The organism is Pseudomonas machongensis (assembly GCF_034961125.1).
Taxonomy (GTDB): domain Bacteria; phylum Pseudomonadota; class Gammaproteobacteria; order Pseudomonadales; family Pseudomonadaceae; genus Aquipseudomonas; species Aquipseudomonas machongensis.
Genome location: NZ_JAYFUI010000109.1, coordinates 1 through 56,945 on the forward strand (window position 1 = coordinate 1; position 56,945 = coordinate 56,945).

Annotated in this window: 56 protein-coding genes and 1 tRNA gene (1 of these 57 running past the window's edge); 11 read left to right on the plus strand and 46 right to left on the minus strand. The window is 62.7% G+C overall.

Annotated elements, in window-relative coordinates:
* Positions 1–175: sigma factor (locus VA602_RS11835; protein ID WP_323453314.1), on the minus strand; the 175-nt coding region annotated here is incomplete at its 3' end.
* A 606-nt stretch (positions 176–781) separates the two neighbouring features.
* On the opposite strand from VA602_RS11835, the gene VA602_RS11840 reads away from it, so the two are divergent.
* On the plus strand, positions 782–1,945 hold the full coding sequence (locus VA602_RS11840; protein WP_054892564.1) for a type III PLP-dependent enzyme: 1,164 nt from the start codon (positions 782–784) through the stop codon (positions 1,943–1,945).
* Positions 1,946–2,084: 139 nt separating this feature from the next.
* Here VA602_RS11840 and VA602_RS11845 read toward each other — a convergent pair whose 3' ends face one another.
* A complete protein-coding gene (locus VA602_RS11845; RefSeq protein ID WP_323453287.1) occupies positions 2,085–2,834 on the minus strand; it encodes a tetratricopeptide repeat protein in 750 nt (249 codons plus the stop codon).
* Positions 2,835–2,836: 2 nt separating this feature from the next.
* On the minus strand, positions 2,837–3,517 hold the full coding sequence (locus tag VA602_RS11850) for a Fe2+-dependent dioxygenase (protein ID WP_063546060.1): 681 nt from the start codon (positions 3,515–3,517) through the stop codon (positions 2,837–2,839).
* A gap of 246 nt (positions 3,518–3,763) precedes the next feature.
* On the opposite strand from VA602_RS11850, the gene VA602_RS11855 reads away from it, so the two are divergent.
* Both VA602_RS11855 and VA602_RS11860 read left to right on the plus strand, forming a co-directional pair.
* Entirely contained in the window at positions 3,764–6,052 is a 2,289-nt protein-coding gene (locus VA602_RS11855) for a TonB-dependent receptor (protein WP_151925202.1), read from the plus strand.
* A gap of 238 nt (positions 6,053–6,290) precedes the next feature.
* Positions 6,291–8,846, plus strand: a complete 2,556-nt coding sequence (locus VA602_RS11860) for a sulfite reductase flavoprotein subunit alpha (RefSeq protein WP_323453315.1) — start codon at positions 6,291–6,293, stop codon at positions 8,844–8,846.
* Positions 8,847–8,958: 112 nt separating this feature from the next.
* Here the strand turns inward: VA602_RS11860 and VA602_RS11865 are convergent, their stop codons facing one another.
* The 21 genes from VA602_RS11865 to trmJ all read right to left on the minus strand — a co-directional run bounded on the left by VA602_RS11865 (position 8,959) and on the right by trmJ (position 27,616).
* Positions 8,959–9,750 (minus strand): amidohydrolase, encoded by a 792-nt coding sequence (locus VA602_RS11865; RefSeq protein ID WP_125931458.1) that lies wholly within the window; start codon positions 9,748–9,750, stop codon positions 8,959–8,961.
* Positions 9,738–10,886, minus strand: coding sequence for a pyridoxal phosphate-dependent aminotransferase (locus VA602_RS11870; RefSeq protein ID WP_323453288.1), 1,149 nt, complete (start codon positions 10,884–10,886; stop codon positions 9,738–9,740). The genes VA602_RS11865 and VA602_RS11870 overlap by 13 nt, the downstream gene beginning before the upstream one ends.
* Positions 10,887–11,080: 194 nt before the next feature.
* A complete protein-coding gene (gene der / locus VA602_RS11875) occupies positions 11,081–12,544 on the minus strand; it encodes a ribosome biogenesis GTPase Der (protein ID WP_054892576.1) in 1,464 nt (487 codons plus the stop codon).
* 117 nt (positions 12,545–12,661) lie between these two features.
* Positions 12,662–13,804, minus strand: a complete 1,143-nt coding sequence (gene bamB / locus VA602_RS11880) for an outer membrane protein assembly factor BamB (RefSeq protein ID WP_054892575.1) — start codon at positions 13,802–13,804, stop codon at positions 12,662–12,664.
* Position 13,805: 1 nt separating this feature from the next.
* On the minus strand, positions 13,806–14,447 hold the full coding sequence (locus VA602_RS11885; protein WP_153773236.1) for a tetratricopeptide repeat protein: 642 nt from the start codon (positions 14,445–14,447) through the stop codon (positions 13,806–13,808).
* 39 nt (positions 14,448–14,486) lie between these two features.
* Entirely contained in the window at positions 14,487–15,773 is a 1,287-nt protein-coding gene (gene hisS, locus VA602_RS11890) for a histidine--tRNA ligase (RefSeq protein ID WP_323453289.1), read from the minus strand.
* A 24-nt stretch (positions 15,774–15,797) separates the two neighbouring features.
* Positions 15,798–16,907 (minus strand): flavodoxin-dependent (E)-4-hydroxy-3-methylbut-2-enyl-diphosphate synthase, encoded by a 1,110-nt coding sequence (gene ispG / locus VA602_RS11895; RefSeq protein ID WP_323453290.1) that lies wholly within the window; start codon positions 16,905–16,907, stop codon positions 15,798–15,800.
* A gap of 3 nt (positions 16,908–16,910) precedes the next feature.
* Entirely contained in the window at positions 16,911–17,918 is a 1,008-nt protein-coding gene (locus VA602_RS11900) for a RodZ domain-containing protein (RefSeq protein ID WP_153773237.1), read from the minus strand.
* Positions 17,915–18,676, minus strand: a complete 762-nt coding sequence (gene pilW / locus VA602_RS11905; RefSeq protein ID WP_153773238.1) for a type IV pilus biogenesis/stability protein PilW — start codon at positions 18,674–18,676, stop codon at positions 17,915–17,917. The genes VA602_RS11900 and pilW overlap by 4 nt, the downstream gene beginning before the upstream one ends.
* 12 nt (positions 18,677–18,688) lie before the next feature.
* A complete protein-coding gene (gene rlmN, locus VA602_RS11910; protein WP_054892553.1) occupies positions 18,689–19,837 on the minus strand; it encodes a 23S rRNA (adenine(2503)-C(2))-methyltransferase RlmN in 1,149 nt (382 codons plus the stop codon).
* A gap of 28 nt (positions 19,838–19,865) precedes the next feature.
* Positions 19,866–20,291: a nucleoside-diphosphate kinase gene (gene ndk, locus VA602_RS11915; protein ID WP_011532343.1), complete on the minus strand. Its 426-nt coding sequence runs from the start codon at positions 20,289–20,291 to the stop codon at positions 19,866–19,868.
* 87 nt (positions 20,292–20,378) lie between these two features.
* Positions 20,379–20,579, minus strand: coding sequence for a Fe-S cluster assembly protein IscX (gene iscX / locus VA602_RS11920; protein WP_027920277.1), 201 nt, complete (start codon positions 20,577–20,579; stop codon positions 20,379–20,381).
* 10 nt (positions 20,580–20,589) lie between these two features.
* Entirely contained in the window at positions 20,590–20,931 is a 342-nt protein-coding gene (fdx, locus tag VA602_RS11925; protein WP_063546067.1) for an ISC system 2Fe-2S type ferredoxin, read from the minus strand.
* A 3-nt stretch (positions 20,932–20,934) separates the two neighbouring features.
* Positions 20,935–22,797 carry a Fe-S protein assembly chaperone HscA gene (gene hscA, locus VA602_RS11930; protein ID WP_323453291.1) on the minus strand — a complete coding sequence of 621 codons (1,863 nt, stop codon included), beginning with the start codon at positions 22,795–22,797 and terminating at the stop codon, positions 20,935–20,937.
* A gap of 43 nt (positions 22,798–22,840) precedes the next feature.
* Complete coding sequence (gene hscB / locus VA602_RS11935) at positions 22,841–23,362, minus strand: co-chaperone HscB (protein ID WP_323453292.1); 522 nt, start codon at positions 23,360–23,362, stop codon at positions 22,841–22,843.
* Between the two features lie 8 nt (positions 23,363–23,370).
* On the minus strand, positions 23,371–23,694 hold the full coding sequence (iscA, locus tag VA602_RS11940) for an iron-sulfur cluster assembly protein IscA (protein WP_003248536.1): 324 nt from the start codon (positions 23,692–23,694) through the stop codon (positions 23,371–23,373).
* Between the two features lie 24 nt (positions 23,695–23,718).
* Positions 23,719–24,105, minus strand: a complete 387-nt coding sequence (gene iscU / locus VA602_RS11945) for a Fe-S cluster assembly scaffold IscU (protein ID WP_003443374.1) — start codon at positions 24,103–24,105, stop codon at positions 23,719–23,721.
* Between the two features lie 46 nt (positions 24,106–24,151).
* The gene (locus VA602_RS11950; protein ID WP_054925565.1) at positions 24,152–25,366 is read right to left on the minus strand and encodes an IscS subfamily cysteine desulfurase; all 1,215 of its coding nucleotides are present in this window, start codon (positions 25,364–25,366) and stop codon (positions 24,152–24,154) included.
* A 41-nt stretch (positions 25,367–25,407) separates the two neighbouring features.
* Positions 25,408–25,899: a Fe-S cluster assembly transcriptional regulator IscR gene (gene iscR, locus VA602_RS11955; protein WP_054892549.1), complete on the minus strand. Its 492-nt coding sequence runs from the start codon at positions 25,897–25,899 to the stop codon at positions 25,408–25,410.
* 167 nt (positions 25,900–26,066) lie between these two features.
* The gene (gene cysE, locus VA602_RS11960; protein WP_323453293.1) at positions 26,067–26,852 is read right to left on the minus strand and encodes a serine O-acetyltransferase; all 786 of its coding nucleotides are present in this window, start codon (positions 26,850–26,852) and stop codon (positions 26,067–26,069) included.
* 5 nt (positions 26,853–26,857) lie between these two features.
* Positions 26,858–27,616: a tRNA (cytosine(32)/uridine(32)-2'-O)-methyltransferase TrmJ gene (trmJ, locus tag VA602_RS11965; protein WP_054892547.1), complete on the minus strand. Its 759-nt coding sequence runs from the start codon at positions 27,614–27,616 to the stop codon at positions 26,858–26,860.
* 150 nt (positions 27,617–27,766) lie between these two features.
* Here trmJ and suhB point away from each other — a divergent pair, with 150 nt between their 5' ends.
* The gene (gene suhB, locus VA602_RS11970) at positions 27,767–28,585 is read left to right on the plus strand and encodes a type III secretion system regulator SuhB (RefSeq protein ID WP_054892546.1); all 819 of its coding nucleotides are present in this window, start codon (positions 27,767–27,769) and stop codon (positions 28,583–28,585) included.
* Between the two features lie 97 nt (positions 28,586–28,682).
* Here suhB and VA602_RS11975 read toward each other — a convergent pair whose 3' ends face one another.
* The 6 genes from VA602_RS11975 to queA form a co-directional block, all read right to left on the minus strand.
* On the minus strand, positions 28,683–29,231 hold the full coding sequence (locus VA602_RS11975) for a glycine zipper 2TM domain-containing protein (RefSeq protein ID WP_054892545.1): 549 nt from the start codon (positions 29,229–29,231) through the stop codon (positions 28,683–28,685).
* Positions 29,232–29,352: 121 nt separating this feature from the next.
* Positions 29,353–30,261 (minus strand): protein translocase subunit SecF, encoded by a 909-nt coding sequence (gene secF / locus VA602_RS11980; RefSeq protein WP_125931452.1) that lies wholly within the window; start codon positions 30,259–30,261, stop codon positions 29,353–29,355.
* Between the two features lie 10 nt (positions 30,262–30,271).
* Positions 30,272–32,134, minus strand: coding sequence for a protein translocase subunit SecD (secD, locus tag VA602_RS11985; protein ID WP_054925563.1), 1,863 nt, complete (start codon positions 32,132–32,134; stop codon positions 30,272–30,274).
* 65 nt (positions 32,135–32,199) lie between these two features.
* On the minus strand, positions 32,200–32,535 hold the full coding sequence (yajC, locus tag VA602_RS11990; protein ID WP_054892542.1) for a preprotein translocase subunit YajC: 336 nt from the start codon (positions 32,533–32,535) through the stop codon (positions 32,200–32,202).
* A 41-nt stretch (positions 32,536–32,576) separates the two neighbouring features.
* Positions 32,577–33,692 (minus strand): tRNA guanosine(34) transglycosylase Tgt, encoded by a 1,116-nt coding sequence (gene tgt, locus VA602_RS11995; RefSeq protein ID WP_162144435.1) that lies wholly within the window; start codon positions 33,690–33,692, stop codon positions 32,577–32,579.
* 14 nt (positions 33,693–33,706) lie between these two features.
* Complete coding sequence (queA, locus tag VA602_RS12000) at positions 33,707–34,756, minus strand: tRNA preQ1(34) S-adenosylmethionine ribosyltransferase-isomerase QueA (protein WP_151925211.1); 1,050 nt, start codon at positions 34,754–34,756, stop codon at positions 33,707–33,709.
* A gap of 108 nt (positions 34,757–34,864) precedes the next feature.
* On the opposite strand from queA, the gene VA602_RS12005 reads away from it, so the two are divergent.
* Positions 34,865–34,949, plus strand: a tRNA-Leu gene (locus tag VA602_RS12005).
* 663 nt (positions 34,950–35,612) lie between these two features.
* Here the strand turns inward: VA602_RS12005 and VA602_RS12010 are convergent.
* The 4 genes from VA602_RS12010 to VA602_RS12025 all read right to left on the minus strand — a co-directional run bounded on the left by VA602_RS12010 (position 35,613) and on the right by VA602_RS12025 (position 38,836).
* The gene (locus VA602_RS12010; protein ID WP_323453294.1) at positions 35,613–36,314 is read right to left on the minus strand and encodes a hypothetical protein; all 702 of its coding nucleotides are present in this window, start codon (positions 36,312–36,314) and stop codon (positions 35,613–35,615) included.
* A gap of 39 nt (positions 36,315–36,353) precedes the next feature.
* Positions 36,354–37,319 (minus strand): DUF4238 domain-containing protein, encoded by a 966-nt coding sequence (locus VA602_RS12015; RefSeq protein ID WP_323453295.1) that lies wholly within the window; start codon positions 37,317–37,319, stop codon positions 36,354–36,356.
* Between the two features lie 227 nt (positions 37,320–37,546).
* Entirely contained in the window at positions 37,547–37,936 is a 390-nt protein-coding gene (locus VA602_RS12020) for a hypothetical protein (protein WP_323453296.1), read from the minus strand.
* Between the two features lie 279 nt (positions 37,937–38,215).
* Positions 38,216–38,836, minus strand: coding sequence for a LysE family translocator (locus VA602_RS12025; protein WP_323453297.1), 621 nt, complete (start codon positions 38,834–38,836; stop codon positions 38,216–38,218).
* Between the two features lie 374 nt (positions 38,837–39,210).
* On the opposite strand from VA602_RS12025, the gene VA602_RS12030 reads away from it, so the two are divergent.
* Positions 39,211–39,444, plus strand: coding sequence for a hypothetical protein (locus tag VA602_RS12030; protein ID WP_323453298.1), 234 nt, complete (start codon positions 39,211–39,213; stop codon positions 39,442–39,444).
* Positions 39,445–39,457: 13 nt separating this feature from the next.
* On the plus strand, positions 39,458–39,715 hold the full coding sequence (locus VA602_RS12035; RefSeq protein WP_323453299.1) for a DUF3077 domain-containing protein: 258 nt from the start codon (positions 39,458–39,460) through the stop codon (positions 39,713–39,715).
* Between the two features lie 63 nt (positions 39,716–39,778).
* Here VA602_RS12035 and VA602_RS12040 read toward each other — a convergent pair whose 3' ends face one another.
* The 3 genes from VA602_RS12040 to VA602_RS12050 form a co-directional block, all read right to left on the minus strand.
* Positions 39,779–40,243 (minus strand): hypothetical protein, encoded by a 465-nt coding sequence (locus VA602_RS12040; RefSeq protein ID WP_323453300.1) that lies wholly within the window; start codon positions 40,241–40,243, stop codon positions 39,779–39,781.
* A 34-nt stretch (positions 40,244–40,277) separates the two neighbouring features.
* Positions 40,278–41,495 (minus strand): type II toxin-antitoxin system HipA family toxin, encoded by a 1,218-nt coding sequence (locus VA602_RS12045; RefSeq protein WP_323453301.1) that lies wholly within the window; start codon positions 41,493–41,495, stop codon positions 40,278–40,280.
* A gap of 533 nt (positions 41,496–42,028) precedes the next feature.
* A complete protein-coding gene (locus VA602_RS12050; protein ID WP_323453302.1) occupies positions 42,029–43,084 on the minus strand; it encodes a diguanylate cyclase in 1,056 nt (351 codons plus the stop codon).
* A 258-nt stretch (positions 43,085–43,342) separates the two neighbouring features.
* Here VA602_RS12050 and VA602_RS12055 point away from each other — a divergent pair, with 258 nt between their 5' ends.
* A complete protein-coding gene (locus VA602_RS12055; protein WP_054892532.1) occupies positions 43,343–44,233 on the plus strand; it encodes a bestrophin family protein in 891 nt (296 codons plus the stop codon).
* A gap of 15 nt (positions 44,234–44,248) precedes the next feature.
* Here VA602_RS12055 and phnE read toward each other — a convergent pair whose 3' ends face one another.
* Genes phnE through VA602_RS12075 form a run of 4 tightly spaced genes read right to left on the minus strand, consistent with a single transcriptional unit; the run spans position 44,249 to position 47,479 of the window.
* On the minus strand, positions 44,249–45,016 hold the full coding sequence (phnE, locus tag VA602_RS12060; protein ID WP_112899138.1) for a phosphonate ABC transporter, permease protein PhnE: 768 nt from the start codon (positions 45,014–45,016) through the stop codon (positions 44,249–44,251).
* Positions 45,013–45,840: a PhnE/PtxC family ABC transporter permease gene (locus VA602_RS12065; protein WP_323453303.1), complete on the minus strand. Its 828-nt coding sequence runs from the start codon at positions 45,838–45,840 to the stop codon at positions 45,013–45,015. The genes phnE and VA602_RS12065 overlap by 4 nt, the downstream gene beginning before the upstream one ends.
* Positions 45,834–46,628, minus strand: coding sequence for a phosphonate ABC transporter ATP-binding protein (locus VA602_RS12070; RefSeq protein WP_323453304.1), 795 nt, complete (start codon positions 46,626–46,628; stop codon positions 45,834–45,836). Before VA602_RS12070 ends, VA602_RS12065 begins: the two co-directional genes overlap by 7 nt.
* Complete coding sequence (locus VA602_RS12075) at positions 46,625–47,479, minus strand: putative selenate ABC transporter substrate-binding protein (protein ID WP_063546081.1); 855 nt, start codon at positions 47,477–47,479, stop codon at positions 46,625–46,627. Before VA602_RS12075 ends, VA602_RS12070 begins: the two co-directional genes overlap by 4 nt.
* Positions 47,480–47,603: 124 nt before the next feature.
* Between VA602_RS12075 and selD the strand changes: the two genes are divergently transcribed.
* Both selD and mnmH read left to right on the plus strand, forming a co-directional pair.
* A complete protein-coding gene (gene selD, locus VA602_RS12080; protein WP_323453305.1) occupies positions 47,604–48,638 on the plus strand; it encodes a selenide, water dikinase SelD in 1,035 nt (344 codons plus the stop codon).
* A complete protein-coding gene (gene mnmH / locus VA602_RS12085) occupies positions 48,638–49,741 on the plus strand; it encodes a tRNA 2-selenouridine(34) synthase MnmH (RefSeq protein WP_323453306.1) in 1,104 nt (367 codons plus the stop codon). Before selD ends, mnmH begins: the two co-directional genes overlap by 1 nt.
* Positions 49,742–49,898: 157 nt before the next feature.
* On the opposite strand, the gene VA602_RS12090 is transcribed toward mnmH, so the two are convergent.
* Both VA602_RS12090 and VA602_RS12095 read right to left on the minus strand, forming a co-directional pair.
* The gene (locus VA602_RS12090) at positions 49,899–50,288 is read right to left on the minus strand and encodes a lysozyme inhibitor LprI family protein (RefSeq protein ID WP_323453307.1); all 390 of its coding nucleotides are present in this window, start codon (positions 50,286–50,288) and stop codon (positions 49,899–49,901) included.
* An 87-nt stretch (positions 50,289–50,375) separates the two neighbouring features.
* The gene (locus tag VA602_RS12095) at positions 50,376–51,293 is read right to left on the minus strand and encodes a LysR family transcriptional regulator (RefSeq protein ID WP_112899144.1); all 918 of its coding nucleotides are present in this window, start codon (positions 51,291–51,293) and stop codon (positions 50,376–50,378) included.
* 90 nt (positions 51,294–51,383) lie between these two features.
* On the opposite strand from VA602_RS12095, the gene VA602_RS12100 reads away from it, so the two are divergent.
* The gene (locus VA602_RS12100; protein WP_151924415.1) at positions 51,384–51,863 is read left to right on the plus strand and encodes a DMT family transporter; all 480 of its coding nucleotides are present in this window, start codon (positions 51,384–51,386) and stop codon (positions 51,861–51,863) included.
* A 10-nt stretch (positions 51,864–51,873) separates the two neighbouring features.
* Here the strand turns inward: VA602_RS12100 and VA602_RS12105 are convergent, their stop codons facing one another.
* The 3 genes from VA602_RS12105 to VA602_RS12115 all read right to left on the minus strand — a co-directional run.
* A complete protein-coding gene (locus VA602_RS12105) occupies positions 51,874–52,413 on the minus strand; it encodes a hypothetical protein (RefSeq protein ID WP_323453308.1) in 540 nt (179 codons plus the stop codon).
* A 50-nt stretch (positions 52,414–52,463) separates the two neighbouring features.
* On the minus strand, positions 52,464–53,027 hold the full coding sequence (locus tag VA602_RS12110) for a GNAT family N-acetyltransferase (protein ID WP_054892521.1): 564 nt from the start codon (positions 53,025–53,027) through the stop codon (positions 52,464–52,466).
* Positions 53,028–53,201: 174 nt separating this feature from the next.
* A protein-coding gene (locus VA602_RS12115) for an autotransporter-associated beta strand repeat-containing protein (protein ID WP_323453309.1) crosses the window boundary here: on the minus strand, positions 53,202–56,945 show its 3' portion. It continues 10,242 nt past the right edge of the window; the window shows 3,744 of its 13,986 coding nt (coding positions 10,243–13,986); its start codon lies beyond the right edge, outside the window; its stop codon occupies positions 53,202–53,204.

Below are 56,945 nucleotides of genomic sequence, written 5' to 3' on the forward strand. Positions count from 1 at the left end.
GTGCGGTCTGGTGCAGATAGGCGCGCGGCTGCTCGACCTGCTCGCGCGGATTTTCCAGCACGCGGACGAAGGCATCGTGGGCGAGATCCTCGGCCTGCTGACGACTGCGCAACTTGCGCGTCCAGGTGCCGATCAGCTCGTGATAGTGGTCGAGAAAGCCTTTGTGTCCGGACACGGTCTGGCTCGTCAGGGAGGCGGGGACAAGAAGTCGCAAATAGTAATACTTCTTATTAAAAGCGGCAAATCGGCGTGTGCCTGTTCGACCGAGGGCATTTTTTTGCCTTGGTAACAAAAAATTTATCGATGGATTCCGGCACGGATGTACCCGCTCTGCGTGGCCATAAATATGAACACCTAAGTGCTTTTCGCGAACGAGCACGGCGCCGCCCAAACACCGTGACGCCTATGAAAACGGGTTCGCTGGCGAACGGGCCGACATGCTCCATTCCACAATTCTTTACGCTGGAATTGGCCTGGGGAACATCTGCCGGTCACACGAGTCGGTTATTCAAATGGCTGCTCGTCGATTGCACCGGAACACGCCGGGATTGCGGGTTGATTCTGCATTCCTCACGCCCTAAAGTGCGCGCCGAACGTCCATGCTGGAAACGATCCATCCGGCTCAAGTACTGACGACGAGACAGCAAGGCCGCCGCTTTTTACAGCGACCTTTTTGCTTTCGGCGACATGCCTTGGGAAGTAGGCGAACCAAAGTGGGGATACGGAGGACGTTCAGTTTGCAGCCACTTATCTTTTCAGTTTGCCCATGGAGTCCCTAAGCATGTCGATCCAGGTCGAAGACTATTTCGCGCGCGATACCTTCCAGAAAATGAAGGCGTTCGCCGACAAGCAGGAAACCCCGTTCGTACTCATCGACACCCAGATGATCAGCCAGGCCTATGACGACCTGCGCGCGGGCTTCGAATTCGCCAAGGTCTACTACGCAGTCAAGGCCAACCCGGCGGTCGAGATCATCGACCTGCTCAAGGATAAAGGCTCGAGCTTCGACATCGCCTCGATCTACGAGCTGGACAAGGTGCTGGGCCGTGGCGTCAGCGCCGACCGCATCAGCTACGGCAACACCATCAAGAAGTCCAAGGACATCCGCTACTTCTACGAGAAGGGCGTGCGTCTCTACGCCACCGACTCCGAAGCAGACCTGCGCAACATCGCCAAGGCCGCGCCGGGCTCGAAGGTGTACGTGCGTATCCTCACCGAAGGCTCGACCACTGCCGACTGGCCGCTGTCGCGTAAATTCGGTTGCCAGACCGACATGGCCATGGACCTGCTGATCCTGGCCCGCGACCTGGGCCTGGTGCCCTACGGCATCTCCTTCCACGTCGGTTCCCAACAGCGCGACATCAGCGTCTGGGACGCGGCCATCGCCAAGGTCAAGGTGATCTTCGAGCGCCTGAAGGAAGAAGACGGCATCGAACTGAAGCTGATCAACATGGGCGGCGGCTTCCCGGCCAACTACATCACCCGCACCAACAGCCTGGAAACCTACGCCGAAGAGATCATCCGCTTCCTCAAGGAAGACTTCGGTGACGACCTCCCGGAAATCATCCTGGAGCCGGGCCGTTCGCTGATCGCCAACGCCGGTATCCTGGTCAGCGAAGTGGTGTTGGTGGCGCGCAAGTCGCGCACCGCGGTCGAGCGCTGGATCTACACCGACGTGGGCAAGTTCTCCGGCCTGATCGAAACCATGGACGAAGCCATCAAGTTCCCGATCTGGACCGAGAAGAAAGGTGAAGCCGAAGAAGTGGTGATCGCCGGCCCGACCTGCGACAGCGCCGACATCATGTACGAGAACTACAAGTACGGCCTGCCGCTGAACCTGGCCATTGGCGACCGCCTGTACTGGCTGTCGACCGGCGCCTACACCACCAGCTACAGCGCGGTGGAGTTCAACGGTTTCCCGCCGCTGAAGGCGTTCTACCTGTAATACCCGAACGGGGCCGCAAGGCCCCGTTCTCGTTTGTGGCGTCCTCTACTGGCCTCTTCGCGGGTACAGCGCCAGATTTCAATGTGGCGCGGTCCCTGTGGGAGCGGGTTTACCCGCGAAGAGGCCCTCACAGGCGACATCATTCTTCGCGCCGCTCCAGTTCCTCGGCATAGCGCGCGGCAAAGCTCATCAGCACCGGCCCTGCGTTCTGTAACGTCACCAATGCACTGCGCAGAAAGCTCAGGTTGCCCTCCCCTCGCGCCCGCTCGAACCATGGCCCAGCCTCGGCGATCTCACCCCGCTCCACCAGCACCAGCGCCAAACTGAACATTCCGCGAAAATCCCCCGCCTCGGCCGAACGCCGATACCAGCGCACCGCCCGCACCGGGCTCGCGGTCGTGGCGATGCCCTGCTCCAGGTAACGTCCGTACAGGTTCATCGACTTGGCATGCCCCATGTGCGCTGCCTTCTCGTAGCAGAACAGCGCCTGCGCCTGATTCACCGGCACCCCACGCCCGGTCGCCAGCAGGTTGCCCAGATTGTAGAGGCCCCACTCGGAGTCGGCATCGGCGGCCTGTGCGTAATGGATGGCCGCCTGGGTCAGGTCGATCTCCCCACCCCAGCCGTGCTCCAGGCAACGCCCCAGCATGTTGAAGGCCATGGCATTGCCAGCCTGCGCGGCAATGGCGAACCAATGCCGCGCCAGGCGCTCATCCTGTTCGATACCGTGCCCGTCGAGCAGGATCTGCCCAAGCAATGCCTGCGCCTCGACCACACCCTGCCCCGCTGCGGCAAGAATCGCCTGGGCGGCCTTGCCAGGGCTGTGCTCGAGCATGGCCTTTAGCTCGGCGACATCGATCACATCCTCGCGCCGCAACTGATACGACATGCTCAAACCTCCGCCCAGCGACGCAACAGGTTGTGGTAGGTGCCGGTCAGTTGCAGCAGCGACGGATGATCGGGCACATCGGCACCGAGCTGGCGTATGGCGTTGTCCATCTCGAACAGCAGCGTGCGCTGGCCATCGTCGCGCACCAGGCTCTGGGTCCAGAAGAACGCCGCGTAACGCTCGCCACGGGTCACCGGGTTGACCTTGTGCAGGCTGGTGCCCGGATACAGCACCATGTCGCCTGCAGCCAGCTTGACCTGCTGCACACCGTAGGTGTCCTGGATCACCAGTTCGCCGCCGTCGTAGCTGTCCGGCTCACTGAGAAACAGCGTGGACGAAAGGTCGGTGCGCACCCGCTCGGGGCTGCCCTTGGGCTGGCGCAATGCATTGTCGATGTGGAAGCCGAAGTTGCCACCCTCGCGGTAGCAATTGACCAGCGGCGGGAACACCTTGTGCGGCAACGCCGCCGACATGAACAGCGAATTGCGCCATAGCCGGTCGATCAGCGCGCTGCCGATCTCCTTGGCCAGGGCGTGGCCTTCGGGCAGTTGCAGGTTGTGCTTGGCCTTGGCCGACTGGTAGCCGGCAGTGACCTTGCCATCGGCCCAGTCAGCCTGTTCCAGCGCCTGGCGGATGCGGGAAATCTCGTCGGCGTCGAACAGGCCGGGGATGTGCAGAAGCATGCGCGGGTTACCTGGCAGAGGGCAAAGGCCCCAATGATATTGATTGCCTTTTGCGACAGGCAAGTGCCGTTTGGGCAATCACTTTGGTACAGGTGGCGGGCGCAGACGCATGAACCCGGAAAAACCGTAAGGGCAAAATGTAAAGATTGTAAGTTTCTTGCGAATGGTAACGAGTCTCAATTGTTACTTACAATTGCTTACATTAACATCCGCGGCCTTCACACCTTGGGGAAGGTCAAAAACAACATGCGCCACGTACCATCCGCTGTCAGCTCTCCACGCCTGCTCACCTGCGCCATCGGCGTCGCCATCAGCGCGACCTCGGCCTATGCCGCCGACCCCGCAGCCCAGCCCGTGACGCTCGACGCCACCAGCGTCAACGGCAAGGCCGAACAGGCGAGCACCGAGTACAAGGTCGAGAAAGCCTCCTCGCAGAAATACACTGCGCCGCTGGTGGACACCCCGCGCTCGGTCACGGTAATCCCGCAGCAGGTGATCAAGGACACCAACGCCCTGAGCCTGCAGGATGCACTGCGTACCGTACCAGGTATCACCTTCGGTGCCGGCGAAGGCGGCAACCCGCAAGGCGACCGCCCGTTCATCCGCGGCTTTGACGCTCAGGGTGATACCTACCTGGACGGCGTGCGCGACACGGGGGCACAGACCCGCGAGATCTTCGCCATCGAATCGGTGGAAGTGGCCAAGGGCCCGAACTCTGCGATTGGCGGGCGCGGCGCGGCAGGCGGCACCATCAACCTGGTGAGCAAGCGCGCCCACCTGGGCAACTCGCTCGACGGCGCCTGGACCTGGGGCAGTGACCAGACCCAGCGCTACACCTTCGATGGCAACTACCAGTTCAGCGACAGCGTGGCCGGGCGTCTCAACCTGATGACCCACGAGAGCAACGTCGCCGGGCGCGACAAGGTCAATTACGACCGCTGGGGCATCGCCCCGTCGCTGGCCTTCGGCCTGGGCACCCCGACCCGCGTCAACCTCGACTACTACCACCTGGAAAGCGACGACCTGCCGGATTCGGGCATCCCCTACACCGTACCGGCCGGCGGCACCGGCGCCCGTACCTCGGCCAACCCGAGCAAGCCTTACGCAGGTGGCGACCACGACAACTTCTACGGCCTGACCGGCCGCGACTTCCGCAAGTCGCGGGTAGACATCGCCACCATCGCCGTCGAACACGACCTGTCGGACTCGCTGACCATCAAGAACACCCTGCGCCACGGCAACAGCATGCAGGACTACATCCTCACCCAGCCGGACGACAGCAAGGGCAACGTCAACAACGGCAGTGTCTGGCGCCGCGCCAATACCCGCGTAGGCAATACCGCCACGACCACCAACCAGACCGACCTGTTCGGCGAGTTCTACCTGGGCGGCCTGAAGAACAGCTTCTCCACCGGCATCGAACTGAGCCGCGAAGAAAGCGAACGGTCCTCCTACAACGTCAACACCGACACCACGCCAGCCTCGCCCGGCAACGCCAGCACCAACTGCACCCCGGGCATGATCGTCTCCAGCGGCTACAACTGCACCTCGCTGAGCAACCCCAACCCGGACGACCCGTGGAACGGCGCGATCTCGCGCAACTACGCAGGCACCACCACCAACAGCAAGACCCGCGCGCTGTACGTCTTCGACACCCTCGAACTGACCCCGCAGTGGCTGCTGAACATGGGCCTGCGCTACGACCACTTCGACACCGACTACAAGACCTATACCGCAGCCGGCGCCACCACAGCCAAGGGCCGCGACAAGAGCGAGTTCATCACCGGCCAGTTGGGCCTGGTGTGGAAACCGGCCGACAACGGCAGCATCTACGTGTCCTACGCCACCTCAGCCACGCCACCGGGCGCGATGCTCGGCGAAGGCCAGGAAGGCAACCCGCTACCGGGCACCCCGGACCGTTCGGGCAACCTGCTGTCCAGCGACCTGGAACCCGAAGAAACCACCAACTACGAGATCGGTACCAAGTGGGACCTGCTTGACCAGCGCTTGTCCCTGGCCGCTGCGCTGTTCCGCACCGAAAAGGAAAACGCCCGCGTCCAGGTGAACACCACCACCTACGAGAACGTCGGCGAAACCCGCGTGCAGGGCATCGAGCTGTCGGCCAGCGGCAAGCTCACCGACAAGTGGCAGGTGTTCGCCGGCTACACCTACCTGCAGGCACGCCAGATCGACGGCGGCCCGCTGGGCAAGGCCAACGATGGCAACCAGCTGCCGAACACGCCGAACAACAGCGCCAGCCTCTGGACCACCTACGCCATCACACCGAAGCTGACCGTCGGCGGCGGCGCCTTCTATGTGGATGACGTGTATGGCAGCGTGGCCAACACCACCATGGTCGACAGCTACGTGCGCTATGACGCCATGGCAGCGTACAAGCTGACCAAGAACGTCGATCTGCAACTGAACGTGCAGAACCTGACCAACGAGGTGTACTACGACAAGGCCTTCTCCACCCACTTCGCCAACCAGGCGGCCGGGCGTACGGCGCTGCTGACCACCAGCGTCCACTTCTGATGATGGGACTGGGCTAGTCTGCACCGGCCTCTTCGCGGGCAAGCCCGCTCCCACAGGGACACCACAATCCTCAAATCTGTGGGACACCTGTGGGAGCGGGCTTGCCCGCGAAGAGGCCGGTGCAGTCGAGCACTAAACAGAACGCCCCCCGCCCCGATCATTCCTGTGAGCGGGGCTTTTACGTATCAAGGCATAATGCACGCCGCGCGGTCTGTGGCAGCAACACAAGGTGATCGATGTGCTGAAGAAGTCGCTGTTCCAATTGCACTGGTTCTTTGGCATCACCGCCGGCCTGGTGCTGGCGCTGATGGGCATCACCGGTGCGATCTGGTCGTTCCAGGAAGAACTGCTGCGCCTGTTCAACGCCGATGTGCTCAAGGTCGAGGTGCGCCAGGAGGGTGTGCTGCCGCTGCCGGAACTGGTGCGCCGTGCGGAACTGGCCCAGGGTGACAAGGTGGCGATGCTCTGGGTCGATACCCACGCCGACACTGCCGCACGCCTCTTCTTCACCCCGCCGCCCGGCGAACGCCGCGGTGAGCTGCGTTATGCCGATCCGTACACTGGCGAGCTCAAGGGTGAAGTGACGGGCCTGGGCTTCTTCAACCTCATGCTGCAGTTGCACCGTTTCCTGGCCATGGGCGATACCGGCCGGCAGATCACCGGTGCCTGCACCCTGATGCTGATCTTCTTCTGCCTCTCCGGCCTGTACCTGCGCTGGCCGCGCCGGGCCTTGAACTGGCGGGTCTGGCTGAGCTTCGACTGGGCCAAGAAAGGCCGCGCCTTCAACTGGGACCTGCACGCGGTTGCCGGGACCTGGTGCCTGCTGTTCTACCTGCTGTTTGCCCTGACTGGCCTGTTCTGGTCCTACGACTGGTACCGCGAGGGCCTGAACAAACTGCTCGCCGACAAACCCGCAGCCGGCGAGCAGCATCAGCGCGGCGCAGGTCGCGGCCGGCCCGGGCCACAAGCAGCGGATGCCAAGGCGGCGCCGCTGGTGGTCGACTACGACGCCATCTGGAGCAATCTGAAGGATGCCGCAGGCCCACGCCTTGCCAGCTATAACCTGCGCCTGCCGCCTGGCGGCGGCCAGCCGGCGACGCTGTTCTACCTGCTCGATGATTCGGCCCACGAGCGCGCCTTCAACACCGTGACGCTTGACCCCGCCACCGGCCAGATCAAACGTCACGAGCGCTACACCGACAAGTCGTTCAAAGCCCAACTGCTCCAGAGCGTCTACGCCCTGCACGTGGGCAGCTATTTCGGTTTGCCGGGCAGGATCATCCTCACCATCGCCAGCCTGACCATGCCGCTGTTCTTCGTCACCGGCTGGCTGCTGTATCTCGATCGCCGCCGCAAGAAGCGCCAGGTCCGTGCCGCCCGAGGCTCGGTCGACACCGCCAACGCCAGCGGCGACAGCTGGCTGATCGGCTTCGCCAGCCAGAGTGGCCTGGCCGAGCAACTGGCCTGGCAGAGCGCAGGGCAGTTGCAGGCGGCGGGCTTGCCGGTGCAGGTACGCTCGCTCGCCGAGCTGGGCGAGGACGAGCTGCGCCAGGCCCGTCGCGCGCTGTTCGTGGTCAGCACCTTCGGTGACGGCGAGGCGCCTGACAGCGCCCGCGGCTTCGAGCGCAAGGTGCTGGGCCAGCCCTGGGCCCTGCAACACCTGAACTACGCCCTGCTCGCCCTGGGCGATCGACAATATCCGCATTTCTGCGGTTTCGCCCGGCGTTTGCAGGCCTGGCTGGCCGAGCGTGGCGCGACCACCGCGTTCAGCCCGATCGAAGTCGACAGTGCCGACCAGAACGCCCTGCAGCAATGGCAGCAGGCCCTGGGGCAACTGACCGGCGCACGTCCGCTCGCCGCCTGGCAACCGCCCAGTTACGGCAACTGGCGCCTGGTACGACGCGAGCGCCTCAACCCCGGAAGCCAGGGCGCACCGGTGTACTTGCTGGGCCTGAGTGCCGAACACCCAAGCGTCTGGGACGCGGGCGACCTGGTCGAGGTGCTGCCCCGCCACAGCCAGGCGCGGATCGATGCCTTCCTGCAAGGGTTGGGGCTCGATGCGAATCTGCCGGTGCAACTTGAGGGTCTTGTCGAACCGCTTGGGCAGGCGCTGGCCAGCCGCCAGTTGCCAACCAGCCGCGAGCATCTGGTCGGCCTGCACGCCCAGGCGCTGGTCGATTCGCTGATTCCACTCGGTGCCCGCGAATACTCAATCGCCTCGATCGCCAGCGACGGCGTGCTGGAGCTGATCGTGCGCCAGGAGCGTCATGCCGATGGCAGCCTCGGGCTGGGCTCCGGCTGGCTGACCGAATACCTGCCCATGGACGGCCATGCCAGCCTGCGTCTGCGCCGCAACAGCAGCTTCCACCTGCCGGCCGCCTCCGTACCGATGGTGCTGATCGGCAACGGGACTGGCCTGGCAGGCCTGCGCAGCCTGCTCAAGGCCCGGATCGCGAGTGGTGAGCAGCGCAACTGGCTGCTGTTCGGCGAACGCAACCGCGCCCACGACCTGCTCTGCGGCCGCGAGCTGCAAGGCTGGCTGGACAGCGGCGATCTGGCACGATTGGACCTGGCGTTCTCGCGAGACCAGGCGGAAAAGGTGTATGTGCAGGATGTGCTGCTGCAGCAAGGCGAAGAGCTGCGCCGTTGGGTCGCCGAGGGTGCCTGTGTGTATGTCTGCGGCAGCCTGCAGGGGATGGCAGGCGGCGTGGATGCAGCGCTGAAGGGGCTTCTGGGTGAAGAGCTCGTCGAGCGGCTGATCGAGGACGGGCGCTATCGGCGGGATGTGTACTGACCAGCGCCTGATGTATCGGTCTTTTCGCGGGCAAGCCCGCTCCCACAGGTAAAGCATTGAGTAACGCTTTACCTGTGGGAGCGGGCTTGCCCGCGAAAAGAGCACTGCAGTTTCAACGCAGCTCGAAGGTGTCGGCATCCAGGTTCGCCGGGAACTTGGCCCGATACGCCGCCAGGTCAGCGGCGCTCAACACCGCGCTGAACACCCCGTCGGCTTCCCCCGCACTCAGCAGGCTCTCACCCTGGAAGTCCAGCACCTGGCTGTCCCCCGAATAGGCAAAGCCTTTGCCGTCGGTCCCCACCCGATTCACCGCAGCCACGTAGCACAGGTTCTCGATCCCCCGCGCCGGCAGCAGCCGGTTCCAGTGCTGGCGCCGCGCGGCCGGCCAGTTCGCCGTGTACAGCAGCAGGTCGGTGTCCTGGGCGTCGCGGCTCCACACCGGGAAGCGCAGGTCGTAGCAGATCAGCGGGCGAACTCGCCAGCCCTTGAGCTCGAACTGCACCTGGCGCTCGCCAGGCGTGTAGTGCTTGTGCTCACCCGCCATGCGGAACAGGTGGCGCTTGTCGTAATGCAGCACCTCGCCGTCCGGTCGCGCCCACAGCAGGCGATTGCGATGGCTGCCGTCGGCGGCCTGGATGATCACACTGCCGGTGATCACCGCGTCGATCTTCTTTGCCTGTGCCTTGAGCCACTTGTAGGTCGGACCATGCTCGGGCTCGGCAAGGCGTTCGGACTCCATCGAGAAGCCAGTGGTGAACATCTCCGGCAGGATCACCAGGTCAGCGCCACGGGCCTGCTCCAGCAATACCTCGAAATGCGCATGGTTGCCCTCGCGGTCATGCCAGGCCAGGGTGGTCTGCACCAGGGCGAGCTTCAGGTTCGGCAGTTGACTCAGATCGCGCATAGTTTTTTCGCCGCCTGACGCAGCGTCTCCTCACGTTTGGCAAAGCACAGGCGCACCAGGCGTTGCTCGGGGATGGGGCGCTGGTAGAACACCGACACCGGGATGGTCGCCACGCCGTGTTCGCGGGTCAGCCACAGGGCCATCTCCACATCATTGAGGTCGGGACGGATCGCCGAGTAGTCCACCAACTGGAAATAGGTACCCGCGGTGCGGGTGAAGGCAAATCGCGATGTTTGCAGCAGGTCGCAGAACAGGTCGCGCTTGGCCTGGTAGAAGCCTGGCAGTTCGTCGATATGCTCCGGATGTTCGGCCATGAAGTCGGCCAGCGCCCATTGCAGCGGCGTCACGCCGCAGAAGTTGACGTACTGGTGGACCTTGCGCAGCTCGGCGCTCAGCGCAGGCGGTGCAATCACATAGCCTGTCTTCCAGCCGGTGACGTGGTAGGTCTTGCCGAACGAGCTGACCACAAAGGCCCTCGCATACAGCTGCGGGTGGGCCAGCACGCTGGCATGGCGTACGCCGTCGTAGACCAGGTGCTCGTAGACCTCGTCGCTCACCAGGTAGATGTCGCGCTCGGCAATCAAGGCCGCAAGCTGGTCGAGGTCTTCACGGGTGATCAGGGCGCCGCTGGGGTTGTGCGGCGAGTTGAGGATGACCATGCGCGTGCGCGGGGTCAGGGCATCGCTGAACTTCTGCCAGTCGATGCGAAAATCGCCATCGCTCAGTTGCACATGCACGCAGCGACCACCGGCCAGCTCTACCGACGGCTCGTAGCTGTCGTACGACGGGTCGAAGACGATCACCTCGTCGCCAGCCTGGATCACCGCCTGGATCGCACAGAAGATCGCCTCGGTGGCGCCAGGCGTGATGGTCACTTCCTGATCGGCGTCCACCTGGGCGCCATAAAGCCGGGCGATCTTCGCCGCGACCTGCTGCCGCAACACCGGCAACCCGGTCATCGGCGCGTACTGGTTGTTGCCAGCGGCCACGTGTCGACCGACCGCATCGAGCAGCGGCTGCGGGCCATTGAAATCGGGGAAACCCTGGGACAGGTTGAGCGCGCCGGTTTGCGCGGCGAGCTGGGACATGGTGGTGAAGATGGTCGTGCCGACGTTCGGCAGTTTGCTGCGGATCATGGAGCCCTCTTTCCTGCGGGGTGGTCCGGCACGGGGTGGAGTCCGAGCATAGCGGATCGGGCAGGCAGGAAAAAGGTTGAAACATTTAACGGCTCATTCGTGGGCAAGCTCGCTCCACAGGTCGTTCACAGATTTCAATGCCTGTGCCATACCCAATGGGAGCGGGCTTGCCCGCGAAGAAGCAGACGCGAGAATCAGCGCTTGTCTTTGCGCTTCTTCTCAGCCTTCTTGTGGTGCGACATCAAGCGACGCTTCTTGTTGACCTGGCGATCGGTGAGGGTGTTCTTGTTGCCCTCGTACGGGTTCTCGCCGCCCTTGTACTCGATGCGGATCGGCGTACCGACCAGCTTCAGCACACGGCGGTAGGTGTTTTCCAGGTAGCGCGAGTAGGAACGCGGGATCTTGTCGGTCTGGTTACCGTGAATCACGATCAGCGGCGGGTTGGCGCCACCCAGGTGGGCATAGCGCAGCTTGATCCGACGACCATTGACCAGCGGCGGCTGGTGCTCGCTGATCGCATCTTCGAGGATCTGGGTCAGGCGGCTGGTCGGCCAGCGGGTGACCGCCGACTTGAACGCGGCCTGCACCGACTTGTACAGGTGGCCAACGCCAGTGCCGTGCAGGGCGGAGATGAAGTGGATATCGGCAAAGTCGACGAAGAACAGCCGGCGCTCCAGCTCGGTCTTCACGTAGTCGCGCTCGCCCGGCTCCATGCCGTCCCACTTGTTCAGGGCAATGACGATGGCACGGCCGGCGTCCAGGGCGAAGCCCAGCAGGTTCAGGTCATGGTCGACCACACCCTCGCGCGCGTCCATGACGAAGATCACCACGTTGGCGTCCTTGATCGCCTGCAGCGTCTTGACCACCGAGAACTTCTCGACTTCCTCGTGGATCTTGCCGCGTTTGCGCACCCCGGCAGTGTCGATGAAGGTGTACTTCTCGCCATCACGCTCGAACGGGATGTAGATACTGTCGCGGGTGGTGCCCGGCTGATCGTAGACCACCACGCGCTCTTCACCGAGCATGCGGTTGACCAGCGTGGACTTGCCGACGTTGGGGCGACCAATGATGGCGATCTTGATGCCATCCTTCTCGCTTGGGCCGGGGATACGCACCGCTTCCTCGCCTTCGGCGACCTCGGCATCCAGCGCTTCCTCGACCTGGTCGCGCGGGATGTGGCCAAGCACGGCTTCCATCAGCGCGTTGATACCACGGCCTTGAGAGCCAGCGACAGGAATGGCGTTGCCCATACCCAGCGGCGAGAACTCGGCGCGGGCGACATCGGCATCGATGTTGTCGATCTTGTTGGCGACCAGGATCGCCTCTTTGTTCCGCTTGCGCAGGTGCTCGGCGATCATCTGGTCAGCGGCGGTCATGCCGGCGCGGGCATCGACCAGGAACAGCACATAGTCCGCTTCTTCGATGGCCATCAGCGACTGCTCGGCCATCTTCTCGTCCATGCCCACTTCGTCACCGGTGATACCGCCGGTGTCGATGAGGATGAACGAACGACCCTGCCAACTGGCATCGCCGTACTGGCGGTCACGGGTCAGGCCCGACAGGTCGCCGACGATGGCATCGCGGGTCTTGGTCAGGCGGTTGAACATGGTGGATTTGCCGACGTTCGGCCGTCCCACCAGGGCGATTACGGGAACCATGCGGCTCTCCATTCGTGAATTCTTGAAAATGCAAAGGCCGCTGCAAGGCAGCGGCCGGAGTTCGGGCGGCGCTTCCTGCGCCGCAGCCTGAAACCGATGACGGTCTCAAGCATAGCTTCAGCGGATGGTCAGTGCCTCGAGCTTGCCGCTGTTGCCATAGACATAGATGGTGTCGCCGACCACCAGGGGACGGGCGCGCAGGCCATCGCTGTCGATACGCTCACGGCCGACGAAGCGACCATCGACCTGGCTGAGCAGGTGCAGGTAACCCTCGAAGTCACCCACCGCGACATAGCTGGAGAACACTTCCGGTGCCGACAGTTGGCGACGGGCCATGGAATCGTTGGTCCACAGCGCCGAAGACGAACGCTCATCGACGCTCTCGACGGTGCCCGAAGCTTCGCTCACGTAGACGTTGCCAAAGCCCTGGGCGACACCGACGTAGCTGGAGGCATCGCGCTGCCACAGTACACGGCCGCTTTCCAGGTCCAGGCCCGCGACGCGACCCTGGTAGCTGGTGACGTACAGGGTACCACCGGACAGCAGCAAGCCACCGTCGATGTCCACCACGCGGTCCAGCTCGGAACGGCCTTGCGGCACAGCCACGCGGGCCTCCCACACCGGTACGCCGTTCTGCGTGTCGACCGCAATCACCTTGCCGGTGGACAGGCCAGCCACCGCCAGGCGGTTGGTGACGATCGGCGCGCCGGTACCACGAAGAGTGAGTACCGCAGGCGAGCTCTCGTAGATCCAGCGGCGATCACCGGTGCTGAAGTCCAGGCCGATCAGACGGTCGTCCTGGGTCTGCACCACCACCACATCACCGTTGGTCGCCGGCGGAGCCAGCACTTCGCTGGTGACGCGCGAGCGCCAGCGCTCTTCACCGGTGCTGGAGTCCAGGGCGATGACTTCACCCTTGAGGGTACCCATCATCAACAGGCCGTAACCCACGCCGACAGCGCCGGAAACCGGCACCTCCAGGTCCTTCTTCCACACCACGTCACCGTTGCTGCGGTTCAGGGCGAAGACCTTGCCGTTGACGTCGGCAGCGTAGATGCGGTCGTTCTCGATGGCCGGCACCAGGGTGTTGTACTTGTCACCCTGGCCGTCACCGATCGAACGGCTCCACTGTTTCTTGAGCACCACCTCTTCGGTGAACTTGGTCAGTTCGGCCGGGGGCAGTTCCTTCTTGCTGTTGCTGCTGCAACCCGCGGCCAGCACGGCCAGGGCGAGCACTGCTGCTTGTTTCCAACCGGTCACTTCACGCGTCCCCTTTGGCCAGGTCATCCAGCTTCAGTTGCAGGCCACCGATCGCGGCGTCGTCGGACAGCGCGGCCTTGGCTTTTTCATACGCACCATGGGCATCGTCGGCACGGCCCAACTGGACCAGCAAGTCACCCTTGAGCTCCTCGCGGCTGGCCAGGAACGCCTTGTCGGCGTCACCGTCGAGCAGCTTGAGGGCCTCCTCGGCCTTGTCCTGGGCAGCGAGCACACGGGCCAGACGCTGGCGCGCGATCTCGCCGAGGGTGGCATCGGCCGGCTTGTCCATCACGTTCTTGAGCTCGGCGGCGGCATCGTCCAGCTTGCCGCTGTCGACCGCGACCTTGGCCACGAACAGGCTGCCGTACTGGGCATAGGCCGAACCGCCAAATTCGCTCTTGAGCTTGCCGGACAATTCGGCGACCTTGGTCGCATCCGGCTTGCCGTCAGGCGTCAGGGTGGTTTCCAGCAGCGCCTGGTACAGCGCCGAAGCGCCTTGCGACTGGTTGCTCTGGTACTTGTGCCAGGCCTGCCAGCCCATCACCACCGCGGCGGCGAGCAGGGCACCGGTCAGCAGCGGCTTGCCGTTGCGGTTCCACCAGTCCTTGGCTGCGGCCAGGCCATCATCATCGGTACTCGACACCCCAATACTCCTTTTCAGCAATTCGGCTGTTTGACCGCTTCACGCCTGCGCGAGAGCAGCTTGCAGGTGCTCGGCCAGAGCATCCCAGGCAATGTTCTGTTGTTCGCCCTGGCCACGCAGGGGCTTGAAACCTACCACTTGTTGCGCCAGCTCGTCGTCCCCCAGGATCAGGGCGAACAGCGCCCCGCTCTTGTCGGCCTTCTTGAACTGGTTCTTGAAGTTGCCACCACCGGCGTTGACCGCCAGGCGCAGGCTCGGCAGGCGATCGCGCAGTTGCTCGCTGATCTTCAGGCCCGCCAGCTCCGCCTGCTCGCCGAAGGCGCACAGATAGACATCCAGCGTGCGGCTGATCGACTCGGGCACCTTGCCCAGCGTCTCGATCAGCAACAGCAGGCGCTCGATACCCATGGCGAAGCCCACGCCAGCCGTCGGCTTGCCGCCCATCTGCTCGACCAGGCCATCGTAGCGGCCGCCAGCGCAGACAGTGCCCTGGGCACCGAGCTTGTCGGTCACCCACTCGAACACGGTCTTGCTGTAGTAGTCCAGGCCACGCACCAGTTTGGTGTTGATCACGAACGGGATTCCGGCAGCGTCCAGGCGGGCCTTCACGCCCTCGAAGTGCACGCGGGACTCTTCGTCCAGGTACTCTTCGAGCTTCGGAGCGCCCACCAGGGCGGCCTGGGTGCCTTCGTTCTTGCTGTCCAGGATGCGCAGCGGGTTGCTCTGCAAACGACGCTTGCTGTCGTCGTCCAGCTGATCGATACGTTCGCTGAGGAACTCGACCAGCGCGTCGCGATAGCGCGCACGGGCTTCGCTGGTGCCCAGGCTGTTGAGCTCAAGCGTGACCGCGTCCTGGATACCCAGGCGCGCCCAGAGGCGCCAGGTGAGCATGATCAGTTCGGCGTCGATGTCCGGACCGGCCAGGTTGAATACCTCTACGCCGATCTGGTGGAACTGGCGATAGCGCCCCAGCTGCGGGCGCTCGTGGCGGAACATCGGGCCGACATACCAGAGTTTCTGTACCTGGCCGTTGCCGATGATGCCGTGCTCGAGCACAGCACGCACACAGGCGGCAGTGCCTTCGGGACGCAAGGTCAGCGAGTCCTTGTTGTCCTGGAAGGTGTACATCTCTTTTTCGACGATATCGGTGACTTCACCGATCGAGCGCTTGAACAGCTCGGTGAACTCGACGATCGGCGTGCGGATCTGGCTGTAGCCGTAGCCGTCCAGCAGGCCGGCCACGGTGCCTTCGAAGTAGCGCCACAGGGGCGACTGCTCGGGCAGGATGTCGTTCATGCCACGGATGGCTTGCAGCGATTTGCTCACGAAAAGTCCTTACGAATCTGTGTATCAGCCGCGGGCGATAAGCGCCGCGTCGGCCTCGACCTTCTCGGCCGCTTTCTGGCGGATGAGCTTTTCCAGCTCATCGACCAAGTTGTCATTGGTCAGCTTCTGCGCCGGCTTGCCATCGATGTACACCAGGTTGGGGGTGCCACCGGTCAGGCCGACGTGGGATTCCTTGGCTTCGCCCGGGCCGTTGACCACGCAGCCGATCACCGCGACGTCCAGCGGCACCAGCAGGTCTTCCAGGCGCCCTTCAAGCTCGTTCATGGTCTTGACCACATCGAAGTTCTGCCGCGAACAGCTCGGGCAGGCGATGAAGTTGATGCCACGCGAACGCAGGTGCAGCGACTTGAGGATGTCGTAGCCGACCTTCACTTCCTCGACCGGATCGGCAGCAAGCGAGATGCGAATGGTATCCCCAATGCCTTCGGCAAGCAGCATACCGAGGCCGACGGCGGATTTCACCGTCCCCGAGCGCAGACCACCGGCTTCGGTGATGCCCAGGTGCAGCGGCTGCACGATCTGCCTGGCCAGCAGGCGGTAGGCTTCGACGGCCATGAACACGTCGGAGGCCTTGACGCTGACCTTGAAGTCCTGGAAGTCGAGGCGGTCAAGGTGCTCGACATGGCGCAGCGCCGACTCGACCAGCGCAGCCGGGGTCGGTTCGCCGTACTTCTTCTGCAAGTCCTTTTCCAGCGAGCCGGCATTGACGCCGATGCGAATCGGGATGCCACGGTCGCGAGCGGCATCGACCACCGCGCGTACGCGGTCTTCACGGCCGATGTTGCCCGGGTTGATGCGCAGGCAGTCAACACCAAGCTCGGCGACGCGCAGGGCAATCTTGTAGTCGAAATGGATGTCGGCGACCAACGGCACGCTGACCAGTTTCTTGATCTTGCCGAAGGCTTCGGCCGCGTCCATGTCTGGCACCGAGACGCGGACGATGTCGACACCGGCGTCGACCAGGCGCTGGATCTGCCCTACGGTGGCGGCGACATCATTGGTGTCGGTGTTGGTCATGCTCTGTACCGCGATGGGTGCATCACCACCCACCGGCACATTGCCGACCCAGATTTTGCGGGATTCGCGACGTTTGATCGGAGATTCGCCGTGCATGACTTACTGTCCCAACTTCAGGCGAGCGGTCTCGCCACTGGTGAACGGGGCGACATCGACGGCCTGACCGTTGTAGCTGACCTGAGCGCCGCGGGCAAAGCCCAGGCGGACCGCGAACGGCGGCTTGCCGGTCAGTTCCAGGCTGTCACCCTTGCGCTTGATCGCGCTGAACAGCACCTTGCCGTTGCCATCGGTGACCTGGGTCCAGCAATCGGCGGTGAATTGAATGGCGACCTTGCCATCGCCAGCAGCAACCACGGCAGGCTCGGCAGCAGCGGGAGCAGTCGGTGCGGCGTGGGTGGCAGGCGCGGTCGGTGCGGGCGTGGTGGCCGGCGTGTGGGTCTGGGCAGGAGCCTGGGCAACCGGAGCGGCTGGAGCGGCGGCTGATGCCGAGGTGGCCGGGTCGCTCTGCACAGGCGCCTCGGCGGCGGGTTCGGTCGGAGCCTGCTCAAGCGGCAGTGGCGCGCTTTCAGGCTGCTGGCCAGCAGTCACGGCCTGATCTTCCGGCTCGTCGAGCGGGTGGATCTGGGTGGTGCCGTCGGCGCTTTCGACCTCGACATGCTCCAGGGCGATCTTGGCCAGGTCCTTGCCACGCAGGCTGCTCTGGTCCTGCCACCAGAAGAAGCCGCCACCGACCACAGCCACCAGCAGCAACAAGCTGACGACACGCAGGATGTTGTGCGAAAGGCGCACCGGCTCCTCGATACGACCAAGGGCGTGCACTTCGCTGCCCTTGGCGTGAGTCCCGGTGATCTGGTCGAAAGCCTCGACGAGCGGCGCCTGATCCATGTCCATGAGCTTGGCGTAGGCGCGGATATAGCCGCGCGCGAACGTGTGTCCGGGAAGCTTGTCGAAGGCGCCGGTTTCCAGATTGTTCAGCGAAGTGACCGTGAGATTCAGCTTACGGGCGACCTCGGCCTGCGACCAGTTCCGGTTCTCGCGGGCCTGGCGCAAGACATCACCGGGATTCTGCTGAATCGCTGCTGCTGCTTCGGGGTGCGCGGCTTTCATCGTTGCTCCGACAGGTATTGCTGATATTCCGGCGTACCGGGATAAAGTCGTTGTAATTTCTTGCCCAGCTCGGCCGCGGTGCCGTGCTCTTCGAAGACTCGGGCGAGGCGGCTGCCCAACAACAGACTGCGGGCGTCATGATCGCCTTGCTGGCTGAAACGTTCGTAGTAGTCCCGGGCCGGCACATAATGCCTGTTTTCGTAGGACAACTCAGCCATTTCCAGCAGCGCTCGTGGTTGCCGTTGATTGAGCCGCAGGGCCTTGTCCAGGTATTCGTGCGCCTGCTCGCGGCGCCCCTGCTTGAGTGCGGTCAGGCCAAGGTTCTCGTACACCCGGGAGCGCTCAGGATACAGGGTATCGGCGGCGGCTTGGCGAAACATCTGCTCTGCCTGGCGAAAATGCCCTTGAGCATATAGGAAACTGCCGTAGTTGTTGCGAATCCGCGTGTCATCCGGGCGTTGCGACAAGGCTTCGCGGAAATGGCCATCCGCCAGATCGGGCTCGCCCTGGGCCTGAAAGACCAGGGCCAGGGCGGCGTGTGCATCGGCATCACGGCTGTTCAACGCAAGCGCCCTTGCCAGCGGGGCCTTGGCTTGCTCAGTCATGCCTTGTTGCAAATACCCCAGGCCCAACTGCACGTAGGCACGCCCTGCCTCCGCCCTGCCCTGTCGGCTGGAAAGCGGATCACCTGCACCGCCGGACACGCAGCCGGCCAGCAGCAAAAGCGACAGGATCGACAGCGCGGCGCGCAGGGTCATCGGCGGAGTCCGTCAGTGGCGCGCAGCGCTGTCTTGCAGCTCGCTGCCATCGGCGTTGATCTGGCGCACGGCGATGTAGCGTTCGCTGCGGCGGGTGCGGTCCATTACCTGCCCCACCAACTGACCGCAGGCCGCGTCGATATCTTCGCCGCGGGTGGTGCGGGTGGTGACGTTGAAGCCGCCGTGGTGCAGCAGATCCTGGAAGCGACGGATCGCATTGTTGCTGGGGCGCTCGTAACCGGAGTGCGGGAACGGGTTGAACGGAATCAGGTTGATCTTGCACGGCACGTCACGCAGCAATTCGATCATCTGCGCGGCATGCTCAGGCTGATCGTTGACGTCCTTGAGCAAGGTGTACTCGATGGTAAGCACCCGCTTGCCACCGAGCGTGGACATGTAGCCCATGCAGGACTCGAGCAGCATCTTGAGCGGGTACTTCTTGTTGATCGGGACCAACTGGTTGCGCAGCGCGTCGTTGGGCGCATGCAGCGACAACGCCAGCGACACGTCGATGTGCTTGGCCAGCTCGTTGATCATCGGCACGACACCCGAGGTGGACAGGGTGACGCGACGCTTGGAAATGCCATAGCCCAGATCGTCCATCATGATCTTCATCGCGGCGATGACATTGTCGAAGTTCAGCAAGGGCTCGCCCATGCCCATCATGACCACGTTGGTGATAGCGCGGTCGATCTTGGCGGGGACGGTCCCGAAGGATTTGTTGGCAAGCCACACCTGGCCAATCACTTCGGCGGCGGTGAGGTTGCTGTTGAAGCCTTGCTTGCCGGTGGAGCAGAAACTGCAGTCCAGGGCACAGCCGGCTTGCGACGAAACGCAGAGGGTACCGCGGTCGTCGGTGGGAATGTAGACGGTCTCGACGCAGCTGCCGGAGGCAACGCGGACTACCCATTTACGGGTACCGTCGGCGGAAATGTCCTCGCTGACCACTTCCGGGGGGCGAATCTCGGCAACGGCCTCGAGCTTTTCGCGCAAGACCTTGCCAACGTTGGTCATGTCCGCAAAGTCGGACACGCCAAAATGGTGAATCCATTTCATCACCTGACCGGCACGGAAGCGCTTCTCCCCGATCGAGTCGAAGAACTGTTCCATTTCCGGCAGGGTCAGCCCCAACAGGTTGATTTTGCCAGTAGATGTCGTCATGGATTCACCCTCACTCGTAAGCTTTCGCTTAGCGAGTGGTTACCTCGGTAGCAGCGAAGAAGTAAGCGATTTCGCGAGCTGCAGCGGCTTCGGAGTCCGAACCGTGAACGGCGTTGGCGTCGATCGACTCGGCGAAGTCGGCACGGATGGTGCCTGGAGCGGCTTCTTTAGGGTTGGTGGCGCCCATCAGCTCACGGTTCAGAGCGATGGCGTTCTCGCCTTCCAGCACCTGAACGACGACCGGGCCGGAAGTCATGAAGGCAACCAGATCACCGAAGAAGCCACGAGCGCTGTGCTCGGCGTAGAAGCCTTCGGCTTCGGCCTTCGACAGCTGCTTGATTTTCGAAGCGACGATTTTCAGGCCGGCTTCTTCGAAGCGAGTGGTGATCTTGCCGATGACGTTCTTGGCAACTGCGTCAGGCTTGATGATGGAGAAAGTACGTTGAACAGCCATGGAAAACTCCAGAATTTGAGTGTTGCGAAAAATTAAACCCGCGAATTATACGCGGGTTCCAGGGGATTGCCTAACCTGCAGAGACGCTCAGTCGGCTTCTTCGATCCAGGCCGCCTGGATGGCCTCGAGCACTTTCTCACCGCCGCGTGACGGATCGTCGCTGAACTCTGGCAAAGCCAGCACCCAACGGTGCAGATCGACGAAATTCACATATTTAGGATCGACGTCCGGCTTGCTTTCCGCAAGCTGGATGGCGATCTCAAGTACATCAATCCATTTCAGGCTCATGCTGAAAACCTCAGTGCGGCGCTTCGGCAGCGTGGTTGAGCGAGTATTTCGGAATCTCGATGGTGATGTCTTCATCACCCACGATCACCTGGCACGCCAGGCGAGACTGCGCTTCCAGGCCCCAGGCCTTGTCCAGCATGTCTTCTTCCAGCTCGTCGGCTTCTTCCAGCGAGTCGAAACCTTCACGCACGATGCAGTGACAGGTGGTGCAGGCACACACGCCACCGCAGGCGCTTTCCATCTCGATATGGTGCTCGTGGGCCAGCTCCAGGATGTTGGTCCCTGGCTCCACTTCGACCACCAGCCCATCCGGGCAGAACTTCTCATGCGGCAGGAAAATCACCTGGGGCATCGGTTACTCCTCGATCTCATTCAGGTTGCGCCCGGCCAGTGCGGCTTTGACCGTCGAATCAAGGCGACGGGCGGCAAAGGCATCGGTCACCTGCGACAGACGCTTGGTCTGTTGCTCGATGGCAGCGCCATCGGTGCCGCTGAGCAAATCACGCAATTCTTGCATCTGGAAGGCGATGGCCTCGCGCTCGTCAGCACTGAGCAGACGCTCGCCATCGGCATCCAGGGCGCCCTGCACCGCTTCGAGCAAGCGCTCGGCATCGACCTGGTGCTCGCGCAACTGGCGCGCCTGCTTGTCGGAGCCTGCGTGCTCGAAGGAGTCCTTGAGCATACGAGCGATCTCGCCGTCGGTCAGGCCGTACGACGGCTTGACCTGGATGCTCGACTCTACGCCCGAGCCCAGTTCGCGGGCCGCGACGCTGAGCAGACCGTCGGCATCAACCTGGAAGGTCACGCGGATCTTCGCTGCACCGGCCACCATCGCCGGGATGCCGCGCAGCTCGAAGCGGGCCAGCGAACGACAGTCGCTGATCAGCTCGCGCTCGCCCTGCAGGACGTGAATCATCATGGCCGACTGGCCATCCTTGTAGGTGGTGAACTCCTGGGCGCGAGCCACGGGAATCGTGGTGTTGCGTGGAATCACCTTCTCCATCAACCCGCCCATGGTCTCAAGACCCAACGACAGCGGGATGACGTCCAGAAGTAACAATTCGCCACCCTCGCGGCGATTCCCGGCCAGGGTGTCCGCCTGGATCGCGGCACCAATGGCGACGACCTGGTCCGGATCGATCGAGGTCAGCGGAGCGCGGCCGAACAGCGTGCCGACGGCTTCACGCACACGCGGCACGCGCGTCGAGCCACCGACCATCACCACAGCACCGACCTCTTCCAGCTCGACACCGCTGTCGCGCACTGCGCGGCGGCAGGCCTTGAGGCTGCGGGCGATCAGGGGTTCGATCATGGCTTCGAAGGCGGCACGGCTGAGCTCGCCCTGCCAGGCGCCATGAGCGACGCTGACGGTATCGGCGTCGGTCAAGGCCTCTTTGGCGGCACAGGCCGTCTGCAGCAGTTGACGCTGGGTCGCCGGGTCGAGATCGGCGGACAGACCGGCCTGCTCGATGATCCAGCCGGCAATCGCGTGGTCGAAGTCATCGCCGCCCAGGGCAGTGTCGCCCCCCGTGGCCAGCACTTCGAAGACGCCCGCGGTCAGGCGCAGGATCGAAATATCGAAAGTGCCGCCCCCCAGGTCGAAGATCGCCACCACGCCTTCGGCGTTCTGGTCCAGGCCATAGGCCACGGCAGCAGCGGTCGGCTCGTTGAGCAGGCGCAGCACGTTCAGGCCAGCCAGACGCGCAGCGTCCTTGGTGGCCTGGCGCTGGGCGTCGTCGAAATAGGCCGGCACGGTGATGACCGCGCCCACCAGTTCGCCACCGAGGGTTTGCTCGGCGCGCAGACGCAGGACCTTGAGAATGTCGGCCGACACCTCCACCGGGCTCTTCGGCCCCTGGACGGTGTCGATGAACGGCATGTGAGACTCGCCGCCAACGAAGCGATAGGGCAGTTGCTCGCCCAGCTGCTTGACGTCGGCAAGACCGCGCCCCATCAGGCGCTTGACCGAAAGCACGGTGTTCAGCGGGTCGCTGGCGGCTGCATCACGAGCCGCCTGGCCGACATCGCTGTGCCCGGGCAAATAGCGCACTGCGGACGGCAGGATGACGTTGCCCTGGGCGTCGGGCAGGGGCTCGCGGCGACCGCTGCGCACCGCAGCGACGAGAGAGTTGGTGGTACCCAGGTCAATACCCACCGCCAGGCGACGCTGGTGCGGCTGGGGGCTCTGACCGGGTTCGGCGATCTGCAGTAGGGCCATGCTTATCTGAATACCTTAGGCGTCATCACGGGCAACGCCGGGGTTAATCGTCGAGGCGCTCTTCGAGTTGGCGCACTTCTTGGGCGAGCTTGTCGAGAAACTGCATGCGGCGCATCAGGCGCTCGGCCCTGTCGCGCTCGGCAGCTTGATCCCAGCAGGCGGCGAACTCCTCGTTGAGCGTGTCCTGGGCGACCTTCAGGCGCTTCTTGAACACGGCAACACCGTCGAGGTCGGCTTCGTCCTGCAGCTCTTCGAGTTCTTCGCGCCACTGCATCTGCTGCAGCAGGAAGTCGGGGTCGTGGACCGTGACTTCCTGAGGCACTTCATGACCGCTGACGGCCAGCAGATAACGCGCGCGACGCGGCGCGCTGCGCAGCGTCTGGTAGGCGTCGTTGAGTGCTGCGGACTTTTCCAGGGCGACACGCTGCTCACGCTCGGAGGCGTCGGCGAAGCGGTCCGGATGGACCTCGCGGGCCAGCTCACGATAACGGGTGGCCAGCTTGTCGAGGTCCAGGCGAAAGCCCGGCTGCAGGTCGAACAGGGCGAAATGGCAAGGAGTACCCACGTCAAGCCTCAGACATTGAAGCTTTCGCCGCAGCCACACTCACCGCGCACGTTGGGGTTGTTGAACTTGAAGCCTTCGTTCAACCCTTCCTTGACGAAATCCAGCTCGGTGCCATCGAGATACACCAGGCTCTTCGGGTCGATGATGACCTTCACGCCATGGTTCTCGAACACCTGGTCCTCGTCGGCCAGCTCGTCGACGAACTCCAGCACGTAGGCCAGGCCCGAGCAGCCGGTGGTGCGCACGCCCAGGCGGATGCCCTCACCCTTGCCGCGCCCATCGAGGGAGCGGCGAATGTGGTTGGCGGCGGCTTCTGTCATGCTGATAGCCATCGGAACTCCTTACCTCGCGGCGACTTAGATCAAGCCTTTCTTCTGCTTGTAATCGCGAACGGCTGCCTTGATGGCATCCTCGGCGAGTACCGAGCAGTGGATCTTGACCGGCGGCAACGCCAGCTCTTCGGCCAGCTGGGTGTTCTTGATGGTTTCGGCTTCGTCCAGGGTCTTGCCCTTCATCCACTCGGTGGCCAGGGAGCTGGAGGCGATGGCCGAACCGCAGCCGTAGGTCTTGAACTTGGCATCTTCGATGATGCCTTGCTCGTTGACCTTGATCTGCAGACGCATCACGTCACCGCAAGCCGGGGCGCCGACCATGCCGGTACCGACGTCCGGATCTTCGGCATCCATCTTGCCGACGTTGCGCGGGTTTTCGTAGTGGTCGATGACCTTTTCACTGTATGCCATGGTGCAATTCCTTCCTCATCAGGGAGCCGCTCTTGCTGGCGACTGCTTAGTGGGCGGCCCACTCGATCTTGGAGATGTCGACGCCGTCTTTGTACATGTCCCACAGCGGCGACAGTTCACGCAGTTTGTTCACGGCCTTGCAGACTTCCTGCGCGGCGTAGTCGACTTCTTCTTCAGTGGTGAAGCGACCGAAGGAGAAGCGGATCGAGCTGTGCGCCAGCTCGTCGTTGCGGCCCAGGGCGCGCAGTACATAAGACGGCTCGAGCGACGCGGAGGTGCAGGCCGAACCGGAAGATACGGCGATGTCCTTGAGCGACATCAGCAGCGACTCGCCTTCGACGTAGTTGAAGCTCAGGTTCAGGTTGTGCGGAACGCGCTGGGTCTGGCTGCCGTTGACGTACAGCTCTTCAAGGTCGGAGACCTGCTTGAAGAAGCGGTCGCTCAACGCCTTGATGCGCACGTTTTCAGCGGCCATTTCCTGCTTGGCGATGGCGAAGGCCTCGCCCATGCCCACGATCTGGTGGGTCGGCAGGGTGCCCGAACGCATGCCACGCTCATGGCCACCGCCATGAATGATGGCTTCCAGGCGCACACGCGGCTTGCGGCTGACGTACAGCGCGCCGATGCCCTTCGGGCCGTAGACCTTGTGCGCCGAGAACGACATCAGGTCGACCTTGGTCTTCTGCACGTCGATTTCGACCTTGCCGGCCGACTGAGCGGCATCGACGTGGAACAGCACGCCGCGCGAGCGGGTCAGTTCACCGATGGCGGCGATATCGTTGATCGAGCCGACTTCGTTGTTCACATGCATCAGCGAGACGAGGATGGTGTCGTCGCGCAGCACTGCCTCGACCATCGCCGGGGTGACGATACCGTCTTCACCGGGTTCGAGGTAGGTGACTTCGAAACCTTCGCGCTCGAGCTGGCGAGCGGTGTCGAGGACCGCCTTGTGCTCGATCTTGGAGGTGATGATGTGCTTGCCCTTGGTCTGATAGAAGTGCGCGACACCCTTGAGCGCGAGGTTGTCGGACTCGGTGGCACCGCTGGTCCAGACGATTTCGCGCGGGTCGGCGTTGATCAGCTCGGCGACCTGGCGGCGGCCATTCTCGACCGCCTCTTCAGCGCGCCAGCCGAACACGTGGGAACGCGAGGCCGGGTTACCGAAGTTTCCGTCGACCAGCAGGCAGTCGGCCATCTTCTGGGCGACGCGGGGATCGACCGGGGTGGTCGCGGAGTAATCGAGGTAGATCGGCAACTTCATTGAGTATCTCCTATCAGGCGTTGGCGTCGCTCGTCGCTGCATCAGTCGACGGCGGACGTCTCAATCTTGTCCAGCTGGGCAACGCGACCGGCGACTCGACGCAGGTCCTGGCGCTGGGCGACTTCCTGCACCTCACGGCGCATGACGAGGTCGGACAGGCTGATGCCGCTGAGGAATTCGTGGATCTGCTGGCTGAGGTCGCACCACAGGTGGTGGGTCAGGCAGGTATCACCGGCGTGGCAATCCCCGAGGCCTTGGCAGCGAGTGGCGTCTACCGACTCGTTGACCGCGTCGATTACCTGCGCCACCTGGATGGTTTCCATGCCCCGCGACAGCTGGTAGCCGCCACCCGGACCGCGCACGCTGGATACCAGGCTGCTGCGGCGCAGCTTGGCGAACAGCTGTTCCAGATAGGAGAGGGAGATGCCCTGGCGCTCGGAAATGTCGGCCAAGGATACCGGCCCATGCTGCGCGTGCAACGCCAGGTCGAGCATGGCGGTGACGGCGTAACGGCCTTTGGTAGTCAATCGCATGGCTATGGGTACCACGGGAGTTACAGGATGTGTGCGAGTATGCGATTCCCGAGCATTTAAGTCAACTATAAGACCTAGTGCTTTAGTCGGGTTTGCACGCGGGAAGCGGGCGCGATGATAGCAGACAAGGGGCGCGAGCACACGCCCCGTGTATCAGCCAGGCGTAATCAATGCGACGGAGTGTCGCTCTGCGCAGCCTGCTTGACCTCGGCGAAGTCTTCTTCCGGCAGCGCCGGCAGGGCCTTGGCACAGTAGTCACTGCCCAGGTTGGTCAGCGCCCCGCACATGCCCTCCAGGCGCTCGTCGACCGCCTGCAGGTGGTCGAGCATCTGGCCGATGGCGCGCGCTACCGGGTCGGGCATGTCGCCACTGACGCCGTAGGCATCGAAGCCGATCTTCTCGGCCATGGCCTTGCGCTTGGCCTCGACCTCGCTGTCTTCGGTCTTGAAGATGATCCGCCCCGGGATCCCGACTGCCGTGGCGCCGGCCGGCACGGCCTTGGTCACCACCGCATTGGAGCCGATCTTGGCCCCGGCGCCAACCGTGAACGGGCCGAGCACCTTGGCCCCCGCCCCCACCACCACGCCGTTTTCGAGGGTCGGGTGACGCTTGCCCTTGTTCCAGCTGGTGCCGCCGAGGGTAACGCCCTGGTAGAGCGTCACGTCATCGCCGATCTCGGCGGTCTCGCCGATGACGATGCCCATGCCATGATCGATGAAGAAGCGCCGGCCAATCGTGGCGCCCGGGTGGATCTCGATGCCGGTCATCCAGCGCCCGAAGTTCGATACCAGGCGCGCCAGCCATTTGAAGTCGCGTTTCCACAGGGCATTGCCCAGGCGATGCAGCCAGATGGCATGCATCCCCGGGTAGCAGGTCAGTACCTCGAAGGCATTGCGCGCCGCCGGGTCACGATGAAACACACTCTGGATATCTTCACGCAGACGCTCGAACATTGTTTCTAGTCCTTCCGCTTGTGCGCATCACCCCGTGCGACCTTCTGGGTCTCGGTGAGGATGCCGCGCAAAATGCTCATTTCCGAACGATTGACCGAGCTGCGCCCATACAACCGGCGCAGGCGCGCCATCAGGTGCTTGGGCTTCTCAGGGTCAAGGAAGCTGATGTCCACCAGGGTCTTTTCCAGGTGTTCGTAGAACAGCTCCATTTCGTCCAGGGTGGCCAGCTCATCGCTGGCATCGACCTTCTCGACCTTCGCCGGCGCACCTTGCGCCGCCAGCCATGCGGTGCGCACCTCGTAGGCGAGCACCTGGACCGCGGCGGCAAGATTCAGCGAGCTGAAATCGGGGTTCGATGGAATGTGCACGTGGAAGTGACATCGCTGCAGTTCGTCATTGGTCAGGCCTGCATGTTCACGACCGAACACCAGGGCGATCTCCTCGCCAGCGGCCGCACGCGCGACGCTCTGCACCCCGCATTCGCGCGGGTCGAGCATCGGCCACGGCATGCTGCGATCACGGGCGCTGGTCCCAATCGCCAGGCTGCAACCGGCCAGCGCCTGCTCGAGCGTATCGACCACAATGGCGCCGTCCAGCACATCGTCGGCACCAGAGGCACGGGCACTGGCGTCGGCCGCGGGGAAATCCAGTGGCTGGACCAGCACCAGGCGCGACAAGCCCATGTTTTTCATGGCACGAGCAGCGCCGCCGATGTTGCCGGGGTGGCTGGTATTGACCAGAACAACACGAATATTCTGCAGCAAGGTGTCGAGCTCACGGATGCCTATAAAAGGGGGACGATCTTACCTAAGCGACGGGCGTAACGCCACGAATGCGAATGTCACCCTTCTGCCGGAACAGTTTTCTGATAGACTAGGCGGCTTTCTTCTTTAACATCTCCAGGTGAAACGCCCATGCAGCCTATGCTGAATATCGCCCTGCGCGCCGCTCGCAGCGCCAGTGAACTGATTTTCCGCTCCATCGAACGCCTGGACAGCATCAAGGTCGACGAGAAAGAGGCCAAGGATTACGTCTCCGAGGTCGATCGCGCCGCCGAGCAGACCATCGTCAACGCCCTGCGCAAGGCTTACCCGAACCACTCGATCCAGGGTGAAGAGACTGGCCTGCACGCCGGCTCCGGCGAGGAAGGCAAGGACTACCTGTGGATCATCGATCCACTGGATGGCACCACCAACTTCCTGCGTGGCGTTCCGCACTTCGCGGTCAGCATCGCCTGCAAATACCGCGGCCGCCTTGAGCACGCGGTCATCGTCGACCCGGTCCGCCAGGAAGAATTCACCGCCAGCCGCGGTCGTGGCGCCCAGCTCAACGGTCGTCGCCTGCGTGTCAGCTCGCGCACCAGCCTGGAAGGCGCCCTGCTGGGTACCGGCTTCCCGTTCCGCGACAGCCAGATGGCTGACCTGGACAACTACCTCGGCATGTTCCGCGCCCTCACCGGCCAGACCGCCGGCATCCGTCGCGCGGGTTCCGCCGCCCTGGACCTGGCCTACGTTGCCGCTGGTCGTTTCGACGCCTTCTGGGAGTCGGGCCTGTCCGAGTGGGACATGGCCGCAGGCGTACTGCTGATCCAGGAAGCGGGCGGCCTGGTGAGCGACTTCAACGGTGGCCACGACTTCCTCGACAAAGGCCACATCGTTGCCGGCAACATCAAGTGCTTCAAGGCGGTACTGACCGCCATCCAGCCGCACCTGCCGGAAAACCTCAAGCGCTGAGCCAGGGCTTAGGATGCAAAAAAAGCACCCCGAGGGGTGCTTTTTTTGTGCCTGTTTTCCCTGGCTCTGCTGGCCCGCGACGAAGCCAGCATCCAGATCACTGGCCGGGCTGCGCCTGGCTCAGCACCAGCTTGCCGTTCTTGTCCAGCGGAATGGTCGAACCTGGCTCGTGGTCCATCTTCACCACACCAGCCTGGTCACCGATGGTGTACTTCACGGTGTAGCCCACCACCTTGTCGCTGATGTCGTTGACCGTGTTGCAGCGCGTTTGCGTGGTGGTGTAGGTGTCACGCTCCTGCATGCCTTCCTGCACCTTGTTGCCGGCATAACCACCACCCACCGCACCTGCGACCGTGGCGATCTTCTTGCCGGTGCCGCCACCGATCTGGTTACCCAGCAGGCCACCGGCCAGGGCGCCCACCACGGTACCGGCGATCTGGTGCTGGTCCTGCACCGGACGCTGGCGCGTCACGGTCACGTCCTTGCACACTTCGCGCGGTGTCTTCACCTGCTGCTTGATCGGTTGTACGTCAGTGACCTGGGCGTATTCCGGCCCTTTGTTCACCAAGCTGTAGGTCGCCACAGCACCTCCGGCTGTAACACCGACAGCACCCAGAACCGCACCCACCAGCATTGATTTGTTCACGTGGAATCTCCTGATCATACCCGCGGGACATTGCCCGCCTTCTCCCTGCCTTGGAGCAAAAAAAAAGGCGCGAGTTCAACACTCGCGCCTCTCTTTACGCCAAACGGCGTAGGACAAGCCCTTACGGACGGTCGTCCACACCCTCGGCCTTGACCGGCGGGATCAGGTCTTCACTGTTCAGGTTCAGCCAGATCAGCACCACGTTGGCGATGTAGATCGACGAGTAGGTACCCGCCATGACGCCCAGGAACAGCGCCAGCGAGAAGCCGAACAGGTTGTCGCCACCGAAGAACAGCAGCGCAGCAATCGCCAGCAAGGTCGACACCGAGGTGGCGATGGTGCGCAGCAGGGTCTGGGTGGTCGAGACGTTGATGTTCTCGATCAGCGACGCCTTGCGCATCACGCGGAAGTTCTCACGCACGCGGTCGAACACGACGATGGTGTCGTTGAGCGAGTAGCCGATGATCGCCAGCACTGCCGCCAGCACCGTCAGGTCGAAGGTGATCTGGAAGAACGAGAGGATGCCCACGGTCACGATCACGTCGTGAATCAGCGAGACGATCGCCCCCACCGCGAACTTCCACTGGAAGCGGAACGCCAGGTAGATCAATACCCCGCCCAACGCCAGCAGCATGCCCAGGCCGCCCTGGTCACGCAGTTCTTCACCGACCTGCGGGCCGACGAACTCGACACGTTTGACGGTGGCAGGGTTGTCGCCGCCCAGTTTCTGCAGCGCCTGGGCAACCTGGTTCCCCAGTTGCGGGTCGTCGCCAGGCATGCGCACCAGCAGGTCGGTGGTGGCACCGAAGCTCTGCACGATGGCCTCGTGGAAGCCAGACTCGACCAGCTCGGCACGCACCGCCTTGAGGTCGGCCGGACGCTCGTAGGTCAGCTCGATGAGCGTACCGCCGGTGAAGTCCAGGCCGAAGTTCAAGCCCTTGTGCCACCAGCTGAACAGCGCCAGCACGGTCAGCAGGACAGTGACGGCGAACGCAACGTTGCGCACGCCCATGAAGTTGATGGTTTTCATCGCAGCTCCCTCAAACCCACAGCTTCTTGATGTCACGCCCGCCACAGGTCAGGTTGACCATTGCGCGGGTCACCATGACGGCGGTGAACATCGAGGTGAAAATCCCGAGGGACATGGTGACCGCGAAGCCCTTGACCGGGCCGGTACCCATGGCGAACAGGATGCCGCCGACCAGCAGGCTGGTCAGGTTGGCGTCGATGATCGCGGTGTAGGCACGGTTGAAGCCTTCGTGGATGGCGCGCTGCACCGACATGCCGTTTTTCAGCTCCTCGCGAATCCGCGAGAAGATCAGCACGTTGGCGTCGACCGCCATACCCATGGTCAACACGATACCGGCGATACCCGGCAGCGTCAGGGTCGCGCCCAACAGCGACATCAGCGCCAGCAGCAGCACCATGTTGCCCGCCAGGGCGATGGTGGCGATCACGCCGAAGCCACGGTAGATGGCGATGATGAACAGCGAGACGAACAACATGCCCCACAGCGATGCATCGACACCCTTGGTGATGTTGTCGGCACCCAGGCTTGGGCCGATGGTACGCTCTTCGGCGAAGTACATCGGTGCGGCCAGACCACCGGCACGCAGCAGCAGGGCCAGTTCGGACGACTCACCCTGGCCGTTCAGGCCGGTAATACGGAACTGGCTGCCCAGCGGCGACTGGATGGTCGCCAGGCTGATGATCTTCTTCTCTTCCTGGAAGCTCTGTACCGCCACTTCCTTCTCGACGCCATCAACGGTCTGCTTGACGTAGCGGGTCACCGGCTTCTGCTCGATGAAGATCACCGCCATGCTGCGACCGACGTTGCTGCGCGTGGCGCGGCTCATCAACTCGCCACCGTGGCCATCCAGGCGGATGTTCACCTGCGGACGACCGTGCTCGTCGAAGCTCGCCTGGGCATCGGTAACCTGGTCACCGGTGATGATCAAGCCACGCTCGACCGCAGCCGAACGGTTGCCGTCACGGAACTCGAAAACCTCGGTGGTCGCTTTCGAAGCACCTGGCTCAGCGCCGAAGCGGAACTCCAGGTTGGCCGTCTTGCCGAGGATACGCTTGGCTTCGGCAGTGTCCTGCACGCCCGGCAGCTCGACCACGATACGGTTGGCGCCCTGGCGCTGAACCAGCGGCTCGGCCACGCCCAGCTCGTTCACACGGTTGCGGACGGTGGTCAGGTTCTGCTTGATGGAGTATTCGCGGATTTCGGCGACCTTGGCCTGGGTCAGCGCCAGACGCAGCACGGAGAGCTCGTTGCGCTCGGTGGTGGTGATGTCGAAATCATTGAAATTCTTGCGGACCAGGGCACGTGCCTGTTCGCGAGTAGCATCGTCGGCGAAGCCCAGCATGATGCTGCCGTCCTGCTGGGGCAGGCTACGGTAGCGCACGCGCTCTTTGCGCAGCAGGGTCTTCACTTCGCCGTCGTAGACCTTCAGGCGGGCGCTCATGGCCTTGTCCATGTCCACTTCCAGCAGGAAGTGCACACCACCGGAGAGGTCCAGGCCCAGCTTCATCGGGCTGGCACCCAGGTTGCGCAGCCACTGCGGGGTGGTCTGGGCCAGGTTCAGTGCGACGACGTAGTCGTCACCCAAGGTCTTGCGCACCACATCCTTGGCCGGCAGTTGGTCTTCCTGGTTGGTCAGGCGCACCAGCGCACTGCCCTTCTCGCCCAGGCTGCCACCCTTGACGGTGATACCGGCATCGGCCAGCGCCTTGGTGGCGCGGTCGAGGTCGGCCTGGCTCACGTGCAGCGCGGAACTTGCGCCGCTGATCTGCACCGCCGGGTCATCCGGGTAGAGGTTGGGAGCGGAATAAATAAAGCCGACCGCCAGTACCACCAGGATCAGCAGGTATTTCCACAGAGGGTATTTGTTCAGCATCACGCCGCCCGTTCAAGACGCGGGGCGCTTTGCGCGCCCCGACTGGAAAAAATGAAACCGGTAACTCAGATAGCCTTGAGCGTACCTTTTGGCAGGGTCGCGGCGATGGCGCCCTTCTGGAACTTCAGCTCGACGTTGTCGGACACTTCCAGCACCACGAAGTCGTCGGAAACTTTGACGATCTTGCCGGCGATACCGCCGTTGGTGACCACTTCGTCACCCTTCTGCAGAGCGCCGAGCAGGTTCTTCTGCTCTTTGGCACGCTTGGCCTGCGGGCGCCAGATCATCAGGTAGAAGATGACCAGGAAGCCAACCAGGAAGATCCACTCGAAGCCAGTACCGGCTGGGCCGGCGGCAGGGGCTGCAGCGTCCGCGTAAGCGGCGGGAATCAGAAAGCTCATGTAGCACTCCAGTTGCTGAATTTAGTTATGTGTGCGAACAGTCAGTCCAAAGGCGGAACGGGAAGCCCGCGCTTGGCATAGAAGGCGTCGACAAAGGCGGCCAATTTACCCTGTTGAATAGCCTCGCGTAAACCGGCCATCAAGCGCTGGTAATGGCGCAAGTTGTGGATGGTATTCAGCATGCTGCTCAACATTTCGCCGCACTTGTCCAGGTGATGCAGATAAGCGCGTGAGAAGTTGGTGCAGGTATAGCAGTCACAGGTCGGATCCAGCGGCGAATCATCATGGCGATGGAACGCATTGCGGATCTTGATCACCCCTGTATCGACGAACAGATGGCCGTTGCGCGCGTTGCGCGTGGGCATCACGCAGTCGAACATGTCGACGCCGCGGCGCACACCCTCAACCAGATCTTCCGGTTTGCCTACCCCCATAAGGTAACGAGGTTTGTCAGCAGGCATTTGTGCCGGCAGGTAATCCAGCACCTTGATCATCTCGTGCTTGGGTTCGCCCACCGACAGGCCGCCGATGGCCAGGCCGTCGAAGTCAATATTGACCAGCGCCTCCAGCGAGCGCATGCGCAGGTCCTGGTACATGCCACCCTGAACGATGCCGAACAGCGCCGCAGTGTTATCGCCGTGGGCGTTCTTCGAGCGCTGGGCCCAACGCAGCGACAGCTCCATGGAGGTGCGCGCCACATCGTGCTCGGCCGGGTACGGCGTGCACTCGTCGAAGATCATCACGATGTCCGAGCCCAGGTCACGCTGCACCTGCATCGACTCTTCCGGGCCCATGAACACCTTGGAGCCGTCGACCGGCGAGGCGAAGGTCACGCCCTCTTCCTTGATCTTGCGCATCGCGCCCAGGCTGAACACCTGGAAACCGCCGGAGTCGGTGAGGATCGGGCCTTTCCACTGCATGAAGTCGTGCAGGCCGTTGTGCTTCTTGATCACCTCGGTGCCCGGGCGCAGCCACAGGTGGAAGGTGTTGCCCAGGATGATCTCGGCGCCGATGGCCTCGATGTCCCGCGGCAGCATGCCCTTGACCGTGCCATAGGTGCCCACCGGCATGAACGCCGGGGTTTCCACGGTGCCACGGGGGAAGGTCAGCCGACCGCGACGGGCCTTGCCGTCGGTGGCCAGCAGTTCGAAGGACATTCGACAGGTGCGACTCATGCTTGATCCTCGGGGCCGCGCGGCGCCGGATTGCGGGTGATGAACATGGCATCACCGTAACTGAAGAAGCGGTACCCCTGCTCGACCGCCGCGGCGTACGCGGCCATGGTCTCGGGATACCCCGCAAAGGCCGAGACCAGCATCAGCAGCGTGGACTCGGGCAAATGGAAGTTGGTCACCAGCGCATCGACCACATGGAACGGTCGGCCGGGGTAGATGAAGATGTCGGTGTCGCCACTGAACGCCTTGAGCACACCATCGCGCGCCGCACTCTCCAGCGAGCGCACGCTGGTGGTACCGACCGCGATCACCCGCCCGCCACGGGCGCGGCAGGCCTCGATGGCATCGACCACGTCCTGGCTCACTTCGAGCCACTCTTTATGCATGTGGTGATCTTCGATCTTGTCGACCCGCACCGGCTGGAAGGTGCCGGCACCTACATGCAGGGTGACGAAGGCGCGCTCGACGCCCTTGGCGGCGATCTGCTCCAGCAGCGCCTCGTCGAAGTGCAGGCCGGCAGTAGGCGCGGCGACGGCACCGGCACGCTCGGCGTACACGGTCTGGTAGCGCTCACGGTCGGCGCCTTCGTCCGGGCGGTCGATATACGGCGGCAGCGGCATATGGCCAACGCGCTCGAGCAGTGGCAGCACCTCTTCGGTGAAGCGCAGCTCGAACAGCGTCTCATGGCGCGCGACCATTTCGGCCTCGCCACCGCCATCGATCAGCACCGTGGCGCCGACCTTCAGTGCCTTGCTGGCACGCACATGGGCCAGTACCCGATGGCTGTCGAGCACCCGCTCGATCAGCACTTCCAGCTTGCCGCCGGAGGCTTTCTGACCGAACAGCCGCGCCGGAATCACCCGAGTGTTGTTGAACACCATCAGGTCGCCCGGGCGCAGGTACTCGAGCAAATCGGTGAAGCGCCGGTGCGCCAGCTCCCCGCTCGGCCCGTCAAGGACCAGCAGACGGCTGCCATGGCGCTCGGCCAGGGGATGGCGGGCGATGAGGGAATCCGGGAGTTCGAAGGAAAAATCGGCGACGCGCATGATCGTGTTCGGCTTGGCAGGGCCGGGAAGTTTAGCCCAATGCATGAAAATTGACCATGAAAGCCGATTGACCGACTGCAGGAGCCTCTCTATACTGCGGCGCCACAAGCCCTGATGGCGGAATTGGTAGACGCGGCGGATTCAAAATCCGTTTTCGAAAGGAGTGGGAGTTCGAGTCTCCCTCGGGGCACCATCACATAGTTCCAAGCGGTCCCCAAAAGACCCGGAACACCAGAAAAACCGGCCACTGGGCCGGTTTTTTTGTGCCCGTGGTTTCCAGTGGTTCCGTTGTAAGCCCACTGAGCTGAATCAACCCGCCATCAACATCGGTGCGAAGATCACCGAGCTCAAAGAAGCCTTCAACACCAAACAGACCGAGTTCAGCGCTCGCTTGCTTGAAACCGAACAGAAGCTCGCATCTGGGCGCCATTAGCTGATCGCAATGTCGTCACTGCAAGCGTGCTGGAAGCGGACGGCGTAGGTGAAATGTGCAACGGTCGCCAGAAGTCCGCTGGGCAAATTAATTGTGAGGCGGGCATCCCTGCGGCGATCGCCAATCCGAACAAGGGCGGTGCCGATTCCACCAGCTATCAAACCGCACCACAGCGTGACGGCGCTGGCATCCGTGGCATTCCCCAGCCGCGCGCTTTCGGCTCAGCCAAGAACACCACAGCCAGCGGCAACCCTGTCCCGATCTGAATCGGAGGCGCCGCTGGGGCGGGGCGATCATTTCGGCACCGATCTACGCAGAGGACAAGTCTAAAGGGGGGAGGTTATCCCACTTTTAAGTACCCGGGGCTCAAGATATTAAGTGGCATTCTGTTTTCAAGCACCCTGACCCGAGCCCTATGAAAGCTCAATCCCTGTTAGGCGAAAGCACCTCCGCACCCAGTGGATAGTTGAGCAATATCACCCGACGAAAACCGGTATTGGCGCACCTCAAACTCTCAGAAACATTAAATCTTCCGGCACCTGTAGTTCTATCTACAACCAACAGTAGGTCTACCACTTCCGCCTTAGCCATGTAGAAATCAAGCTTTTGAGACTTTGAGCTAATCTGCCTCAGGACTAAATCATCTGGAATTGAGCGAACAAAGCTTACGTCGACAATTTGCCAGCGCCCGTAGCGGGCAAACCTAGCGTCATCCTTTGGGAGAGGAAGAATCCACGCTTGTAGCGCACCTATTTCTATGTGGACCTCTTCGCCTGCCAAGCTACTGCCTACAGAAATAAGAACATCTATAATTTTCTCAACTTCGTCAATACACCCTAGAAAGTTCACCCTTACCGGGTTTCCTGAGCGCCGATAGTAGCCAGAAACAATATCTCGCAAGTTCTTCTGCTGCATTCCGTGGATTTGCTTTAGTGCAGAGCCGCCTCGATCTCTGGGACTATCGTAAAGCTCGACAACTTCAAGCCCAAAACACTCACTACTGGCTGTGCGGATCATGAAGTCTAGCGGCTCGGGTATGTCGTCTATAAACCAAATCTCACCCAATGCTTTGGCCGCTGAAACTGCATAAATACGCTCCATTTCTTTCTTGAAAACTCGGGTCATGAAATTATCCCAGTTTGCCAAACCGCGTCACCGTTCTACTCAACGGTTTTGCCCGACCAAAGAAATGAATTCTTCTATCGACTCATAATCCGAACCAACGATTAAAGAGCTAGACCTTGCGGCCATTTTCTGATTGAGTTGGACTACCTGCTCTACTGTGACCTCCGTGACCCCTCCGATAAAAATATTAGACTCGCAGATAATGTATGCATATCTGGGTGAGATAGGGTAATAGAGATCAAGAAACTCCGGCTGAGAAGAAGTCTCCCACACCTGGGGATGCACATTGATTGCCGGTTGATCTGAAGTAATAAACGAAACACCAGTATTATTAAAAAGTAGAGAATGAGTGTAGCCAGAACGAAAAAGATAGAGTTCACGCCCCAGATTCATCCCAAACATATAACTCAAGAACCACCAGCTATTTTTCATGCTCCTCAAAAACTCTACACTCTCAACCGTATCCTCCCGAAACGCATGAAAAGTCCTATCCTTGAAATTTTTAGTGCGCGCAAACTGATGCCCCAAAAAAGTGGTGAATTTTATTATCGAACCACTTTCATAAAGGCAGGATAATTTTCCACCAGCAAGATCTTTTAGTATTGGCGAAGCATCTCTCTCATGGGCCGAATGAAGATTCTCCATAAGATTTGACTTTAGAGCCTTGATTGATTTCTCGATGACTTCAATTTTTCGCCTAGAACCTTTATAGATCTCGCTTGCCCTTTGAAACCGCAGAAAATCATTTAGATAACTTCGATGAGCGTATTGCAGATCTTCAGCGGCTCGACTTGACCACTGAAGAATTACTTTAACATCATATTCGGCTAGATGTGTGACCCTGTAAAAATCAAGGTCCATCGCCAAACCGCGAACGCTATCTAATTTTATCTTGCGGGTAGGCGTAGAGTGATAAACATTTATCCCATCTGCAGACCAACGTTTCAAGTAATCAGCCCAAACATGGTGATGCTTCCTTTTCGCCTCAAAATACTTAGCATCCATAACCCACCTCCCTCACTCAGTGCGCGCCAGTATGCCACGACATGTCGCAATAAAAAGCCGCATGGGTGGTGAGGTCGATATGTAACATTTGGAAGCTCTAGCCTTGGGCGCCAGACACAGGAAAGCCCCGATTTCGAGGCTTTTTACTGCCGGCACTCAGCGATGTATCACGGGAGTTGCATAATTTATGCGCCCCTATGACTCAAGCCCACATCATCAGATCAGCTTCAATCAAGAACCTGGATCTCGCGCCCGTTCAGTTCTGCGTGACGGGAAATTGCCACTTCAAAACGCTTGTACAGGCCGAAAAAATCAGCGAGGTCCATTTCGGCTCTGACAGCCCTCACGGGGATAGGCTTAAGACGCTCAAGCTCCTGCTGCGCTTGATGAAACCCTTCAGACGAAAGGATATACGCAGTTACGTAAATCGGATGCTCCTGCCGCTTTGCATGAACCTCCCCAGAGTACATCTTCACTCCGACAATCCTGTCTCCTTCTGCGATCAACCCACGGGCTCTAAACAATGTCTCAAGCGTGTCTCGGTCATGGTCATCCGCAGCAGCGGTGCCCTTGTGGTCTCCATACTGAACAGCTGCCTTGAAAACCTCGTTAATCATTTCTCGCTCCATGCTATGGCTGGGTGGTGCTCGCTAGAATGGATTAGCCTAGCGATCGGTAGCGAGTGTAGTACCGAGTGACCGCCCACACACCAAGGAGAACGTGAGTAGGATATTAGAAACAACCTCACAAACATCCAATTATCAATACCTTAAAATGTATTTTCGAGTCCCCTCGCACCAAGATCCAGAACCGACCTTATGGTCGGTTTTTTGTGGGCGGGATTCAGACCGCCGCTGTCGAAGCGAGCTAGTCGAGGCAGCGAACCGCCGCCCACCTCAGCGCCGACTCAACGCCAGACGCGCCGCAAACAACACAAACACCAGTCCCGTCGCCCGATCCATCCACTGAATCACTTTCCCTTTGCGCAGCACACCCGCCATGGATTGTGTCGCACTGATCAACCCCATCGCCCAGATCAACCCCAGCAGCACATGAATGCCCACAAGCCCGAAGGTCCATGCAATCAGCGGCTGGCCTTGCGGAATGAATTGCGGCAGAAACGACACGTAGAAAATCCCGACCTTGGGATTGAGCAGATTGCCCATCATGCCCTTGAGAAACCAGTTCGCTGCCGGACGCCCCTCGGCCTCGGCAGGCGCCAGCGACTGGCGTGGGCGCAGGAGCATGTTCACGCCCAACCATGCCAGATAGGCAGCGCCACAGTACTTGAGGATGTCGTACGCCAGCTCGGAGACGGCGATCAATGCACCAAGGCCGAAGGCGACCGCCGCGCCCCAGAGCAGGCAGCCGGCGTTGATGCCCAGGGCCGCGCGCAGCCCCTGCTTGCGTCCTTCGACGGCGGAGGTTCTGAGGATCAAGGCGGTATCGAGGCCGGGGGTTACCGTCAGCAGGGTAGCGGCGAGCGTGAAGGCAATCAGATTGTCGGCGATGGACATAGGTGGTCAGCCTGGAAGGAAGTTGCCCTAGATTAGCTTGGGCGCAGCTTTTTTCGTTGTGGATAAGTGGCTCGATTTTCAGTTTTTCCCCATTCCCTGTAGTCCGTTTCCCAAACATACTCTCGGCCGCCTAAAGCCGTTGCGGTGCCATGGGGCGCGTTCTAGTCTCGCCCGGTCGTTGCTCATCAACGACCGGCTATGACAGGCCGAATCAGCATTGCAACTCACACGGCTTCGCTTTTATGGCGGCTGTAGGTGGGGCACCTTCGGGTGCGCCGGGTTTCCTTGCTGACCGGTCTGTCAACCTACTTACAGCTGCCACCCTCTTGTTTGACAGCAATGGTGGTGGTCCCTTCATCAGCGAGGAGTTCACCATGTTAAAGATCGTCCCCGATCCCCCTTTCTACAGCGAAAATCCCCACGCCCTCGAAGACCTCGTCCTCCAAATCATCGAACACCTCACCTGCGCCCTCGCCATCACCCACCACAGCACCGCCCTCACCCTCGGCTCCCCCGCCCAGCCCCTGAGCATCACCACCGCCCACGAAGTCGATGCCGCCCTGACGCTGGCGGAAACCGCACTGAGCAGGATCCAGGTCCGTCACTGAAGGAGCATCGAACATGAGCGATACCACTGCAGGCGTCACCGGGTTCGGTTACGGCGATGGCGACAAGCCGCTGTTCCGGGTCGAGCCCGGACATGATTCGAAACTGGCAATGGAACAGGCGTCGGCGATGATGGCCTGCGCCAAGCGCATGACCTTGCTCGCCTCCACCGACGGCGAGGCCGACCTGGGCTGGGCCGCGCACTTGCTGTGCGACATGGTCAAGGCGATGATGGATGACGTGGAGATAGGACGCGGGCGGGAAAGCTGCTAGGCCAGAGCCGCATTGTCGATAGGCTGGGGCTGCACGTAGTCCCGGCCTATTGAGTCGCATCGGCTACACAGGCTGTGGCTCAGTCGCGCGAGCGAACCGCTGGCTTCGCACCAGCAGTACCAAACTCCACACTTTGACGGCTTCCGCACCAACTGCCAGCAGAAAAAGCAGCCAGGGTGCTGGCGTAACAAGGAGGTTGAGCCATAGGAAGGAGATAGGTATCGAAGGAAGCAGGAATATTCGAAATGGCGCCTGGGCCAAGCCGACATAGGCCGCAGCACGCGCGCCTTTGATAAACAACAAACCGCTGGCGACTACCGAGAGATGCACCGCTACGCCTGTAAGGCCGATAAATAATGCGAGCTCGCCATGCTCGCGTGACAAGGCAACAATGCTTTGCAGATCATCCCAAAATGGAATCCGACCACGGCGAATACTGCCGACTGCGTAGAGCACGATGATGAGCGCATCCATCGCGCCCCAGCATAATTGGATGAATCGCTGAAGCCGATCATTCATCAGGGCCAAAAGCTGCTCCTTTTTCCACACCCACCATCAAGACTCAGCCCAGAATCCTCCGTGCGCTGGTCGCATTGCGCGCCAGCTCCAAAACTTTGCCTTGTAGAAAGTCCGCGTAGTACTCCTTCAACTCATCGGCCCAACCAGCAACCAGATCAAGGATACCTTCCGCCTCATCCTGCACGAGACCGAAGTGCTGCCGTTGGCTAAGCAGATTCGCGCGCGCCACCCGCGCCCCATCCAGCCCGACGCTCATGGACATATATTTTGCAGGCCCCTCATCCAGGATTGGCAGCACGTCGTACATGGGCGAAAGTCGCCATCCATCGTTGATGAAAATGACGGCGTGGTTGCGGGGATGGTCGTCCGCGTTGCCGACCAGGGCGTTATAGGCCATGCGCATGTACAGCTCACGTAGATCCTGATCCGGCACGCCACGACGATGCATTTCGTTGGCCAGGCGAGCGTACGAACGGGCCTGGAGATCCAGCAGCGTCCAATCCGTCTTCAGCAAGGTCAGGCCACTGAGCATCGGGACTCGCCGGAAGACGCCGTCCACGTACCGACGATCAAAGCGCTCTACCAGCAAGGTCGGCCCCTTCCCATCCAGGTACAGCGAGGTGTTGGCGACGCGCATGCCTTTCATGGCGGCGAAGGTCATGCAGGCATGCTCTACCGGGGCCAGCTCATATTGGTCATAGCGATCATGCGGCTTGGCCAGAATGAGTTTTCCGTCACCCTGGAACGTGCGCTTTGGACGGGCGCCTCCAGCAGATGAGCGCTGGTCTCGCACGCCCAGGATTCTTGCGGTCTCTTCATCGATGTCCTGGTCGTAGACGACATCGCAGGCTTCGATGAACTTGTCCAACCCCGACAGCCGTGGCAGTGGCTTTTGGCCGACACCGACAGGTGGGTTTTTGTCGCGCCCGGTCATCAGGTTTCCCGCGCGATCGCTGTTGGGCGAATCGATCAGCAGGTCATAACGTGTGATCGGGTCACGCTTGAGGCGCTGGAGCAACCTCTCGCCCCAGCCATCTGGCAGGGCGTCGTCGATGAAGCCCGGAACCCCGTGGTTACTGGCGACGCTGAAGACTTGATCCGACAAGGGGTAGTGGAAAGGGTCGGGCACCCATACCTTCGAGTCCAGCACGGCGGGAGAATAGACGAACTCGCCAGGGCGGTTGCCATTCAAGGTCAGGCGCCCAAGCGTCAGAACCTCACCGGTCTGGGGGTGCTCCATATAGATGTAGGCACTGGGCATCAGAAGTCCTCCGGCTTGGCGCGGCGTCTACGCGCTCGGCGGCCACTGGTCTCGTCCTTCAACTCAACGAAGGAAACTGAAGCATCCTCCAGAGGACGGAAAACCTTGTCTGTAAGACCAAGGTTCCACAACACGAGCATCAACGATCTGACACTGACGGATGGATCACCACGTTCGATGCGACGCAGCATCTTCTCGGTAACGCCGAGTCTACTGACGACATCCAGTTGCCGTACACCCTGCTCCAGGCGCGCCGTTTTGACCAGAAGCCCTATACGCTGGAGGCTTGCTTCACAATCTACCGGAAAAAATCTTTCCATAAGCGGCTAAATATGTCCGACTAATTTAAATAAACGGACGATTAAATCCGTTTACCCATAGGGTTGGGTACGCCTAAGCATAGCTGAAGAGCCTGCTTATCGAAAACAATCGGATGATTGGCGTCCGTTTATTTTTGAGCTGCGCGGGTCAAAAGAGGTCGACCTGCTGAGCAAACTCAAAACCAACACATAGCAGCTATGCAATTGCGGGTGTCACACCATCACCCCATACCGCCCCGCCACCACAATCCGATTCCGCCCCGCACTCTTGGCCTGATACAGCGCCATATCCGCCTCATGCAACCAGGCCTCGGCGCTCTGCAGATGCCCGCCAAAAGGCGCGACGCCGATGCTCAGGCTCAACCCCTGCTCCGGTAATTCAGGATGGCGATAACACTCCACCGCCTCGCGCAGCCGCTCGAGCACTTCCTCGGCCTGGGCCACGCTGACGCCGGGCAGCATCACGCAGAACTCGTCACCTCCATAGCGCGCCACCGGGTCGCTCTTGCGCAGGTGAGTCGGCAGGAAGGCGCTGAGGGTGCGCAGGATGTCGTCGCCCATCAGGTGGCCGTGACGGTCGTTGATCTGCTTGAAATGGTCGATGTCGATCAGTGCCAGCACATTGGCCTGATTGTCGCGGCGGCAACGCTGGAATTCGCGCAGCAGCAGGTCTTTCCAGGCGCCGTGGTTGATCAGGCCGGTGAGGCTGTCGGTCTGGCTCAGGCGCGAGAGAGTGCGTTTGTGCTGGGCGAGCTGGACGGTGACCTGATAGCAGATCAGGCCAATGGCCATGGGATAGATCAGCAGGATCGGCAGGCAGGCGAGCATCTGTGCCTGACTGGTAGGCGGGAATAGCGGTGGTGCGTACAACCAGAGCCCCAGACCAATGCCCAGCGCCTGGGCAAGGAAGGTCTTGCCGAGCATGTGCCAGCCGCCTGCGGCGATCTTGTCCATGGCGATCATCGACAGGATGATCACGCTCGGCAGCGGGTTGAGCCCCATGACACCAGCCCAGCAGCCTCCGGCGAAGCCATCGAACACCAGGTTGCGCTGCTCGGCGCGAAAGGGCTGCTTCGACAACCGGGCCAGCTGATAAGCGACGTGCGGCCAGACGAAGCCGTGCAGCGCGAGCAAGGCCCAGGTCCACCAGGCCGGCTGCAGCGGCCAGATGCCGATCAGCACACAGAAGAACCCAAGCCCGGTGCCGATGGCGCGGGGTGGGTACATGCGTTTGGCGAAGGAAAGACCCTTACCCGTTCGCTCGATCATCGAGGGCTCACCGAAAAAATGGACTGTCCTTGAATGCACCGGACAGGCAGCCAGGCGGGAAAATGCCCTGGGGGTCGGCGTTCGAGCATTGTGCCACTATCGAAAACAGGACTTCAAACGTGCTGGACGAAATACACTAACCGTCGGGTTAATTCCGTCTCGACCTCGCGAGAAACACGTCCGGTAACATCCAGCCCACCGAACCTTGCCCCGCCCCCGACGTCGGATCCTTCATCCGCTCCACGAAGAGATCCCTGCGTGAAAAACTACCTCGTGCGCAAGTACCGCCTGGTCCTCAAGACCTTCAACTACATCGGCTGGTCGCTGCTGTGGCTGCTGGTGTGGGACATCCTGGTCACCATCGATTTCATGCTGTTCTTCAACAGCAAGTTCAGCCTGCCGCTGATCCCACTGACGCTGCTGGGTTCAGCGCTGGTGGTGCTGGTGAGCTTTCGCAACAGCAGTGCCTACAACCGCTGGTGGGAAGCGCGCACGCTGTGGGGGGCGATGGTCAATAGTTCACGCAGCTTCGCGCGGCAGGTGCTGACGCTGGTGGACGATCCGGATGACGGGCTCAATCCGGTCAAGGCGACCTTGCTGCGTCGGCATGTGGCCTATGTGAACTGCCTGGCAGCGCACCTGAAGAACGAGCCGTGCCCGCCGGAACTGATGGCGTTCATCCCCCATCACGAGTTCGAGCGGCGCAATGGTTCGAACAACTTCGCCAATGACATTCTGGCCGGCTCCGCCGCCTTGCTGGCAGGCGAATACAAGGCTGGGCGGCTGGACAGCATTCGCCTGGCGCGGCTGGAGTCGACGCTGGTAGACCTGTCCAACGCCCAGGGCGGGATGGAGCGGATCGCCAATACACCGCTGCCCTACCCCTACGTGTATTTTCCGCGGTTGTTCATCACGCTGTTCTGCGTGATCGTGCCGATCGGGCTGGTGGAGTCTCTGGAGTGGTTCACGCCGCTGGCTTCGACAGTGGTGGGGTTCATGCTGCTGGCGATCGAGCGGATCGGCACCGACCTGCAGAGCCCATTCCGACGCAGCGAGCACCAGATTCCGATGGACACGATCTGCGAGACCATCGAACGGAATCTGGAATCGATGCAGCGCGAGGCGCAGTGTGGGGAGTGGGTGGATTGAAGCCGCCCCGTTCACCTACGCCCGTACATACCGTTGGCGCAACACATCACTGAAGGCATCCACCAGCAACACCAGCACCAGCATGCCGATGATCACCGTGCTGGCCTGGGCTTCCTGGAACAGGCTGAGGGTGGTGTAGAGCATCTGCCCCAGCCCGCCCGCGCCGACGAAGCCCAGCACACTGGCCATGCGGATGTTGTTCTCCCAGCGATACAGGCTGTAGGCCAGCAACTGCGGCCACAGATTGGGCAAGGTGCCAAAGCAGAACGCCGCGACCTGGCTCCCGCCCTGTAAACGAATAGCCGCCGCCGGCTCTGCGGGGGCATTCTCCAGCGCCTCGGCGAACAGGCGCCCCAGTACGCCAGCGGTGTGCAGCGCCAGGGCCAGGGTTCCGGCATTGGGCCCGAGCCCGGCTGCCAGCACGGTCAAGGCCGCCCACACCAGCTCAGGGATAGCCCGCAGGGCATTGAGCAGCAAGCGCGCCGCACCCTGTAGCGGCCAGCCGAAGCGCCCGGCCGCAGGCAATGCCAACAGCAGGCCGAGCAGCATCGCCAGCAAGGTGCCCAGCCCGGACATGGCAAGGGTCTCCAGCGCACCGCGCGCCACTGCACGCAGGTGCTCGGAAGAAAGGTCGGGGCTCAGGAAACGCGAGGCGTACTCGCCCATCTGCGCCAGGCCACCATTGCCGATGACCGACGCAAGATCGAGTTCCAGGTAGGCGAACGACGACACCACCGCCGCCACGATGGCGACGATCACCAGCAGGTTGATCGCCCGGTTCATGTCAGCCTCCCGCGCAACACGCGGCTCAACACATCGGCCAGGGTCACCAGTACGAGAAACGCCAGCAGCATGCTCGCCACCTCGGCGCCGGCGAACATGCGCATCGACAGGTCGATCTGCTGCCCCAGCCCACCGGCACCGACAAAGCCCATCACCACCGAAGCTCGCACCGCGCATTCCCAGCGGTAGACCGTGTAAGACACCACCTCCGCCGCCGCCACCGGCAGGATGCCATAGCAGAACGCACTCAACCGTCCGCTGCCGGCCTGCATCAAGGCATGGGCCGGGCGCTGGTCCACCGACTCGAAGATCTCGGCATAGACCTTGCCAAGCATGCCGCTGTAGGTGATGGCGATGGCCAGTACTCCCGCCGTCGGCCCCAGCCCCACGGCGCGCACGAACAACAGCGCCCAGACGATCTCCGGCACGCTGCGCAGGAACACCAGCAGGCCGCGCACCGGCATGCGCACCAGCCGCGACCAAGGCCCCGGGCGGCCGGCGCGTGATGCCGCCCTTAACGACAATGCCCGGCTGCCCAGCAGGCTGGCCGGGATGGCCAGCAGCAATGCCAGGGTCATGCCGGCCGTAGCCACGGCAAGCGTCTGCAGGGTGGCTTCGAACAGCAACGCCAGAAACTCCCGATCATGGGCAGGTGGCCAGAAGGCGCCAACGAAGCTTGCCATCTGTTGACGGTTCTCGGCCTGCAACAGCACCCCGGGGTCGAGTTCGCTCAACTGCAACCCCGGCCACAACAGGGCCAGGCACAACAGGGTCAGCAACAGGCGTGGCAGCGCCGCTGGGTCGCGGGCATCGGTCTTCAGCATCGCGGGATCTGCACCGTCAGCGTCGGCCCCACGGTCGTTGGCGAGGCCAGTTGCTCATTGGCGTAGAGGGCGTCGAGCAAGGCATCGGTCACCGTCGCTGCCGAGCAATCGAACACCACACGCCCTTCGCGGATACCAATCACCCGGGGAAAATGCGCGAGCGCCAGTTCCACCGCATGCAGGCTGGCGACCAGTGTCACGCCACGGGTTTGCGCGTGGCGATTGAGCAGGGCCAGGCTGTGATCAGCCAGCACCGGGTCCATCGCCGAGACCGGTTCGTCGGCCAGCAATACTTCAGGTTGCTGGTACAGCGCACGGGCGATACCCACCCTTTGCAACTGGCCACCGGACAGCTGCCCGCACTGCACGAACAGCTTGTCGGCCAGCCCCAGCTCCGCCAGCACCTGTCGCGCGCCCGGCACATCGCTGGGGTGCAGCAGATTGAGCAGGCCGCGCAAGGTGCCCCACTGGCCAAGACGCCCGGCCAATACGGCGGTGACCACCCGCTGGCGCGGCGGCAACGGCGGTGCCTGGTGCACCAGCGCGACCCGCGCCCGCAAGCGTTGCCGCGCGCCCGCCGAAAGAGCCCAGGGCTGTTCGCCCAGCAATTCCAGGTGCCCGGCGCCGGGCTGCACGGCCGTAGCCATCAGGTGCAGCAGGCTGGACTTGCCCGCCCCCGACGGCCCGATCACCGCCACCCGCTCGCCCTTGTCGATGCGCAGGCTCACGTCTTCGAGGGCGCGTACCTGGCCGTGCCGAAGCCCTGCCGCGTGCAGTTGGATACTCACTTGAGCAAGCCGGCCTCACGGGCAGCCTGTTCGGTGCCGGCGTAGTTTTCGGGTTTGGTCTCGATAAAGCGGCTGGCCGCCTGCAGGTCGAGGATCGCCTTGTGCTCGGGCTTGGCCGGGTCGAGGGCGAGGAAGGCTTGCTTGATCTTGTCTTTCAGGGCCGGGTCCATGTTGCCGCGCACGGTCCAGTTGTAGTCGTAGTAGGTCGGCGTGGTGGCGAACACTTTCACCTTGCTGGTGTCGACCTTGCCCGCATCGACCAGCTTCTGCCAGACACTGGCGTTGAGTACGCCGGCATCGACCTTGCCCGCCTGAACCCAGGCCACGGTGGCGTCGTGCGCGCCGGAATAGGCAACCCGACTGAAGTAGCTCTCAGGCTTGATGTTGTCTTGCTTGAGCATGAAATAGCGCGGCATCAGGCTGCCGGAGGTCGAGGAAATCGAACCGAAGGCGAAAGTCTTGCCCTTGAGGTCGGCCAGGCTCTTCACGTCCGGGTTGGCGGTGATGAACTTGCTGGTGAACTGCGCGTCCTGCTCGCGCTGCACCAGCGGTGTGGCGGTCGGGTCCTTCAGGTGCACCTGGACGAAGGTAAAGCCACCCAGCCAGGCAAGGTCCAGGCGATTGCTGGCCAGCGACTCGACCACCGCCGGGTAGTCGGCGACCGGTACGAACTGCACCTTCATGCCCAGTTGCTGCTCGAGGTATTCACCCAGCGGCTTGAACTTGCGCAGCAGCTCGGTCGGCGCTTCGTCGGGAATAGCGCTGACCCGCAAAGTGTCGGCGGCCTGTGCGATGACGGCGCAGCAGGACAGCACGAGGCCGGCGGCGAGCGCCAAGGGGCGTTTGAGCATGGGAGTTCTCCGGTTCAATAGCGGGGAAAGTGCCGGCGACGCACCGACTGCGGGAATTATAAGAGCCGATGGCGCAAAGGCCAGCTTTGCTACAATCGCGCAACAATTGGACCCCGAGGTACCTATGAGCGAGCCGATTCGCCTGACCCAGTACAGCCACGGCGCAGGCTGTGGCTGCAAGATCTCCCCCAAGGTGCTGGATGTGATCCTCGCCGAAAGCGGCAGCCAGGCGCTGGACCCCAAGCTCTGGGTCGGCAACGCCTCGCGTGACGACGCTGCCGTGTACGCCTTGGACGACGAACGTGGGGTGGTCTCGACCACCGACTTCTTCATGCCCATCGTCGACGATCCGTACGACTTCGGCCGTATCGCCGCGACCAACGCCATCAGCGACATCTACGCCATGGGCGGCGACCCGCTGATGGCCATCGCCATCCTCGGCTGGCCAGTCAACGTCTTGCCGCCTGAGGTTGCCCGCGAGGTGATCCGTGGCGGCCGTGCGGTCTGCGCCGAAGCGGGCATTCCACTGGCCGGCGGCCACTCCATCGATGCGCCCGAGCCGATCTTCGGCCTTGCGGTGACCGGCGTGGTCGGCAAGCGCAATCTCAAGCGCAACGACACCGCGACCGTCGGCTGCACGTTGTACCTGACCAAGCCTCTGGGTATCGGCATCCTTACCACTGCCGAAAAAAAATCCAAGCTGCGTGAACAGGACCAAGGCCTGGCGCGCGACTGGATGTGCACCCTGAACACACCCGGCAGCCGCTTCGGCAAGCTCGACGGGGTCAAGGCCATGACCGACGTGACTGGCTTCGGCCTGCTCGGCCATCTGGTCGAAGTCGCCGAAGGCAGCGCTCTCACCGCGCGCCTGCAGTTCGATGCAGTACCGCGCCTGCCGGGTGTCGAGCACTACCTGGCCGAGGGCTGCATCCCCGGCGGTACCCTGCGCAACCACGAAAGCTATGGCCACAAGATCGGCGCCCTGAGCGATGAACAGAAGCACCTGCTGTGCGATCCGCAGACCAGCGGTGGCTTGCTGGTGGCGGTGAGCCCCGAGGGTCAGGCGGAGTTTCTGGCGGTCGCCGCTGAACTGGGCCTGGATCTGGCGCCGATCGGCACGCTGGTCGAGCGACAGACCTACGCAGTCGAGGTGATTTGATGCGCCCCGACTGCACCGACTTCAAACAGCTGTTCCTCGACGATGCGCCGATGATGGACATGCGCGCGCCGGTCGAGTTTGCCAAGGGCGCCTTCCCCAGCGCCATCAACCTGCCGCTGATGAACGACCAGGAGCGGCAGAAGGTTGGCACCTGCTACAAGCACCAGGGCCAAAGCGCAGCCATCGCCCTGGGGCACCAACTGGTCAGCGGCGCGGTCAAGCAGGCGCGCCTGGAGGCCTGGGCCGCATTCGCCCAGGCCCATCCCCAAGGCTACCTGTACTGTTTTCGTGGCGGCCTGCGCTCGCAGATCGTCCAGGGCTGGCTGAAAGAGGTGGGCATTGACTATCCGCGGGTCAAAGGCGGTTACAAGGCCCTGCGGACCTTCCTGATGGACACCACCCAACAGGCGGTCGAGCAATGTGACTTCGTGCTGCTGGGCGGCCTGACCGGCACCGGCAAGACCGACGTGCTGCTGCAACTGGACAACGTGCTCGACCTCGAAGGCCACGCCAACCACCGCGGCTCCAGCTTCGGCAAGCGCGCCACCGTGCAACCGGCACCGATCGATTTCGAGAACCGCCTGGCCATCGACGTGCTGAAAAAACGCGCGCGGGGCGTGCAGCAGTTCGTGCTGGAGGACGAGGGGCGGATGGTCGGCAGCTGCTCGGTGCCGCTGGCGCTGTACCAAGGCATGCAGCAGTATCCGCTGGTGTGGTTGGAGGACAGTTTTGCCAATCGCGTCGAGCGCATCCTGCGCGACTATGTGATCAACCTGTGTGCCGAATTCGTTGCCCTGCATGGCGAAGAGGATGGGCGCCGCCTGTTTGCCGAGCGCCTGCGTCAGAGCATGGGCAATATCCACAAGCGTCTGGGGGGCGAACGCTTCCAGCGGCTGTATGCGCTGCTGGAGCAGGCGCTGCAGGTGCAGTTGCACAGCGGTGAGGTGGACCTGCACCGAGGCTGGATCGAGGGTCTGCTCAACGAGTACTACGACCCGATGTATGCGTACCAGCGTGAGGCGAAGTCGGGCAGGATCGAGTTTGCCGGTGATGCGCTCGAGGTGCGGGAGTACTTGAAAGCACGGGCGATGCACCGGCGCTGATTGCTCCGCGGGGCATGGCACCGGCTTTGCCGGTGCGGTACCTCTAGGAGCAGCGGTTCGCCGCTGCGACTTGTCCCGCGAACCCGGGCGTAGCCCGTGCCAGGCAGTGCGGTGTATTTTTCGCGGGCAAGCCCGCTCCTACAGGGTTCGAGACCGTTCACTGTCCGGGGCTGAGAATCCGCTCCAGCTCCGCGGCGCGCTCGCGGGTCATGTCCAGTACGCACATGCCGCCTTCGAGTTGCGCCATGGTCCCGCCGCTGGCCTGGACATGGAACTTGCAGTTCTTGTCACGAAAGCTGATCCAGTCGCGCTGCACTTCACGCAGGCTTTTCTGCTGCGGCGCATCGAGCTCGCCGAGCAACTGCTTGTAGACACGGTTGAGGCGGTCGTCCTGCAGCTTGGTTTCATCCTTGATGCAGGCGCTCATCGCAACGGTGCTGGAAGCCTTGTCCATGCATTGGGTATAGGTGGGGGAGTTCTCGTCGGCCTGGGCCTGAGAGGCGAACACCAGCGCGGCAACGACGGCTGCCAGGGAATGCTTGAACATCGAAGAGAACCCTCTGATCAGAAAGATTGCCAGCCTAGCAGCAAGTGCGCCGCAAGGCCCCTGTGACCCTGTGAAATCGGACCTGTCCTACGCGCGCGAATGCCAGCCCCGACAATGGGCAAGGATCAGCTCGCGCAACCACTGATGCCCAGCATCGCCCTCGCGCCGGGCATGCCAGGCCTGGGCAAAGCTGAACGCGCTGATCGGCAGCGGCGGCTCGAATACGCGCAGGGCCTTGTCTGGCGGGCTTGCTGCCAGGCTGCGCCGGGCCACGGTCAACACCAGGTCGGTCCCGGCCAGCACGGTCTGGGCCACCCCCCAATGCGGGAGCGTGAGGGCAATGCGCCGACGGACGCCGAGGGCCTTGAGTGCCTGGTCAATCTCGTTGTCGATACCGGGGCGTACCGCCACCAGCACATGCGGACGCGCCAGCCAGGCGTCGAGGGTCAGGTTGCCGCGCACCGGCAAGGTGCCACGATCGGCCACGCAGACGAACGACTCGTCGAACAAACCCTGCTCATGGATCTCCGACGGCAACTCGGGGAACACCCCAAGCGCCAGGTCGACCTCCCCGTCGATCAACTGCCCGAGCATCGCTTCGCGGCTGCCCTGGGAGACGACCAGATCGATCTGCGGTGCCAGGGTGCGCAGCTCGCGCATCAGCGCAGGCAGAACCACCTGGGCGCCGTAGTCGGACATCGCCAGGCGAAAGGTGCGGCGAGCCCTTCCCGGCTCGAACCCCGGGCTGCCCAGCAGCCCGTCGAGCTGCGCCAGTGCCTGCTGCAAGGGGTCGCGCAGGGCCTGGGCGCGGGGGCTGAGTACCAGGCGCGCGCCACGACGCACCAGCAGCGGGTCGGCGAAGATGTCGCGCAGTTGCGCCAAGGCATGGCTCACCGCCGGCTGGCTGCGGTGCAGGCGAATTGCTGCCCGGGATACGTGCTGCTCGCTGAGCAGGGCATGCAGGGTCAGCAGCAGGTTGAGGTCGATGCGACGCAAATCATCCATGCGACGAATAAGGCCTGTGCAGAATTCGAATTTCCATCATTTAAGCGCATACAAGAGACTGGGCCAAGGTTATCCACAGGAGCTCACGCCATGCCCAAGGTCATTGCCTTGTCCGCCATCCTTCCCTTGCTCATCGCCCTGCTCGCCGGGGCGGCGGTGCCTTTTCAGGCTGGCAGCAATGCCGCATTGGGGCGCTTGCTCGGGCACCCGTTGTGGGCAGCGGGGGTTTCGCTGCTGGTCAGCCTGATGATGCTGGTGCCAGCGCTGCTGCTGATGCGCGCGCCCATGCCACAGCTACAGAACCTGGCCCAGGCACCCTGGTGGGCCTGGCTGGGGGGCGTCGCCGGGGTGATCTACATCACCGCCGCGTTGGTGCTGACGCCACGCCTGGGCGCGGCGGGGTTCATCGTCTGCGTGATCGCCGGGCAGGTGCTGTCGTCGTTGCTGATCGACCAGTTCGGCTTGATGGGCCTGCCGGAGAAACCCGTGAACCTGCCACGGCTGTTGGGGGTGGCGATGATCGTCGGGGGCATGCTGGTGGTGCAGTGGGGCACGGCACGCAGCGCCTGAGCCCAGGCCGCTACAGGCTGTGTGCAGGCTCGGGGGGCATCAGCACCTGATCCACCTCGAAGCGCAGCGAGGGCATCTGCGTGGCGGCATACAGCATCATGCCGAGCGCTGCGATCAGGGCCACGTCCAGCCAGTTCCAACCCGGCATGTCGTCGGCATTGCGGGCCTTCCAGCACCACCAGGCCTGACCTGCGCAGAAGGTGAGGATCGACAGCGACCACAGGTAGAACCCGGCCCCGAAACCTGTGACATCGTGGAACGCGTAGCTGCGGTTGTCGGGCAGCCGCTCAACGCCGAGGCTGCTTGCCGCCAGATATAGCGCCAGCAGACCGAACAGCAGCGACAGCCGCCGCAAGCGCCGATGGCTCAGGATCGCCAGCGCCAGCAGGGGATTGGCAAACCACTGATACAGCTCGAATGCCACGCCCCAGGGGCCGTAGAGCAGCATCTGCAAAGCAGGCATATGCTGCTCGGCGCCCATCAGGGCGCCATCGAAAAACAGGCCAAGCAGGTAAAGCAGCAGGCTGATGCTGATGTAGTAGGCTGGCAACCGGAGCTCCATCGGATCGGGCGAAACCCCGACCTTACCGCACCCGCGCCTCAGACGACAGGCGGTTCCAGCAACAACCCGTAGATCCCCGAGTCGGACAACTCGCCCGCCACGCACCAACGGGCGCGCAAGGTGCCTTCGAGCACGAAGCCCTGGCGCTCCAGGGTGCGCGCCGAGCCTTGGTTGCGCGGGTCGATCTCCGCCTCCAGGCGGCGCATGTGCAGGGTGTGGGCCAGGTAGTCGATGAAGCAGGTCAACGCCTCGTCCATGTAACCCCGGCCTTGCACAGCCTTGGCCAGGCAGTAGCCAATCTCGCCGCGACGCGAATCGTCATCGAGATTGAACAACTGGACCATGCCGATCAGTTCGCCATTGTCGCGACGGTACATGCCGAGCTTGAGCAGATTGCCGGCAGCATAGGCTTCGCGGTCGGCGGCCAGGGCGCTTTCGGCCTCGGCCAGTTCCTGCCAGGGGGCGTGGTGCCAGAAACGCATGACCTCAGGATCAGCCATGATCGCCAGCCACTGCGCCGCATCGCCATGACGCATGGGGCGCAATTGCAGGCGCGGGCTGTCCAGGCACAGGTCGCTGGGGAAACTGCGGGGGTGGGTCACGCAGGGACTCCTGTCCGACTTTTGGGAAGATGACAGTCTAGCGTCAGCGACGTGATGAAAGTAAGCCGGGTGTCAGTCAGGGCCCATCACGCAACAAGCCCGCGCCCACCAGATCCGTGGGAGCGGGCTTGTTCCGTGATAGGGCTGCAGAACAGCCCACTGCGGTTCAGCCGATCAGAAGCCCATGCTGAAGCTCAGCACCACGCCATGGTCGCGGTTCTCGCTGGACAGTTGCCCGGAGTACCCCACCCCCAGCTTGCCGCTCTGGCCGACAGCCAGGTCGACACCCGCCTCGACCACCGCAGCATCGCGGGCGATCGGTACGCCTTCGGTGCTGAAGCCAGCGCCACCGGCGATGAAGCGAGCGTCGGCATCGGGCTTGGTGTCGCCGAAGGCATGCCGCCAGCCAACCGACAGCCGTGGTGTGATCTCGCTGCCGTTGTCCAGCTTGATGCGCTTGCCGGCGCGCACCCCGACGGTGGAGAAGGTCACATCCTGATCGACGCTGGCCTTCAGGCGGCCGTCGCCACCCTTCTCACGGGCACTGTCGCTGTCGTAGTTGACATAGGCCAGGCCGGCGAACGGTTCCAGGGCGATGCCGCCAGCGTCGATGGCGTAACCTACCTCGCCGAACACCTGGGCGCTGCGAGCCTTGTACTTGGCCTTCAGGCGATCGTTGTAGCTGCCCACCTGGACATCGCGCTTGGTGTCGATGTCATGCCAGGTGTAGCTGGCGCCCAGGCGTGCGGCGAAGGCATCCATCTGGTAACCCAGGTAGGTGGCCAGGTGGTAGCTGTCGACGCTGGCGTCCGACTGACGACGGTGAGCATCGATGCTGCTGCGGGTGTATCCGGCAGCGATACCGACTTTCCACTGATCGTCCAAGGCGCGGTCGACACCGAGCATGAAGCCCGACAGGTCACGGTCGACGCTGGCATGGCTGCTGCTGCCGTCGTAGTCACCCCAGCCGCCGATGGCGCGAATCCAGCCCACGGCCTGGCCCTGGCAACCTTCGCTGGTCAGCTGCTGGTTGGCGGTCGGCGCCAGGGTGCGGCGTGGATCGTCCTCGCGGCTGCAATCCGGTTGACGCATACGGTCGTTGACCGCGTCGCGGATGTAGCGCGAATCCTCGATCAGCACGGTCGCGGTGCTGGCGTGGATTTCCCCGGACAGGCTGTCGAACGCCGACTGCGCGGCCTGACGGTCCAGCGGCAGGATGTTGTCGCGCAGGCTGGTCGGCGCACCGGCGCTTTCCAGGGCCGTGGCGACACCACGTTGGTTGCTGGAGGCCGCGACATCGGCGAACGCGTTGCCGTTGCGGCTGACCGACAGGGTCACCTGGTTGGCACCGTAGTCGAGCGAGCTGTTGAGGAACGCCGAGTTCATCAGGTTGTTGCTGGCGAAGGTGCCGTTGATGCCGCCAGTTGCACTGACCACGGTGTACTGCCCGTTGCCACCGGCGAGGTTGGCCACCGTCAGGCTGCCGCCCAGGTTGGCCGTGCCGCCGACATTCAGGTAGTTCACCGGCGCGGTGCCCAGGTCGATGACGAGGTTGCCGTCGCTGGCGTTGGTGAAGTTGCCGCTGACATTGAGGTTGCCCGCAGGCCCTGGCAGCACGGTGCCGTGGTTGGTCAGGCTGGCGACAGTACCGTTGCCGGTGAGCGCCGCGCCGTTGGCCACGGTGACCTGGGCGCCAAGGTTGGTGCCTGGGTTGTCGGCATTGCCGACTTGAAGCGTGCCCTGGTTGACGTTGAAGGCCCCGCTGAACGGCTGGTTGCCAGTCAGCAACAGGCTGCCCGCCCCTTGTTTGGTGGTGGTGCCGGTACCGCTGAGGGTGCCGTTGAAGGTGCCGTTGGTGCCCTGCGCGAACACCAGGTTGGCGTTGTTGGTGATGTTGCCCTGCAGGCTGGTGGTGTTACCGGCCAAGGTACCGCCGCTGACAATGGTGCCACCTGTGTAGGTGTTGGCTCCGGTCAACAGCAGGGTGCCAGCGTCGAGTTTTTCGATACCGCCAGTGCCTACCAGTGGCGCGCTGATCACGGCACTGGCACCTGCGTTGACCCGTACCGGGGCCAGGCTGCCATCGGCACCGTTGACCGGGGTCAGGCTGCCGCCTGTACCCGGCACCACTTGGTAGCCGTCGCTGAGGAACTGCATGCCGCTGAACGACTGGTTGCCGACCACGGTGACGGTGCCAGGCTGGCCACCGAACACAGCGAAGGCATCGCTCCAGGTTTCGCCGGTGGTGCCGTTGGAGTTGGTCCAGTTGGTACCAGGGCCCCAGGTGCCGCTGCCGCCACCGATGCTGCCATCCGGGTTGGTCTTGCCACCGTTCCAGAACTGCAACTGGTCGCCCGCGCCTTGCACCACCAGGTTGATCTGGTTGGCGATGGCGGTCTGCAGGCTCAGGTCACCCAGTGCCACGCTGCCGGGGATGGCGCCGAAGACCAGACCGTTGTTGGTCAGTGCGCCGCCATAGTTGAACAGCTGGTAGACGCCGGTGCCGAAGCCGCCGGCATTGGTGATGTTCAGCGTACCGTCGAGCACCAGGTTGCCGTCGACCTTGACCACTGTAGTGGACGCCGCTGGCGCCCCGAGCGAGAAGTCCAGGGCGCTGCCGGAACTCAGGTTCAGGCTGCCTACCGTCAACGGTGTGCTGCTCTGGCCCGCGGCCAGGGTGGCGCCGTCGGCGATCTGCACAGCCCCGGCATAGGTGCCGCTGCCGCCCAGGCGAGCGCCGGTAGCGACCTGTACCGTGGCGCTGTCCAGGCGTCCGTTGACCAGCAGGCTGCCGGCATTGACGGTGGTGGCACCGGTCAAGCCGTTGACACCGGTCAGCAGCAGTTCACCACTGCCGTTCTTGGTCAGCGTACCGCTACCAGTGAGGTTGCCGGTGTAGCTGCCGTTGGCGTTCTGCTCGAAGGTCAGCGCCGCATTGTTGAGGATCGCACCCTGCAGGCTGGTGGTGTTGCCGACCACGCTGCCCGCGTTGATCTGGGTGCCGCCGCTGTAGCTGTTGCTGCCGCCCAGGGTCAGCAGGCCTGCGCCATTCTTGACCAGCCCGCCAGCACCGCTGATATCGCCGTTGAGGGTCAGCGCGTTGCTGCCGCCGATGGCCAGTGCACCGTTGAGGACCGCGGCGTTGGCCAGGGTGACGGCAGTGTTGCTGTCCAGGGTGGTGCCCGCTGCGGCGGTCAGCGTGCCGCTGCCCAGCGCACTGTCGTTGCCGACCACCAGGGTGCCGCCGTTGAGCGCGGTGCCGCCGCTGTAGCCGTTGGCAGCGTTGAGCACCAGGGTGCCGGCATCGTACTTGGCGACGTTGCCGGTGCCGTTGAGGGCAACGTTGAGGGTTGCCGTGACGCCGCTATCGACCCGCAGGTTGGTAGTGCCGCTGGTGCTGGTGAGCAGTTCGCCGCCTGCACCTGCGTTGAGCACGTAGCCATCGGTGATGAATTGCAGGCCAGTGATGCTGTGGCTGCCGTTGACGGTGACGGTCCCGGCAGTGCCTTGGAAGACTGCGAAGGTGTCGTTCCAGGTGCTGTTGAGTACGCCGTTGGCATCGGTCCAGTTGCTGTTGGTGGCATCCCAGACACCGCTGCCACCCTCGATCACACCGTTTGCGACGGTGTTGCTACCGTCCCAGAACAGCACGTTGCTGGCACCACCAACCACCAGGTTGACCTGATTGGCCACGGCGGTCTGCACGGTGAGGTCGGTCACTGGAACGGGCGTGGTGCCAAAGGCCAGGCCGTTGTTGATCAGACTGCCGCCGTAGGCGAACAGGCGGTAGACGCCTGCACCGAAGCCGCCGATGTCGGTGACGTTGAGCGTGCCACCGAGGGTCAGGTTGTTGGCGACGTTGACCAGCGGCGAATTGCCGCCGGTCGGCGTGCCAAGCGCGGCGTTGAAGTTCGAACC

Excerpts from the sequence above, each read along its gene's own strand:
- VA602_RS11840 (WP_054892564.1), top strand. The coding sequence starts at position 782 with ATGTCGATCCAGGTCGAAGACTATTTCGCGCGCGATACCTTCCAGAAA.
- VA602_RS11845 (WP_323453287.1), bottom strand. The coding sequence starts at position 2,834 with ATGTCGTATCAGTTGCGGCGCGAGGATGTGATCGATGTCGCCGAGCTA.
- VA602_RS11850 (WP_063546060.1), bottom strand. The coding sequence starts at position 3,517 with ATGCTTCTGCACATCCCCGGCCTGTTCGACGCCGACGAGATTTCCCGC.
- VA602_RS11855 (WP_151925202.1), top strand. The coding sequence starts at position 3,764 with ATGCGCCACGTACCATCCGCTGTCAGCTCTCCACGCCTGCTCACCTGC.
- VA602_RS11865 (WP_125931458.1), bottom strand. The coding sequence starts at position 9,750 with ATGCGCGATCTGAGTCAACTGCCGAACCTGAAGCTCGCCCTGGTGCAG.
- VA602_RS11870 (WP_323453288.1), bottom strand. The coding sequence starts at position 10,886 with ATGATCCGCAGCAAACTGCCGAACGTCGGCACGACCATCTTCACCACC.
- der (WP_054892576.1), bottom strand. The coding sequence starts at position 12,544 with ATGGTTCCCGTAATCGCCCTGGTGGGACGGCCGAACGTCGGCAAATCC.
- ispG (WP_323453290.1), bottom strand. The coding sequence starts at position 16,907 with ATGCACGGCGAATCTCCGATCAAACGTCGCGAATCCCGCAAAATCTGG.
- VA602_RS11900 (WP_153773237.1), bottom strand. The coding sequence starts at position 17,918 with ATGAAAGCCGCGCACCCCGAAGCAGCAGCAGCGATTCAGCAGAATCCC.
- pilW (WP_153773238.1), bottom strand. The coding sequence starts at position 18,676 with ATGACCCTGCGCGCCGCGCTGTCGATCCTGTCGCTTTTGCTGCTGGCC.
- rlmN (WP_054892553.1), bottom strand. The coding sequence starts at position 19,837 with ATGACGACATCTACTGGCAAAATCAACCTGTTGGGGCTGACCCTGCCG.
- ndk (WP_011532343.1), bottom strand. The coding sequence starts at position 20,291 with ATGGCTGTTCAACGTACTTTCTCCATCATCAAGCCTGACGCAGTTGCC.
- iscX (WP_027920277.1), bottom strand. The coding sequence starts at position 20,579 with ATGAGCCTGAAATGGATTGATGTACTTGAGATCGCCATCCAGCTTGCG.
- fdx (WP_063546067.1), bottom strand. The coding sequence starts at position 20,931 with ATGCCCCAGGTGATTTTCCTGCCGCATGAGAAGTTCTGCCCGGATGGG.
- hscA (WP_323453291.1), bottom strand. The coding sequence starts at position 22,797 with ATGGCCCTACTGCAGATCGCCGAACCCGGTCAGAGCCCCCAGCCGCAC.
- iscA (WP_003248536.1), bottom strand. The coding sequence starts at position 23,694 with ATGGCTATCAGCATGACAGAAGCCGCCGCCAACCACATTCGCCGCTCC.
- iscU (WP_003443374.1), bottom strand. The coding sequence starts at position 24,105 with ATGGCATACAGTGAAAAGGTCATCGACCACTACGAAAACCCGCGCAAC.
- VA602_RS11950 (WP_054925565.1), bottom strand. The coding sequence starts at position 25,366 with ATGAAGTTGCCGATCTACCTCGATTACTCCGCGACCACCCCGGTCGAT.
- iscR (WP_054892549.1), bottom strand. The coding sequence starts at position 25,899 with ATGCGATTGACTACCAAAGGCCGTTACGCCGTCACCGCCATGCTCGAC.
- cysE (WP_323453293.1), bottom strand. The coding sequence starts at position 26,852 with ATGTTCGAGCGTCTGCGTGAAGATATCCAGAGTGTGTTTCATCGTGAC.
- suhB (WP_054892546.1), top strand. The coding sequence starts at position 27,767 with ATGCAGCCTATGCTGAATATCGCCCTGCGCGCCGCTCGCAGCGCCAGT.
- secF (WP_125931452.1), bottom strand. The coding sequence starts at position 30,261 with ATGAAAACCATCAACTTCATGGGCGTGCGCAACGTTGCGTTCGCCGTC.
- secD (WP_054925563.1), bottom strand. The coding sequence starts at position 32,134 with ATGCTGAACAAATACCCTCTGTGGAAATACCTGCTGATCCTGGTGGTA.
- yajC (WP_054892542.1), bottom strand. The coding sequence starts at position 32,535 with ATGAGCTTTCTGATTCCCGCCGCTTACGCGGACGCTGCAGCCCCTGCC.
- tgt (WP_162144435.1), bottom strand. The coding sequence starts at position 33,692 with ATGTCCTTCGAACTGCTGGCCACCGACGGCAAGGCCCGTCGCGGTCGG.
- queA (WP_151925211.1), bottom strand. The coding sequence starts at position 34,756 with ATGCGCGTCGCCGATTTTTCCTTCGAACTCCCGGATTCCCTCATCGCC.
- VA602_RS12010 (WP_323453294.1), bottom strand. The coding sequence starts at position 36,314 with ATGACCCGAGTTTTCAAGAAAGAAATGGAGCGTATTTATGCAGTTTCA.
- VA602_RS12015 (WP_323453295.1), bottom strand. The coding sequence starts at position 37,319 with ATGGATGCTAAGTATTTTGAGGCGAAAAGGAAGCATCACCATGTTTGG.
- VA602_RS12020 (WP_323453296.1), bottom strand. The coding sequence starts at position 37,936 with ATGATTAACGAGGTTTTCAAGGCAGCTGTTCAGTATGGAGACCACAAG.
- VA602_RS12025 (WP_323453297.1), bottom strand. The coding sequence starts at position 38,836 with ATGTCCATCGCCGACAATCTGATTGCCTTCACGCTCGCCGCTACCCTG.
- VA602_RS12030 (WP_323453298.1), top strand. The coding sequence starts at position 39,211 with ATGTTAAAGATCGTCCCCGATCCCCCTTTCTACAGCGAAAATCCCCAC.
- VA602_RS12035 (WP_323453299.1), top strand. The coding sequence starts at position 39,458 with ATGAGCGATACCACTGCAGGCGTCACCGGGTTCGGTTACGGCGATGGC.
- VA602_RS12045 (WP_323453301.1), bottom strand. The coding sequence starts at position 41,495 with ATGCCCAGTGCCTACATCTATATGGAGCACCCCCAGACCGGTGAGGTT.
- VA602_RS12050 (WP_323453302.1), bottom strand. The coding sequence starts at position 43,084 with ATGATCGAGCGAACGGGTAAGGGTCTTTCCTTCGCCAAACGCATGTAC.
- phnE (WP_112899138.1), bottom strand. The coding sequence starts at position 45,016 with ATGAACCGGGCGATCAACCTGCTGGTGATCGTCGCCATCGTGGCGGCG.
- VA602_RS12065 (WP_323453303.1), bottom strand. The coding sequence starts at position 45,840 with ATGCTGAAGACCGATGCCCGCGACCCAGCGGCGCTGCCACGCCTGTTG.
- VA602_RS12075 (WP_063546081.1), bottom strand. The coding sequence starts at position 47,479 with ATGCTCAAACGCCCCTTGGCGCTCGCCGCCGGCCTCGTGCTGTCCTGC.
- selD (WP_323453305.1), top strand. The coding sequence starts at position 47,604 with ATGAGCGAGCCGATTCGCCTGACCCAGTACAGCCACGGCGCAGGCTGT.
- mnmH (WP_323453306.1), top strand. The coding sequence starts at position 48,638 with ATGCGCCCCGACTGCACCGACTTCAAACAGCTGTTCCTCGACGATGCG.
- VA602_RS12090 (WP_323453307.1), bottom strand. The coding sequence starts at position 50,288 with ATGTTCAAGCATTCCCTGGCAGCCGTCGTTGCCGCGCTGGTGTTCGCC.
- VA602_RS12095 (WP_112899144.1), bottom strand. The coding sequence starts at position 51,293 with ATGGATGATTTGCGTCGCATCGACCTCAACCTGCTGCTGACCCTGCAT.
- VA602_RS12100 (WP_151924415.1), top strand. The coding sequence starts at position 51,384 with ATGCCCAAGGTCATTGCCTTGTCCGCCATCCTTCCCTTGCTCATCGCC.